The sequence below is a fragment of the Saccharococcus thermophilus genome, from assembly GCF_011761475.1.
GTDB lineage: Bacteria > Bacillota > Bacilli > Bacillales > Anoxybacillaceae > Saccharococcus > Saccharococcus thermophilus.
In genome coordinates this window covers 1-57,671 of sequence record NZ_JAASRS010000003.1, presented here as the reverse complement: position 1 = coordinate 57,671, position 57,671 = coordinate 1, and the positions used below count along the sequence as shown (strand labels likewise).

Annotated in this window: 58 protein-coding genes and 4 pseudogenes (1 of these 62 running past the window's edge); 36 read left to right on the top strand and 26 right to left on the bottom strand. The window is 41.1% G+C overall.

The window, feature by feature from the left end:
* A protein-coding gene (locus tag BDD39_RS16185; protein ID WP_166912554.1) for a cell wall-binding repeat-containing protein crosses the window boundary here: on the bottom strand, window positions 1–165 show its beginning. The gene continues 1,119 nt to the left of window position 1, outside the view; only the first 165 of its 1,284 coding nucleotides appear in the window; its start codon is at window positions 163–165; its stop codon lies beyond the left edge, outside the window.
* Window positions 166–368: 203 nt separating this feature from the next.
* Here BDD39_RS16185 and BDD39_RS16180 point away from each other — a divergent pair.
* Together BDD39_RS16180 and BDD39_RS16175 are read left to right on the top strand one after the other, a co-directional pair.
* Window positions 369–554: pseudogene (locus BDD39_RS16180) on the top strand (SAM-dependent methyltransferase); the annotation flags it as partial.
* Between the two features lie 90 nt (window positions 555–644).
* Window positions 645–893: pseudogene (locus BDD39_RS16175) on the top strand (DDE-type integrase/transposase/recombinase); the annotation flags it as partial.
* Between the two features lie 201 nt (window positions 894–1,094).
* On the opposite strand, the gene BDD39_RS16170 reads toward BDD39_RS16175, so the two are convergent.
* Entirely contained in the window at window positions 1,095–1,640 is a 546-nt protein-coding gene (locus BDD39_RS16170) for a DUF3967 domain-containing protein (RefSeq protein ID WP_166912552.1), read from the bottom strand.
* Between the two features lie 264 nt (window positions 1,641–1,904).
* Between BDD39_RS16170 and BDD39_RS16165 the strand changes: the two genes are divergently transcribed.
* The gene (locus BDD39_RS16165; protein ID WP_061579443.1) at window positions 1,905–2,759 is read left to right on the top strand and encodes a tyrosine-type recombinase/integrase; all 855 of its coding nucleotides are present in this window, start codon (window positions 1,905–1,907) and stop codon (window positions 2,757–2,759) included.
* A 12-nt stretch (window positions 2,760–2,771) separates the two neighbouring features.
* On the top strand, window positions 2,772–3,041 hold the full coding sequence (locus BDD39_RS16160; protein WP_061579442.1) for a hypothetical protein: 270 nt from the start codon (window positions 2,772–2,774) through the stop codon (window positions 3,039–3,041).
* 249 nt (window positions 3,042–3,290) lie between these two features.
* Here the strand turns inward: BDD39_RS16160 and BDD39_RS16155 are convergent, their stop codons facing one another.
* The gene (locus BDD39_RS16155) at window positions 3,291–3,932 is read right to left on the bottom strand and encodes a type II toxin-antitoxin system PemK/MazF family toxin (protein ID WP_061579630.1); all 642 of its coding nucleotides are present in this window, start codon (window positions 3,930–3,932) and stop codon (window positions 3,291–3,293) included.
* A gap of 270 nt (window positions 3,933–4,202) precedes the next feature.
* Window positions 4,203–4,448: a helix-turn-helix domain-containing protein gene (locus tag BDD39_RS16150; protein ID WP_166912550.1), complete on the bottom strand. Its 246-nt coding sequence runs from the start codon at window positions 4,446–4,448 to the stop codon at window positions 4,203–4,205.
* A gap of 186 nt (window positions 4,449–4,634) precedes the next feature.
* On the opposite strand from BDD39_RS16150, the gene BDD39_RS16145 reads away from it, so the two are divergent.
* The 4 genes from BDD39_RS16145 to BDD39_RS16130 all read left to right on the top strand — a co-directional run bounded on the left by BDD39_RS16145 (window position 4,635) and on the right by BDD39_RS16130 (window position 7,697).
* On the top strand, window positions 4,635–5,144 hold the full coding sequence (locus tag BDD39_RS16145) for a GIY-YIG nuclease family protein (RefSeq protein ID WP_166912548.1): 510 nt from the start codon (window positions 4,635–4,637) through the stop codon (window positions 5,142–5,144).
* Between the two features lie 47 nt (window positions 5,145–5,191).
* A complete protein-coding gene (locus BDD39_RS16140) occupies window positions 5,192–5,446 on the top strand; it encodes a hypothetical protein (RefSeq protein WP_166912546.1) in 255 nt (84 codons plus the stop codon).
* A gap of 621 nt (window positions 5,447–6,067) precedes the next feature.
* On the top strand, window positions 6,068–7,069 hold the full coding sequence (locus BDD39_RS16135) for a helix-turn-helix domain-containing protein (RefSeq protein ID WP_061579627.1): 1,002 nt from the start codon (window positions 6,068–6,070) through the stop codon (window positions 7,067–7,069).
* A gap of 223 nt (window positions 7,070–7,292) precedes the next feature.
* On the top strand, window positions 7,293–7,697 hold the full coding sequence (locus tag BDD39_RS16130) for a ribbon-helix-helix domain-containing protein (protein ID WP_166912544.1): 405 nt from the start codon (window positions 7,293–7,295) through the stop codon (window positions 7,695–7,697).
* Window positions 7,698–7,745: 48 nt separating this feature from the next.
* On the opposite strand, the gene BDD39_RS16125 is transcribed toward BDD39_RS16130, so the two are convergent.
* From BDD39_RS16125 to BDD39_RS16105, 5 genes are all read right to left on the bottom strand, one after another.
* On the bottom strand, window positions 7,746–8,129 hold the full coding sequence (locus tag BDD39_RS16125; protein ID WP_341801512.1) for a hypothetical protein: 384 nt from the start codon (window positions 8,127–8,129) through the stop codon (window positions 7,746–7,748).
* A 15-nt stretch (window positions 8,130–8,144) separates the two neighbouring features.
* Window positions 8,145–9,296 (bottom strand): ParM/StbA family protein, encoded by a 1,152-nt coding sequence (locus tag BDD39_RS16120; protein WP_166912540.1) that lies wholly within the window; start codon window positions 9,294–9,296, stop codon window positions 8,145–8,147.
* A gap of 492 nt (window positions 9,297–9,788) precedes the next feature.
* Window positions 9,789–10,394 carry a hypothetical protein gene (locus tag BDD39_RS16115; RefSeq protein ID WP_243846114.1) on the bottom strand — a complete coding sequence of 202 codons (606 nt, stop codon included), beginning with the start codon at window positions 10,392–10,394 and terminating at the stop codon, window positions 9,789–9,791.
* A gap of 17 nt (window positions 10,395–10,411) precedes the next feature.
* The gene (locus tag BDD39_RS16110; RefSeq protein WP_042385881.1) at window positions 10,412–10,666 is read right to left on the bottom strand and encodes a hypothetical protein; all 255 of its coding nucleotides are present in this window, start codon (window positions 10,664–10,666) and stop codon (window positions 10,412–10,414) included.
* Window positions 10,641–10,892, bottom strand: a complete 252-nt coding sequence (locus BDD39_RS16105; protein ID WP_166912538.1) for a hypothetical protein — start codon at window positions 10,890–10,892, stop codon at window positions 10,641–10,643. Before BDD39_RS16105 ends, BDD39_RS16110 begins: the two co-directional genes overlap by 26 nt.
* 221 nt (window positions 10,893–11,113) lie before the next feature.
* On the opposite strand from BDD39_RS16105, the gene mobQ reads away from it, so the two are divergent.
* Genes mobQ through BDD39_RS16070 form a run of 7 tightly spaced genes read left to right on the top strand, consistent with a single transcriptional unit; the run spans window position 11,114 to window position 19,771 of the window.
* Entirely contained in the window at window positions 11,114–13,051 is a 1,938-nt protein-coding gene (gene mobQ / locus BDD39_RS16100) for a MobQ family relaxase (protein WP_341801510.1), read from the top strand.
* Window positions 13,052–13,069: 18 nt separating this feature from the next.
* Complete coding sequence (locus BDD39_RS16095) at window positions 13,070–15,205, top strand: VirD4-like conjugal transfer protein, CD1115 family (protein ID WP_166912535.1); 2,136 nt, start codon at window positions 13,070–13,072, stop codon at window positions 15,203–15,205.
* 21 nt (window positions 15,206–15,226) lie between these two features.
* Window positions 15,227–17,347: a type IA DNA topoisomerase gene (locus BDD39_RS16090; protein WP_166912533.1), complete on the top strand. Its 2,121-nt coding sequence runs from the start codon at window positions 15,227–15,229 to the stop codon at window positions 17,345–17,347.
* Window positions 17,348–17,379: 32 nt separating this feature from the next.
* Complete coding sequence (locus tag BDD39_RS16085) at window positions 17,380–17,574, top strand: hypothetical protein (protein ID WP_008881725.1); 195 nt, start codon at window positions 17,380–17,382, stop codon at window positions 17,572–17,574.
* Complete coding sequence (locus tag BDD39_RS16080; protein WP_060476342.1) at window positions 17,571–18,563, top strand: ArdC-like ssDNA-binding domain-containing protein; 993 nt, start codon at window positions 17,571–17,573, stop codon at window positions 18,561–18,563. The genes BDD39_RS16085 and BDD39_RS16080 overlap by 4 nt, the downstream gene beginning before the upstream one ends.
* A gap of 16 nt (window positions 18,564–18,579) precedes the next feature.
* Window positions 18,580–18,936, top strand: a complete 357-nt coding sequence (locus tag BDD39_RS16075; RefSeq protein WP_243846113.1) for a hypothetical protein — start codon at window positions 18,580–18,582, stop codon at window positions 18,934–18,936.
* The gene (locus BDD39_RS16070) at window positions 18,929–19,771 is read left to right on the top strand and encodes a hypothetical protein (RefSeq protein WP_341801509.1); all 843 of its coding nucleotides are present in this window, start codon (window positions 18,929–18,931) and stop codon (window positions 19,769–19,771) included. The genes BDD39_RS16075 and BDD39_RS16070 overlap by 8 nt, the downstream gene beginning before the upstream one ends.
* Window positions 19,772–20,078: 307 nt before the next feature.
* On the opposite strand, the pseudogene BDD39_RS16065 reads toward BDD39_RS16070, so the two are convergent.
* Window positions 20,079–20,610, bottom strand: a pseudogene (locus tag BDD39_RS16065) (site-specific integrase); the annotation flags it as partial.
* Between the two features lie 85 nt (window positions 20,611–20,695).
* Here BDD39_RS16065 and BDD39_RS16060 point away from each other — a divergent pair.
* Entirely contained in the window at window positions 20,696–21,424 is a 729-nt protein-coding gene (locus BDD39_RS16060; protein ID WP_166912529.1) for a M48 family metallopeptidase, read from the top strand.
* A 24-nt stretch (window positions 21,425–21,448) separates the two neighbouring features.
* On the opposite strand, the gene BDD39_RS16055 is transcribed toward BDD39_RS16060, so the two are convergent.
* Window positions 21,449–24,379, bottom strand: coding sequence for an HsdR family type I site-specific deoxyribonuclease (locus tag BDD39_RS16055; RefSeq protein ID WP_166912527.1), 2,931 nt, complete (start codon window positions 24,377–24,379; stop codon window positions 21,449–21,451).
* Entirely contained in the window at window positions 24,376–25,440 is a 1,065-nt protein-coding gene (locus tag BDD39_RS16050) for a restriction endonuclease subunit S (RefSeq protein ID WP_166912525.1), read from the bottom strand. The genes BDD39_RS16055 and BDD39_RS16050 overlap by 4 nt, the downstream gene beginning before the upstream one ends.
* 76 nt (window positions 25,441–25,516) lie before the next feature.
* Here BDD39_RS16050 and BDD39_RS16045 point away from each other — a divergent pair, with 76 nt between their 5' ends.
* The 8 genes and pseudogenes from BDD39_RS16045 to BDD39_RS16005 all read left to right on the top strand — a co-directional run bounded on the left by BDD39_RS16045 (window position 25,517) and on the right by BDD39_RS16005 (window position 31,811).
* Entirely contained in the window at window positions 25,517–26,686 is a 1,170-nt protein-coding gene (locus tag BDD39_RS16045) for an IS256 family transposase (RefSeq protein ID WP_166907073.1), read from the top strand.
* 407 nt (window positions 26,687–27,093) lie between these two features.
* Window positions 27,094–27,483, top strand: coding sequence for a hypothetical protein (locus BDD39_RS16035; protein WP_012749286.1), 390 nt, complete (start codon window positions 27,094–27,096; stop codon window positions 27,481–27,483).
* A 121-nt stretch (window positions 27,484–27,604) separates the two neighbouring features.
* A complete protein-coding gene (locus BDD39_RS16030) occupies window positions 27,605–28,486 on the top strand; it encodes an NADH dehydrogenase (RefSeq protein ID WP_012749285.1) in 882 nt (293 codons plus the stop codon).
* Window positions 28,470–29,210 (top strand): hypothetical protein, encoded by a 741-nt coding sequence (locus BDD39_RS16025; protein WP_012749284.1) that lies wholly within the window; start codon window positions 28,470–28,472, stop codon window positions 29,208–29,210. The genes BDD39_RS16030 and BDD39_RS16025 overlap by 17 nt, the downstream gene beginning before the upstream one ends.
* Window positions 29,207–29,908 carry a hypothetical protein gene (locus BDD39_RS16020; protein WP_166912523.1) on the top strand — a complete coding sequence of 234 codons (702 nt, stop codon included), beginning with the start codon at window positions 29,207–29,209 and terminating at the stop codon, window positions 29,906–29,908. The genes BDD39_RS16025 and BDD39_RS16020 overlap by 4 nt, the downstream gene beginning before the upstream one ends.
* Window positions 29,909–29,920: 12 nt before the next feature.
* A complete protein-coding gene (locus tag BDD39_RS16015) occupies window positions 29,921–30,574 on the top strand; it encodes an ABC transporter ATP-binding protein (protein WP_012749282.1) in 654 nt (217 codons plus the stop codon).
* A gap of 97 nt (window positions 30,575–30,671) precedes the next feature.
* Window positions 30,672–31,283, top strand: a pseudogene (locus BDD39_RS16010) (IS5-like element ISGka1 family transposase); the annotation flags it as partial.
* Window positions 31,284–31,385: 102 nt separating this feature from the next.
* Window positions 31,386–31,811: an NUDIX domain-containing protein gene (locus BDD39_RS16005; RefSeq protein WP_012749280.1), complete on the top strand. Its 426-nt coding sequence runs from the start codon at window positions 31,386–31,388 to the stop codon at window positions 31,809–31,811.
* A 586-nt stretch (window positions 31,812–32,397) separates the two neighbouring features.
* Here the strand turns inward: BDD39_RS16005 and BDD39_RS16000 are convergent.
* Window positions 32,398–33,312, bottom strand: a complete 915-nt coding sequence (locus BDD39_RS16000; RefSeq protein WP_166912521.1) for a tyrosine-type recombinase/integrase — start codon at window positions 33,310–33,312, stop codon at window positions 32,398–32,400.
* A 431-nt stretch (window positions 33,313–33,743) separates the two neighbouring features.
* On the opposite strand from BDD39_RS16000, the gene BDD39_RS15995 reads away from it, so the two are divergent.
* Together BDD39_RS15995 and BDD39_RS16810 are read left to right on the top strand one after the other, a co-directional pair.
* Complete coding sequence (locus tag BDD39_RS15995; protein WP_166907797.1) at window positions 33,744–34,910, top strand: IS256 family transposase; 1,167 nt, start codon at window positions 33,744–33,746, stop codon at window positions 34,908–34,910.
* A 445-nt stretch (window positions 34,911–35,355) separates the two neighbouring features.
* Window positions 35,356–35,610 carry a transposase family protein gene (locus BDD39_RS16810; protein ID WP_380630352.1) on the top strand — a complete coding sequence of 85 codons (255 nt, stop codon included), beginning with the start codon at window positions 35,356–35,358 and terminating at the stop codon, window positions 35,608–35,610.
* Here the strand turns inward: BDD39_RS16810 and BDD39_RS15990 are convergent.
* Entirely contained in the window at window positions 35,607–36,179 is a 573-nt protein-coding gene (locus BDD39_RS15990; protein WP_166912519.1) for a DUF3967 domain-containing protein, read from the bottom strand. The genes BDD39_RS16810 and BDD39_RS15990 overlap by 4 nt on opposite strands.
* A 432-nt stretch (window positions 36,180–36,611) precedes the next feature.
* On the opposite strand from BDD39_RS15990, the gene BDD39_RS15985 reads away from it, so the two are divergent.
* The 6 genes from BDD39_RS15985 (at window position 36,612) to BDD39_RS15960 (ending at window position 42,387) form a co-directional block, all read left to right on the top strand.
* Complete coding sequence (locus BDD39_RS15985) at window positions 36,612–36,998, top strand: hypothetical protein (protein WP_166912517.1); 387 nt, start codon at window positions 36,612–36,614, stop codon at window positions 36,996–36,998.
* Between the two features lie 308 nt (window positions 36,999–37,306).
* Window positions 37,307–38,185, top strand: a complete 879-nt coding sequence (locus BDD39_RS15980) for an IS982 family transposase (RefSeq protein WP_166907142.1) — start codon at window positions 37,307–37,309, stop codon at window positions 38,183–38,185.
* Window positions 38,186–38,318: 133 nt separating this feature from the next.
* Window positions 38,319–38,849, top strand: coding sequence for an IS630 family transposase (locus BDD39_RS16635; protein ID WP_014195313.1), 531 nt, complete (start codon window positions 38,319–38,321; stop codon window positions 38,847–38,849).
* Window positions 38,849–39,376: an IS630 family transposase gene (locus BDD39_RS16630; RefSeq protein ID WP_166912515.1), complete on the top strand. Its 528-nt coding sequence runs from the start codon at window positions 38,849–38,851 to the stop codon at window positions 39,374–39,376. The genes BDD39_RS16635 and BDD39_RS16630 overlap by 1 nt, the downstream gene beginning before the upstream one ends.
* 470 nt (window positions 39,377–39,846) lie before the next feature.
* Window positions 39,847–41,028: an IS701 family transposase gene (locus tag BDD39_RS15965; protein WP_166907872.1), complete on the top strand. Its 1,182-nt coding sequence runs from the start codon at window positions 39,847–39,849 to the stop codon at window positions 41,026–41,028.
* A gap of 192 nt (window positions 41,029–41,220) precedes the next feature.
* On the top strand, window positions 41,221–42,387 hold the full coding sequence (locus BDD39_RS15960) for an iron-containing alcohol dehydrogenase (RefSeq protein ID WP_166910144.1): 1,167 nt from the start codon (window positions 41,221–41,223) through the stop codon (window positions 42,385–42,387).
* Between the two features lie 177 nt (window positions 42,388–42,564).
* On the opposite strand, the gene BDD39_RS15955 is transcribed toward BDD39_RS15960, so the two are convergent.
* Window positions 42,565–43,746 (bottom strand): IS701 family transposase, encoded by a 1,182-nt coding sequence (locus BDD39_RS15955; RefSeq protein ID WP_166907872.1) that lies wholly within the window; start codon window positions 43,744–43,746, stop codon window positions 42,565–42,567.
* Between the two features lie 255 nt (window positions 43,747–44,001).
* Between BDD39_RS15955 and BDD39_RS16625 the strand changes: the two genes are divergently transcribed.
* Entirely contained in the window at window positions 44,002–44,136 is a 135-nt protein-coding gene (locus BDD39_RS16625) for a hypothetical protein (RefSeq protein WP_279587963.1), read from the top strand.
* Between the two features lie 212 nt (window positions 44,137–44,348).
* On the opposite strand, the gene BDD39_RS15950 is transcribed toward BDD39_RS16625, so the two are convergent.
* From BDD39_RS15950 to BDD39_RS15900, 11 genes are all read right to left on the bottom strand, one after another.
* The gene (locus BDD39_RS15950) at window positions 44,349–44,921 is read right to left on the bottom strand and encodes a MerR family transcriptional regulator (RefSeq protein WP_166912513.1); all 573 of its coding nucleotides are present in this window, start codon (window positions 44,919–44,921) and stop codon (window positions 44,349–44,351) included.
* Window positions 44,922–45,201: 280 nt separating this feature from the next.
* The gene (locus BDD39_RS15945; RefSeq protein WP_166912511.1) at window positions 45,202–45,579 is read right to left on the bottom strand and encodes a hypothetical protein; all 378 of its coding nucleotides are present in this window, start codon (window positions 45,577–45,579) and stop codon (window positions 45,202–45,204) included.
* A gap of 26 nt (window positions 45,580–45,605) precedes the next feature.
* Entirely contained in the window at window positions 45,606–45,983 is a 378-nt protein-coding gene (locus BDD39_RS15940; RefSeq protein WP_166912509.1) for a hypothetical protein, read from the bottom strand.
* A 355-nt stretch (window positions 45,984–46,338) separates the two neighbouring features.
* Window positions 46,339–47,970, bottom strand: coding sequence for a hypothetical protein (locus BDD39_RS15935; RefSeq protein WP_166912507.1), 1,632 nt, complete (start codon window positions 47,968–47,970; stop codon window positions 46,339–46,341).
* A gap of 258 nt (window positions 47,971–48,228) precedes the next feature.
* Complete coding sequence (locus BDD39_RS15930; protein WP_166912505.1) at window positions 48,229–48,519, bottom strand: hypothetical protein; 291 nt, start codon at window positions 48,517–48,519, stop codon at window positions 48,229–48,231.
* Entirely contained in the window at window positions 48,516–48,839 is a 324-nt protein-coding gene (locus BDD39_RS15925; RefSeq protein ID WP_166912503.1) for a hypothetical protein, read from the bottom strand. The genes BDD39_RS15930 and BDD39_RS15925 overlap by 4 nt, the downstream gene beginning before the upstream one ends.
* A gap of 31 nt (window positions 48,840–48,870) precedes the next feature.
* Complete coding sequence (locus tag BDD39_RS15920; RefSeq protein ID WP_166912501.1) at window positions 48,871–49,401, bottom strand: tyrosine-type recombinase/integrase; 531 nt, start codon at window positions 49,399–49,401, stop codon at window positions 48,871–48,873.
* Window positions 49,402–49,668: 267 nt separating this feature from the next.
* Complete coding sequence (locus BDD39_RS15915; RefSeq protein WP_166912499.1) at window positions 49,669–50,487, bottom strand: BsaWI family type II restriction enzyme; 819 nt, start codon at window positions 50,485–50,487, stop codon at window positions 49,669–49,671.
* Window positions 50,488–51,723 (bottom strand): DNA cytosine methyltransferase, encoded by a 1,236-nt coding sequence (locus tag BDD39_RS15910; protein ID WP_166912497.1) that lies wholly within the window; start codon window positions 51,721–51,723, stop codon window positions 50,488–50,490.
* Window positions 51,724–51,903: 180 nt separating this feature from the next.
* Window positions 51,904–52,383 carry a PDDEXK family nuclease gene (locus BDD39_RS15905; RefSeq protein ID WP_166912495.1) on the bottom strand — a complete coding sequence of 160 codons (480 nt, stop codon included), beginning with the start codon at window positions 52,381–52,383 and terminating at the stop codon, window positions 51,904–51,906.
* Window positions 52,384–52,542: 159 nt separating this feature from the next.
* Window positions 52,543–52,749: a hypothetical protein gene (locus tag BDD39_RS15900; RefSeq protein ID WP_166912493.1), complete on the bottom strand. Its 207-nt coding sequence runs from the start codon at window positions 52,747–52,749 to the stop codon at window positions 52,543–52,545.
* 1,800 nt (window positions 52,750–54,549) lie between these two features.
* Between BDD39_RS15900 and BDD39_RS15895 the strand changes: the two genes are divergently transcribed.
* The 3 genes from BDD39_RS15895 to BDD39_RS15885 form a co-directional block, all read left to right on the top strand.
* Window positions 54,550–55,221, top strand: a complete 672-nt coding sequence (locus tag BDD39_RS15895; protein WP_166912491.1) for a hypothetical protein — start codon at window positions 54,550–54,552, stop codon at window positions 55,219–55,221.
* 110 nt (window positions 55,222–55,331) lie between these two features.
* Window positions 55,332–56,513, top strand: a complete 1,182-nt coding sequence (locus BDD39_RS15890) for an IS701 family transposase (protein WP_166907872.1) — start codon at window positions 55,332–55,334, stop codon at window positions 56,511–56,513.
* A 192-nt stretch (window positions 56,514–56,705) separates the two neighbouring features.
* Window positions 56,706–57,671, top strand: a 966-nt coding sequence (locus tag BDD39_RS15885; protein WP_166912489.1) for an iron-containing alcohol dehydrogenase, incomplete at its 3' end; no start/stop codon positions are given.

Below are 57,671 nucleotides of genomic sequence, written 5' to 3'. Positions count from 1 at the left end.
CTTGTCATTGCTTGCTCCATTCGATTGACTACTTCTATGCTGACTATGCTCCATTGATTGCTCTGCTTTTTTTGAGTCATTTCCATTTTGTGCGCTACAACCTGCCGCAATAATAGTAGACGCAAAAAGTGCAATTAACATTTTGAGAATTTTTTTTGTGTTCATCTATCCATATTACCCTCCTTGATTTCTATTATGTTCAGTGATTAAACTGTTAAAAAATACTTGTTTAAAGACTCTTAAGCTTTTTTCAACATACCGTATATTTCTACTTTTTTTATATTATCTTGAATTTGTGCAGAATTTATGGATTTTATTTAATTGACTTAATCAATGCTCAAATGCCATGTAAAAAGGAGAAAAAGAAAATGAATAACAAATGGAATCGGATTATTTATAAATGTTGGGCTCCTTTTTATGATTTATTTTTTAATAGAGGTGTGTTTTATTCAGCGCGAAAACAGATATTTCATGAATTTCCTTTTGGAGATGGCGAGAATGTTCTATTTGTTGGAGTAGGAACGGGTGCTGATTTGGCCTTTTGTCCATTAGAAAGATGATGTATAAAATTTTGTGTGAAGCATTTTACTTAGAGCTGATTATGCGAGAAGAAATAAAAAATTTCCTCTAAATAGAAAAGGTCGGAAGGAAAACATTTCGCGTACTATCAGGTCAATGAATTGTGGCAGGGGGATTTGTCTCACGGTCCGTATATTCGTGTGAACGGAAAAGCGCAAAAAACGTTTTTGATTGCCTATATCGATGACTGCTCGCGGGTCGTGCCGTACGCTCAGTTTTTCTCTTCCGAGAAATTTGACGGGTTGCGGATCGTGACCAAAGAAGCGCTGCTTCGATACGGAAAGCCGAAGCGAATTTACTCGGATAACGGCAAACATTGGATACTACGATAATCGGGCGATATTCGCCTTGCTCTGCTCCGATATTTTCTCCTAAATTTTAAGGGTGTCCTCAACTTTGGGGACACCCTCTTTAATTGTGTCGCTTATAGCGTTATATCACCGTTATGGTATTTGATGCGAGTCCGCAATTTGCGGATTCCAGACCCTAACTATTCATCAATTTGATGAACAGACTTATTTACCAAACAGACGGGCCCAAAACCCTTTCTTTTTCCCTTCTTCCTCTTTGGCCGCCGCGATCATTTTGCGTGTCTCCATGGACTCCTTTAGGGACTGCATAAGAAGTTCATCCCTTTTCTTTAGGTTTTCCTCTATGTATTTTTGTTGCTGATCCAGCCTCATCATGAGTTCTTTTAGCAACTCGTTCTGTTTGGCGACCATTTCTTTTAGCGCTTGTATATCATCGTTATAACGCTCCGATTCCGTTTTTTTCTCTATAACGCTGACCGCCATATTAGATTGCCGAACCCATGCCATTACTGCTTCCGCCGCTTGTTCGAGCGTCATATCGCTGCTTTGTTTTATCTCCATGAACCGCTTTAGAACTATAACGTCGTTTTGAAAGTATCCCCGCTGTCCCTTGTCGTTGACGTGGAACTTGTACCCCGCGTCTTGGAGGATGAGGGCATACTTTCTCAAGGTGGACTCCTTTATGCCGAGCAAGGCACATACGTCGCTGGGCCCCATCAATATTTGTCCTTCGTTTATATCATCTGTCATGACGCTTACCTCCCGTTATAACGCTGTTATGTTAATCATTCTATTGGTGGTGGTAGGTATCCTGCAACGGAAATATTTTCTTTCCTGATGAAGCTTATGATATCCGCAACTTTATTCGCCAAAGCCGCTAAAAAATAATTCAACATAATATAAACTATGTTGAATAGTGATGGTGATGATGATAATATTTAATTGTAAAATTCAACATAGTTTATAAATAAAGTGCGCAAAATAAATTCAACATAGTTTACAAAGGTGAGGGGAATGCTGGAACAATTCGAACAATATTTACGGGAAGAAGGGAAAAGCGAAAATACCATTAAAGGCTATTTGCAGTCGGTGTCAGGATTTTTGAAATGGTTTGATGAATCTAAAGGAGTGGAATTTAAACAGCTTCATCGCGAAAACGTCCAAGAGTACATTTCCTTCCTGCGAACCGTCAAAAATGCCAAGCCGAAGACGATCAATACGAAGTTAAATGCTTTGGTCAAATTCAATGAGTTTTTGATCGAAACGAAAGTGCAGCGGGATATGGTCCTAACAAAAAAGGACTACATGAAGGTGCAACAACAATACGCTTCGTTGGCCAAAGTGGAACTAAAAGATGTCGAGAAATTCCGGCAATTGGTACTGGATAGCGGCAATAAACGCAATTATGCGTTAGTTACGCTTTTGGCGTATGCCGGATTGCGGATTTCCGAGGCGCTCAACCTAAAAATGAGCGATTTCAACCTTGTTTCCAGAGAAATCACGGTAAGAAGCGGCAAAGGAGATAAGTATCGAGTGGTATTTATGAACGACAAGGTTAAATCCGCTCTCCAGTCATGGTTGAAGGAACGGAAAGAAAAAGGAATTGATAGTGAATACCTTTTTGTTAGCAATCGCAATAAACGTTTGGACCGTACAACCGTCAATAAACTGTTTAAAGAGTACTCGGAACGCATCGGCAAGGATATTACTCCGCACGATTTGCGGCACTTCTTTTGTTCTCATGCGATCCATAGCGGGATGAGTGTTCACGAGGTCGCGAATCAGGCGGGCCATTCCAACATTCACACGACGCTGTTATATACAAACCCGACGAAAGAAGAGCTTATTAGGAAAATGAATCAATTGTGAGGAGGAAAAAGAATGTCTGTGAACGATCAATTCAAAATCATTGTTGGGAATTTTGTGGGCGACGCTTTTTATATGCGCAGTATTGCCGGATTTATGTTAGAAGGCCGCTTCAAAGCTGCTGGACTACGTTCGATAGCACGACTTATTGACGAAAATGAGCCTTTCTCGTTCATCATTGACAAAAAAACGACAGTACATGTCCCGATTGAGTTAAATAAGCAGATCAAGCAAGAACTGTTCGCGATCGCGGACAAGTTGGAAGGGAAAACGAATAAAACGTAAAAAGCCGTCCACAAACGGGACGGCTTTTCCTTTTAGGCCGCTAAGGGCAATATTATTAAATTCAAGTCGGCGCAAAGGCCTTTAAAATTCAAGTCGGCGTTAGAGCCTTCATTTATTCTTATGTCCATATTGTAATAAAATATTACTGAAAAAGCAATACGTTTTAATCGTTTTAAGTAATTTTAAGTAACTTTGAGTAACTTTGAGTAGCTTTAAGTAGCTTTAAGTGCGTTTTAATTGTACTTATAATCAATCCTTCTGATCCTGCAAATTTGTTTTATCCTTCGTCTCTTCTTTTTTATTCTTTGTACATAACTTGATGATTGCTTCGTCAATTTTGTCCATTTGATCGTCAGTGAGTTTTAACTTAACGAATTCTTTTGTTTCTGGATGCCTATAATCGCTTAAACGTTGTTTGCTAACCTCTCTCATTTTACCAACTAAAGCGTAAGTTTTCGGCTTTTCGAATGGGAGGTCCTTAATTTCTCCTATCTCAACGCACATATTTTCTTCATCGAGTTTCCAGCTTTGTGTATCATCTTCATCCAGACTGGAGAGTGGAACTACGAGCGCGTGATATTTAAACTCTTTTACTACAACGCAAAAATGAGGATAATTGAATTCAGAACCGACATTTACACCAAAATCGATGTAATATACCCTAGCACGTCTTCTTCGTACCATTTCCTTGTCTTTTTTGCTTGGATCGTTTTTATACCGATGGATAATATGGTTTTTAATCGCCACTTCTAGAAACCAATCCACCATTTTCTCCGCATATTCCGGATCTTTATCGTGGAAATACATAAGTTCCTGCTTTAATGCTGCAAATACTGTATCAATTTTGTCGGATAGCCTTTCTTTGTCGGATTGTTTTTCTTTCTCTGACACTAAATTCAGCCCCCTAGACCTATTTTTTGATTTTAATTTACCATATAACGACATATTTCGTGGTTATTTGAAATAAAAAACCATCCTTTACATGAGGGATGATTTTTTACTGGTTTTTACTTCGCATCACAAGCTCATATCCCATCATTTCACATATCCTGACAAGTTCAGCCACTCGAAGAGAATTGTTATTGATAGCTGATCGGAAAGTTGTTTCTTTGATGTTCAAATTTCTGGCCACGGCAGCCATGCAAAAGAAAAAAACATCCCTCAACTGGAGGATGTTTTTTTCCTTTCTGCAGACGGTCTGATGTATTGGGGATCATATTCCATTAGCTCACTCAATTCAATTTTAAAGTAATCACAGATCTTCTCTAAAACCTCTAAATCAACGCGTGTGCTAGATTCATTGTACAACCGATAAAGAGTATTTTTATGCACTTCAATTTCTTCAGCAAGATCAGTAACCCTCATTTTATGTTTACCCAACAACTCCGCTAATTTTATTCTAATCATCTTATCACCTCTTTGTGTTAATCTTTAACACAATTATACAAAAAAATCCTATCTTTTTGTTAAAAAATAGTTGACAAGTTTCGAGTTCACAAAGTAGTATAAAAGTAACAACATTGTGTTAATTTTCAACAAAATATGACAAATATTTACCTTGTATAGTTAACAAAATGATAGGGGGTGATTTTTTTGATCGATATTCGTGTCGATTTTGATCTAACAGTAAAACGTAATGAATTATCAAAAATCCCCAAAAAACCCGGTATATATGTGTTTTATACCGAATCGAACGTGCCGATCTATGTTGGTCAGACTGATAATTTAAACAGAAGAATCAAAGCGCATTTTAAGGGTTTCACTAATACATCCCGTTTTTGCGATTACTTCCATTCGTGTTCAATAAAAATCGTTGAAGATAAAGTACACAGAGCCATATATGAACTTTATTTAATTTTAACGTATGGAGACGTGGTAAACATAAGAGGAGCGGTTCGCCGTTCTGATTTACATAAGTCATCAGAGGTCACTAAAAGCGAATCGTATAAATGTCTTCACGTTTTAAAAAATGGGGAGCAATGCAGCAACCGCCCCACTCTTAATGGATACTGTTATCTGCATGGCGGAGAAGGGAAATCGCGTAGAGAGATTTTAGACGAAGCGATTAAAAGTATCGAAAATTTGATAAATCAATGTCCTTAAGAAGTGGGATATTCCCACTTCTTAATCTAAAACAAGGGGGAGATTTTATGGACACTATGGTTACAGCCGGCAAGATTGCAGAAATCGCTAAATCGCATCGAGTAAGTCTTGATTATGCCCTTAAATTTGGAGCAGCTTGTTACGATGCCGGCATGGTGGAAGTGCTTAAAGGTGTTGCTATTGAGGTTTTAGCGCGTGAAGGTAATAATATAGTGACTTCCAAGTACACCAAGGAGAGCCGCTTGGCCGTTGAGGAAAAGTACAAAGCATTGGAAAGTGTGTTAAATGAGCAAGAAAAATAGCTTCTCGAAGACTTTACTGACGAGTTGTATGCTCTTATGGCAGCTGAAGCAGAAGATCATTTCGTTGAGGGGTTCATCCATGGCTATCGTTATTTGAAATTGCTCTCCTTCACTAGTTATGCGGATTATACGGAGGAATGATGGTAAAATGGGTAAACTCATTCTTGTTTCATTCGCTCCAGAGATCAAACCGCTTGAAAATGAAGAAAACCGCAGTGTTGGGGACACTACGGCTTTCCAATAAAAAACAGGCACATGTATTATACCATTTGAAAAGGGGATAACGCAAAGTTGCGTTCCCCTTTTTCTCTCACATTAGTTCAAATTTCGACTCCTGCAATAAGGAATTTGCAAAAATCTGTCTGCAATCCTTTTTAGACAGTGCTATAATATGCATATAAAAGGACAAAGCGCCACGCTGGGTTGGCCGCCCTTGGTGCGTGACGCTGCAGGTATAAGGCACTACTATGCCCATTTATTCGGTTTTTGCATATTTTCATTATAGTGCAGATAGAGTCAAAAAAACAATAGCATTCTATCTGTTTTTTTAAACCGAATATTACCTTTAGTGCCTTATCCTGCCCGTTTCTATAGAGAGAAGAACAAGGGGAGGATTTTTTTATGTTTAATGACGGATTTAACAAAGAAATGACACATGTTGAAGTTATCTGGGGGACACCGATTCTCGACGAAGGGTTTACTCCTATTCCGAACCTAATCATCCGCTATGCATCGGAATTAATGACACCGAAAGAATTTCAGTTTATTTGCGTTTTGGCCACTTTTAAACACGATTCCCGTGATCCATATCCTTCGCAAGAAACACTCGGAAAATACTTGGGTGGGATCTCTGAACGTGCCGTCCGCAAAATTGTAGACGGATTAGAGAAAAAAGGACTTATCAAGATCGGCTATCGTTACGTGGATGGTAAACGACAAAATGCCGTTTACAACCTAAAGCCGCTGATTGATCGAGTATTGGAATTAGCAGGCGAATCACGCCTTCCAGATGCCAAGCCAACCGAGAAAATTTATTGGAAAACAGAACCGAAAAAGACGACTACCGGAACAAAAAGTTCCGTTACTACCGGAACAAAAGGTTCCGCTACTACCGGAACAAAAAGTTCCGCTAGGTCCGGTACTAAAAGTTCCGGGGAAAATAACCAATCAAAATTACAAATGAAAATTACAAATGAAAATTACCAATCAACCAGAGAAGAGATTGAGCAATGTGATTTGCCACTATCCATTAAGCAGGTATTGTTACGCAATTTAGATCGGTTGGTTGGTGATAATATATCGATTTTTGATATTTCTGTTGTCTACAACGCAAATAAAGAAAGTTTTAATGAATACGAGTTTGCTAGCATTTTGGATCATGTGTTAACAGAAACGACCGGTAAAATCCGTAGCATCAAACGCCGCTTAAAGAAAGGAATGGATACATACCAAAGACCTGCATCATCTTCAGATGCAAAAACATTAGGGAAAGCGGCAGTCCGAAAAGAGATGATACCTGACTGGCTCAACATGGACTATAGTCAGAACGAGACAGAAAGCATAGATGATTTCGAACAGAAGCGGAAAGAATTAGAGGAACGGTTAAAAAAATATCGGTCATAAGGATATCGCGAACAAAGTGAGTGGCCCATTTATAAACCCTTTGCAGGGGAAATGGGTTCTCACTTCGCTTGGTGATTTTATCTAACGACAATAACCAGCAGGGTGACTTGTTTTTATTTTTTGTCTGACGAAAAATATTGATCGATTTATAAAGGGGGATTATAATCAAAATAAATAATGTCAGACAAAAAATGTTTTTGCTTTAGGAAAGGGGGGATGTCTGATGAAGGAAGGCCGTTGCTATGAACAACATGATTTTCAGGTATTGATCTTATCCCAGTTTGCCCAATGCCGACCGTCTACAGAAAAGGAAAAATGGGAGCTACAAAAAGAATATTTGCGCCTGATTCGTGAGATTCCTCAAATGTGGGAAGAATTCGTGCGGAAAAATCAAAACATTTATGATCGCTTTGGATATTTAGATGTCGTGGTATATGATGATTTAACGTATGAACGGAAAAAGCTAAAACAGGGACGCCCTAAAGAGGAAAATACGCTATCGCATCGTGTAACCGTCCGGTTGGACGATGAGAGTTATCAGTTGTTGAAACAATATTGTCAGACAAAAAATATTACCGAATCAGCAGCGATTCGGGAGTTAATCCAAACTCTGAAATGGAAAATATAGTGAATATAAAACAGGCTGACCTAAAGGTCAAAACCTTGGTCAGCCTGTTTAGAAAAGATTGTTTATATCCATGTTTTTATAGAGATCATTATCATCATCTTGGTTTTCTTTATCTCGGTCTTTTTTCGGGTCTGGATTGTTTAAGGATTTCGCGGCTACTTTCTCTGCCTCTTCATTGTCTGCTTTCTCTGCTTCTTCATTTTGGTTTGAGACTGTTCTGTTCTCTTTGGATGTACCGGAAGAAAACTCTTGATATAGTATTCTTTGTATATCGTAATCCATGATGTCTTTGATTCCGAAACGGTTAATCATGTGTAAAACAATGTTAGTAAGAGAGACTTGAATATTTTGTTGCTTGTCCAGCCATTCATTAATCAAGTCACTTTGAGGGGTGTCAGCCACCCTCCAAGTGACGATTTTTCGTTTTGCCACGATCACTCACCTCGATCAAGCGTGTTGCTTAAATAGAATTTTTTCGTTAATGACATGCAACCCGTTTACGTTCATGTCCACGGCATATTTTTCTGGAATCCAAAGGACTTCACAGTGTACGGTATTTGCAAAGCCCAATAGCTCCTCATATAGCTCTTCTTTGAACTGGATGCTGCCTCCACCATACACGGCAATTACATCCACGTTTCCGGCGATGTCGCTGTATTTTTCTTGAATGTCTTCTAGAATACGTTGAGCCTGCGAATACCGTGCTTCTTGCATGAAGCGAACGGCTAAATCGTGAAGATGATGGGATGGATCTCTAAAAATGTCCATAAACTGCTGGCGGTTTAGGTTCAAAAAGCCGCCAACTTCCTCTTTCAGCAATTGAGTAGCTTCTTCCGTGGCATGACCCACTCCTCGTTTTTTCCCTGAACAAACATCTGTTACAGGATTCATTCCAACAGTATAGATATATTCCGTTGTTCCATCGCCAATATCCACATGGAGAATTCGTTTGTTAGCGAAATCTTTTGGCACAGCTTGTTTTTTATAGTGCTCGTTATAATTCTTCAGAATTTCATTTTCACTTTCCAATAAGGCATATAGAGCTGGAATGCCTTCTTGAGTGACTTTCACAGTCTGAAAATGGAGTGTGACGGTCACAGGAGTTTCTCCGACATATACAATCACCACATGATCGTTGCTAGTGAAACGTCCTTCAAGGTATCTGGCTTGATCGGCACTATATTCTGATGCAGGGATTGCTGTTGTCATTGAGACATCTACTGAAATTGATGGAGGAAGCTCTTGATTTTCTTGATATGCTAATTGAACTGATCGAGCAGCAAGCATCGATAGCGTCATTAGGACTGGAATATCGTGTTTGGATTTATTCCCTAATTTGATATTCATATTTTCTACTTTATCGGCCGTCATATTGGCGCGTTTTCCGATGAAGTATAGGCCACTTCGTTTAATAGCGTTACTTGTTACATGAACAATCAATTCATCCAACAAATTAGCAATGTTTTTTTCCACATTTGTTTCCATCACATTTGGCTTGGATAACAGACGTTTGACCACCGATGGTTGTTTTATGAGCGTATCGTTCACGATCATTTTTGTTTCCGAATTCCCAATATCATTAGCCACCACTAATTTCATTTAAACTCCCCCTAATAATTCATTTTACATTCAAATTAAATTTATAATTAATTCTTATCTACATTATAAAGCATTAATGTTATATAATCAATCAAAATGAATTTAAAAAATAAATATTTTTGAATGTATTTTAAATGCAAATTTAATTTATATAAGATTCACTATTATTTTTAATTCATATTTAATTTATTTTAAATTCATTATTCATTTATTAGGGGTATTATCATTCTATATTCATTCAAATTGAATGTTTTATTCATTCATCTATTTATAAAATAGGTAGGATTATCGGAATGAATGGAAAGCAATAGAAAGAGGATCAGAGAGGTGAACATACAAAAAGACCGATTGATTTCGGTCTTTTTCTGTGGTTTAAAAATCAACATTAAAATTTAACAGAAGCAAAAATAAAATTACCTAAAAAACGGCTTCTCAGATTGGTGTATAAAAGAAAAGGATCATCGGATTAACTCTAAATCCTTTTCTTTAGTTTTAGCTTTTTCCTGCGTTCGTTTTTCTTCTAACTCTTGTTTCAGTCTTGCTTCCAATTCGCTGAAGCTCTTCCTTGTATCGTTTAGGATTTTTTTCAATATACATGATGGCTCTTCTAAGTGTTTTTAACCGAGCGTTTTCGATTTTTTGATTCAGCCGTTGTTCCAGTTTCTCCATTCGCTGCAATTCGGCTTTGTATCGCCGAGGATTTTCCTGTAGTTTTGTTTTTAAAATCATTAACCTGTCTTTAGCTTCCACTAAACGAAAAACGGTTCGTTTTGGGTCTTTTTTTAACGAAGTTAGCGCTCTTGCGATTTCTCGTCTCTCTGCTTTTCGAATGCTCACTTCTAGTTTCGATTCTATGCGTTGTAGACGTTCCAATTCTTTTTTATTCTTTTTCGGGTTTTCCATCAGCTTCTGTTTAAGATCGTTCAGGTTTTCTTTTGCCTTCAGTAAAGTTTTAAGTGATTTTTCGTTTGATTTAGTTTCTTCCAATTCGCTTTTTTCAGGAGAGGGAGGATTTAACTTTCGTGACCGTTTAGCCTTTTCCAAAATCTCTTCAAGTATCTCATACAAACTTTGGTTGATGTGATCTCGGGAGTCCATATTTAACCGTGGCCTCCTTATTCTTTTTTCTTAAATTTATCCGGCTTTTTTTCGTTAATGTAGTTCGCGAAAATCTTAAACAATTCTTCTCGTTCTGGGATTGTCAAGTGTTCCAATTCAAAGTACTTTTCCGCTAGTGCGCCGGTTTGTATCAACCGATGCGCTCTTTTTTTACGTTCACGTTCTTTTGCCAATCTTAATATTTGTCGTTTTCTTTCTTCCAGTTGTTCAATTCGTTTTTGCAGATCACTGATCGGACGTTTCTTGTCCATTGGATTCCTCCGCGTTGTGTTCATCGTTGAAATATTTTTTTGCTTCTTCTTTGAATTCGTCAATCAACAATTTCGCCTGTTCAATATCTTCAATATCCCATGTTTCCATTAGATATTGACCGATTTCTTTTTGAGCTTGCTCGATGTATTTTCGCTGCTTCTCCTGCAATTTTTTGATCTGTTCCTCAATCTCTTGTGCTCTGGACAAAGGGTCTTTTCTTGCCATTTCATTCACCCTTTCTTCTTTGAATATTTCTTAAGAATATTTTACATGATGAGGAATTTTATGTCTATCAAAAATAAGAAAATTGTGGTATAATGAAGTCACGAATGAAATGAGTGCCCATTTATACCCCTTTCAGGGGTAAATGGGAACTCGCTTCGCTCGATAAAAAGTTTGTCTTCGACAAATGACCCGCAGGGGCTAAAAAAACTAAGAAAGGAGGAATGACGATGGCATACTTTCTATTCCGTACACAAATCATTAGTAAATCAAATCGTTCAGCCGTTGCTTGTGCTGCCTATCGAAGTGGAGAAGCATTGTATTCAGAACGGGATGGATTAACGAAAAAATACGGCCGTCGTGACGTTCCTCCAGAAACTTATATTCTTGCGCCAAAACATGCTCCGGATTGGGTCTACAATCGCGAACGTTTATGGAACGAAGTGGAGAAAGTTGAAAAACAACATAACGCTCAATTAGCTAGAGAAATCATCGTCGCTCTTCCAACACAATTAACCAATGAAGAGCAAACGCAATTACTTTTGGACTTTTGTAAAGAGAATTTTGCAGATGAAGGAATGGTAGCAGACATCGCCATTCACCGTGATAAAAAACATAATCCACACGCTCACATCATGTTAACGATGCGTCCGTTTAATGAAGATGGAACGTGGGGGAAGAAACGTAAAAAAGTGAATGGAAAATCCGTTCATTTAACAAACTGGAATGATAAAGAAACGCTTCTGAAATGGAGAAAAAATTTCGCCGATCGGATCAACGAAAAATTCAAAGAAAAAGGAATCAATGACCGAGTTTCTCATGAAAGTTATGAGAAACAAGGAATTGATAAAGTACCTCAAATTCGTCTTTCTCGTGAGGCGTATCAATATGAACAACGAATGAAAAGAGAAGCTGAAAAGCAAGGAAAACCGTATGAGCCGGTTACATATTACGGCAAATTGAATCAAGAAATTCAACGTATTAATCAAGAACTAAAAGCGTTAAAACAACAGGAAAAAGTTGTATCCATTTCTGAATATCAAGAAGAAAAATCATTAAACGAAACGATCGAATCCATTCGTAAAAATGCCTCTTTAAACGATGTAGAAAAAGCATCGTTACTTTTGGTTGCCAAGCGAGCAAAATCGTATGTTGATTTTGCTGTAGCAAGACGTGTGTATCATGATCTGGCCGAAGGCAATTGGAAGAAAAAAATCGAAAGCCAACAGCTGAAGCTGCGAGCGCTTAAGAATGTCATCAATAAGGCGTATCATGTGTATCAGCAAGAACCAAAACAAGTGATTCAGTACGGCTTCCATCCAGGAAAATTTAATGAGCAACTAAGAGAAAAAATCGCTCAACTTAAAGAGATGGAGAAATCCTTTGAAAACGAGTTAACCAAATACGAAGCTGTTCTGAAGAAAGCCGAATTAGCACTGGAAGTGCAAAAACGGCTAACAGAAGAAGAGTTCCGAGTCTTGTATCCTCATGCCGGAGCTGACTTCCGGATTGAAGAAAAATATCATGCCGTTCAATACTTTAAGGACACAGGGGGTGTGTTGCCAGAGAGTGAAATTCCTGCTTATGCGGCGAAGAAAGAGCAAGAGATTCATCGGATGCCGACCTTCGCGGAGCAAACCCGAAACATGTATCAAAGTCTCTTCGTTTTGAATCGCACGATTCAAAAGCAATCAAAAGAGCGCATGGAGGCGTTGAAGGTAAGAGACTTTGAGCAGGCCTTTGAAGCGAGCCGGAAGATCGAGCAATGCATGTTAAGAAAAGAAAAGATGAGCAAGGAGCTTGAGGAAAACAAAGCCGTCTTGCAAGCCATTTTGAGCGAGCATTACGGCAGAGATGTATCGATCACGAACACGGCAGCCTTGTTGCGGTTGCATGAGCTGGTGGAACGCGGCGAAAGCAGCAAAGACTTTGAAGCAGATTTACGCCGTATCCACGTTAGCGAACAACAAAAACTCGAACGTATGCCAAAACCTGAAACAGAAGCACAGATTATGGAGTATCAATACCGGCAACATGTGGCTGATGGCTTGTTAGAAGCGATAGAAGAAGCGCAACGAGCGAATGATCGCAAGAAATATGAGAAAGATCCAACGAAGAAACGGCAACGCAGAAGATATCGTGGTCAAGAATTTGAACGCTAAGGGGGAGAGGAAATCACGATGAACTTAAAAAAAGATGCCTGGAAGCCGATATTCGCTAGTGTTGTGCTGACCGTTATAGCTGCCTATGTTCTGATGGGATTGTTTTATATGATCGGGAACGGAGGCGACTTAAAAGAAATTTTATTAAGACCGAAAGAGTTAATCACGTTTGTTTATACGGAAGAGAACTTAAAAACGGTTTTCTCATTGGCTCCGTTTGTGATTTTAGCAGCGCTGCTATACACTTTTCGGTCATCCATTATTGTTCCGAAGTTAGAATATGCTAGCGACTTTGGCTTGCATGGAACTTCCCGGTGGGGAACGCCGGATGAAGTCATCGACGGCAAGATGTTCTCGAAAAACAACTCGTATACGACAGACCCTGTTGACGCTTTTCAGATGGAAAAAGGAATTATTGTAGGGAAAGTACCAAAAAAACGGGAGCTTCTCATCATTCCAAAAAACACGACGATTGATAACCGAAATGTTTTGGTAATCGGTTCGTCGGGATCGGGGAAAGGTCAATCCTTTGTTTTCCCGAACATGATAAACCATACGGAAGAAACGATTATTGTCACGGACCCAAAAGGAGAGATATACGAAGCTACCCATCAGATCAAGCGAGATCAGGGCTATAAAGTCTACCAAGTGGACTTTATCAATTTCACTAATTGCGATCGATACAATCCATTAGACTACGTCGAAGATGATGAGGATGCTAGGGCAATTGCTAATACGATCGCTTCTAACTCGGTTGACGAAGGAAAACGCGATTTCTGGAGTGAATCAGCTGTCGCCTTTCTGTCAGCATTCATCCTGTACGTGAAGGAAAAATACAAAGACAAGGCCAATATGCGCCATGTCGTTGAAATGGTGGCGAGAGCAGGAAAAGATGAAGAATATTTGGATGAAATCATTAAAAATATGTCCCCAGACCATCCAGCGTATCATATGTTCACCCTTGCAAACATGAGCAGTGGAAACACTAGAGCTGGCATTATGGCGACCTTGGCGCAACAAATCTCCATTTTCGCAATGCAAAAGATCGCAAAAATGACTGCTAAGAGCGATTTTAAATTTCATGACTTGCAGAAAGAAAAATCCGTTTTGTACATCAAGATTCGCATGGATGAAAACCCGTTTGTTCAATTGACCGCCACGTTCTTTGAACAGTTGATCGCTGTTCTGTACGACATTGCTGACAAGAATCACTCGAAGTTACTGATTCCCACTATCTTTCTGTTGGACGAATTCGCCAACATCGGCACGATCAACAAATATCCGCGAGTATTGGCAACCTGTCGCGGACTTGGTATGGCCATGATGACGATTATCCAGGACATCGGACAGCTAGAGGACAAAAAACGATATGGCCCGGAAATGGCTCGTTCGATCATCAATAACCACGATACTCAGTTGTTTCTGCGAACGAAAGACACGAAAACAGCGAAATACTTTAGCGAACTCGCCGGAGAGACTACGGTGAAGCACAAACAGAAAAGTGCTTCCTATGGACGTAAGGAAGGCAGCAAAAGCATTTCAGAGCAATATGTAAAGCGCTCATTGATTACGCCGGGCGAACTTATGAACATGGACAAAAACACTTGTTATTTATTCGTATCTGGGGCTTACCCGATGAAGCTAGAAAAAGCGTGGCAGTTCGATATTTACGGCGATTTATTGAGCAACTATGAAAAATACCGAAGCCGTTTAGGATATACTGCGCCGTTGTGGAATGGAGAATGGGTATGGGATGAAGAAGATTCGGCTGCCCAAGACATCCAAGAAGTCAAGCAAGAGTTAGAAGAGTCGGATGTGGTATTGCTTAACGAAATGATCGATGAGATCAATAAGATTGACGAAGACGAAGAGGACGAAGAGATTACCGAAGAGGAATTGAGGGTATTACTTGGCAACGTTGAGGATGAAAACGAAGATGAAGAAAACGAATCCGAAGAAGTGGGAGAAGCAGAAGAACTACAATCGATTTTAGATGAAATTGAGGAAGAATTAGACGCATTCGATGAAATGGAAGATGAGATCACCGAGGAGGACTTAATGGAGATCATTGAAGAATTCAGCGAATTCAGCGATGACAGCGAAGGAGAGCAAGAAGAAAGCAATCAGAAAATCGCCGACGAGCTGCCAATTTGAAATCGATAGGGGGATGCTTTCATGATCGTCATTCTTGCAGAAAAACCCGACCAGGCACGAAAACTCGCATCACCGTTTCCACATACCAAAGGAAACGGTTTTCTTTCTATTCAGTCGTGTAAAGAATTTCCGAACGGGGCAACAGTGACCTGGGCAATTGGCCATCTAGTCGAGCTAAAAGAGCCAGAGGAATACCGTCCGGAATGGAAAAAATGGGACTTGGCCACTTTGCCGATTATTCCTGGGCAGTTTGAGTACAAAGTGTCGAAGGATAAAGCCAAACAGTTTCAAATCGTTAAGAAGCTGCTTAAAGAGGCTGATGAAATCATTATTGCGACCGATCCAGCCAGGGAAGGAGAAAATATCGCTCGTCTGCTTATCCTCATGGCCGGATGCTCGAAAAAACGGATTAAGCGCTTTTGGACATCATCTCTAACCGAAAATGCCATTCGAAAAGGGTTTGCTGAACTGAAAGACGGGAAAGAAACCATCCATTTGTTTCATGAAGCCCAGGCGAGACAGATCGCCGACTGGCTAGTAGGAATGAATGCTAGTCGGCTCTATACGCTGCTTCTTCAGCAAAAGGGCATCCGGGATGTATTTAGCGTCGGACGGGTGCAGACTCCCGTTTTGAAACTGATCTATGATCGCCAAAAAGAAATTGAACACTTTCGGCCGGAACCGTTTTATGAACTAGAGGGGCAGTTTACAGTTAAGAACGGAACATACCGGGGGAAACTGAACAAGCGTTTTTCGTCTCCCGATGAATTGTACGAAGCTGTCCGTCCCGACATCACGAAAGAGCAACAGACGTACCAAGCAGTGATTAAGAGCGTACGAATCAGCGAAAAACGAACACCAGCTCCGAAACTGCACAGTTTATCGACGCTGCAAAGCAAGCTCAACCGAACCAAAAAGTTCAGTCCAACGAAAGTATTGGAGCTTGTGCAATCTTTATACGAGAAAGGATATGTATCGTATCCTCGAACCGATTCGCAATATATCACCGAGGAAGAATACACCTACTTACAAAAGCATGTGGACCAATATCAACAGTGTCTAGGCATTCATGTTCCTATTCGTTCGCTTCAGCCTTCTAAACGCTATGTAAATCCAGAGAAAGTGAGCGATCACTACGCCATTATTCCAACAGAAAAAGTCCCTGACACTAAGGCGTTTGAAACTTTTTCGTCTGACGAAAAAGAAGTGTATTACGAAATCTTAAAAAGCGCCCTGGCTATGTTCATGACTGATTATGTTTATGACGAAACCGTCATCATTACTTCTGTTGGAAAACAAGAATTTGTCACTAAAGGACGAACAGAGAAAGAGATGGGATGGAAGGCTCTGTATCAAAACGAAAAAGACGAAGAAAGCGAAGGGGAACAAGTAGCTATTTTACCTGAAGTAAAAGAAGAAGAATCGGCTAAAGCCGATATTTCCGTTAAACAAGGGATGACTCAACCACCAAAGCCGTATACCCAAGGACAGCTTATTACACTAATGAAAACAGCCGGAAAGTACGTAGAAGATCAGGAGATGAAAGAAGCGCTGAATCAGGTTGAGGGGTTAGGAACCGAAGCCACAAGAGCAGCCATTATTGATACCTTGATTCAACGGCGACTAATCGAAGTAAAGAAAAACCAAGTGTTTGTGACGAAGAAAGGAGAAATCCTTTGCGAAGCAGTCAAAGGAACTATCCTATCCAAACCAGAAATGACGGCCAAATGGGAGCTTTTTTTGCAAGAAATCGGGAAAGGCAACCGATCGAAAGAGGTGTTTATCGAACAGGCGAAAAAGCTATGTTATGCACTGATTCAACAGGCTTCTCAGGATGTTGAACGTATCGATGCCAAACAGGCGCTTGAAGAGATCAAGAAGGAAAATACGATCGCTCCATGCCCTCGTTGTCAAAAAGGGTACATTGTCGATCGAAAGACATTCTACGGATGTACAGAGTATACCAACGGGTGTAAGCAGACATTTCCGAAGTCCATTTTAGGAAAAAACATCACTAAGACACACGTTAAGCAGCTTTGTGAAAAGGGAAAAACCAATAAGATCAAGGGATTCAAAGGGAAAAAGTCCTTTGACGCCTATTTGACACTCCAAAAAGGGGAAATCCAGTTCACATTCCAATAAACCAAGACCATTTGAAGAAAGGATGACCAATTATGTACGAGTACCACGAAATCCTGGGCAGCGAAAAGCCGATTTATCGCACTAAGCCGCCGGGTCTTAAGACCCTTTTTGAGATTCCTTCAGGAGAATTTCTCATTGATTATGAGATAGTAGGGTATCTGGAATATGAAGAGAACGGGAAAAAACTGTATGAGCCACTGTACGCCATAGTGAGGGATGAATCGTGAGTTATTACAAACAATCGAATGAATACAAAGAAAAGCTGAACAAAATCCAAAAAGAAGTCGATCAAGCCATTGAACGCCTTTTCAAGAACGGAGAGTTTCAACGATACTTGGAGGTGGTTGCGCGGTTTCCAAAGTACAGCCTTCACAATGTCATGATGATTTTATCACAGAAACCAAATGCCACGTTGGTTATGGGATACAAAGCGTGGCAGGAGCTTGGCAGACACGTTCAAAAAGGCGAAAAGGCCATTAAGATTTTTGCGCCGATCTTCGAGAAGAAGTTGCAACCCAAAATTGACCCTGAAACGAACGAGCCTGTCCGTGATGAAAAGGGGCGAACAGTGATGGAAAAGAAAGAAATTCTAAAAGGTTTTCGCTTTGTCAACGTCTTTGATATTAGCCAAACCCAAGGAAAAGAGCTGTTTGATATCCGAAAATTGATTCGTGAAGATTTAAAAGAAAGCGAGCACATTCAGTCGCTTTACAAGCATTTTCTGGCTCATTTGAATAAAAACAGAATTGAGGTGAAAGAAGAGGTATTGGACGACCCGAATACAAAGGGGTACTATGATCGAGCAAAGCACCTTATTCGTATTAATGCGTCTGTTGAAAATACTTCATTGAAATTCAAAACGCTCATTCACGAATACGCCCACGCTCAATTGCATCATAAAGACAGTGACATGCAAAACTTGCCTAGAGGACACAAAGAAGCACAAGCTGAAGCTGTTGCATTTATCGTCTCCAAATATTACGGATTGGACACAGAACCATACAGCGCTGGATATATTGCGACCTGGGCTAAAGACATTCAGTTGGCGAAACAGGCCATGAAAGAGATTCAGCATGTCGCCCAGGGCATTATCCAAGAAATTGACGAGTTGATGAAAGAACGAATCAAAGAATTGCGTCAGATACATGAGTCATCTAAAGATCAAGACAAAAACAATAAAAACGAAAAAGATAAAGAGATGCAGCTGCAACGTTAATAATGAGGTGATGAATATGGATAAGACAAAACCGTTCTGCAAAATGACCCCAGACGAATATTATGATTTTTTATGGAGTTACACGACCTTTGATAAAACAAGAGAGCAACTGATCGAAGACTTAGAAATTACGGAGGAAGAAGAAAAGTATCTTGACGAGGCCTTGAACTATTTAAAATCAAGGGTGGAAATCCATGAGAAAGAAGGACGTCCGAATCCTTCGTATGCTTTTTACTTAGTTGAGTATTTAGAAGAAGCTGTAGATGAAGGAGTACCAGAAGAAACAGTGAGAGAGATCGAAAAAGCGTTGGACGAAAACGATGAAGAAAAATTAGCCGACGCCATAAAGAAAGCGTGGGGAATCCGTGAATAAGAATGATTGGATGTCCATTCGTACAGGAGATATTGTGTTAGTGAGGGACTATCCCAATCCTCAATATAAAGAAGCACACGCCGCCCCTACGAAAACCCGTTTTGCTGTTGTGATCGGAAATTTCAGGGGCGGATACGCCACTCTTCCTGCCCACGCCATTGTTACTAAAGGAGGAAAAACAGAGCAGCCCTATTATCGATTAAAGGAAAACGAATTAAGAGTACCTGCCAATATTATTAGCGATCGATCTGATATTGCTTTAAAAGGGGTGATTAAAGCTCATCGTTTTCCCCTTATCCGAAAGGAACAAATGATATTAAAAGTTGGCAGCTTGCCCTTAGAAACGAAGATACAATTAATTGATATTCACGAAACGATCAGGAATCGCCCGATTCATGTTCTTGAAATGGAGAAAGAAAATCCTTATTATGCAAAATTCATGGGTTTTTTCAAAGAAGTCACACTGGCCGAGAAAATGCAGTTTATGCGAGATGATCGCGGGAATCATCAATACGAGTTTGTGAGAAACGAAGAATTTAGAGTGAAGGCGATTCAATTGTTGGAAAAGAGGAATCATTTACATATTCTATCCGTACAGTTAGAAGGAGATAAAGGCACTTTCACGCACACTTTTGCCACAAAGAAATCGTTGCAAGAAATTCGAGAAGACTGGAAAGAACCGAAGAAAGCCAAGGAATGGATTCGGGAGGATGTGAAATTTTATGCTTTATGGAAGAATCCGTTCTTGCAATTAAAACCTGACCCACAACCCCATCCCGATAAATATCAATCATTAGAGAAATTCCGAGAAAGATCAAGCGTACTAGAACGATAAGAGAGGTTCTTTCGCTATAAAAGCAATATTCTTTAGTCTTGTCCTGGCGCATTTTTAGGCCGTTGCATTTAAAAAAATGGAACAGGCTAAAAATGCGTTTTATTTTTTACCTCCTTCCCGAGGACGCTTCTTCCTTTGCCTCACCCCATTGTAATTTTTGCTTGTTAGGCGCATAAAGGACCTGTGCTCTTCGGACGGCTTGCGGGAAGCTTCATATATAACGAAAATTAAACTAATTGAAAAGGTTAAGAAATAATTTTCTATACTTTTATTGATTATTTAGAACATAGTTCTAAATAATATACTTCTATGTAAAAAAATCGTATGAACAAAGAAGAACTGATGATCGAAGAAAAGAAATTGTAGATTTAACGAATGAGCTGTATCGTGATGTTGTAGCGATATTGCTATGACCTGCGAGTCTCCGCACTTTCTCGATATCGTTGTTCGTCGCTTTTAACATCCACTTACAAAACGTATGCCGGAACATATGGGGCGTGAGCTTTTTATTCGGCAGGATGTAGCTTTCAATCATTCGCTGAATGCCCCTTAGTAAGAATTTCAGTGATCGTTGACTATAAAAGACATATGGAGATGCTGCAACATAAAGTTTCTTTTTTTTTTTTGCCATTCCCACTCGAAACTTCAACTAATCCTCTAGTTCGGCTAATAAAATCTTCCGAGATAGGTACTACTTTCATTATTTTGTTCACAATACGAATTCGTTTTAACTCGAGATTCAGGTCTGTTATTTTCAAATTGGAAATTTCTTCAACACATAGACATGCGTATGTACGAAGGTAAATGATCGCGTGGACGCATCGGTATTTATGTAGTGGGATTTTGGGGGATAAATCCAGTGAAAAAGTGGATAACTGGCTTGTATAATAGGGGTATCACTTGATATTTTGGGGGACGTGTTTTATGCCTACCTTTCAGTTTGGAACGACAGCGATTGAGTACACATTGCAGCAGGTGAAAGGGAAAGAAGATATCTCTATTGTTGTAGAGTGGATGGAGGGGGTTACAGTGGTAGCTCCCGATCATCTAGTTCAGGAAGAAATAAACCGAGTTTTGCGTAAGAAGGCAACGTGGATTTTAGATAAGTGGAACTCTTTGAATGAGATTAAGCGACCACCGGCTCCGTTAGAATTTGTTAGTGGGGAGAAATTACCGTATTTAGGGCGGTATTATCGAATTAAGGTGAAACAAAATCAAGATATCGATAAGGTAAAAGTGTTATTTCATCAAGGGAAATTTTATATTGAAACACCAACATCAGCCGATGATATAGAGCATGTGCCTATGATTCGTGAAGCATTAAAATCTTGGTATATCCAGCGGGCGCAGGTGAAAGCGGAAGAACGGGTGAAACGTTATGCACAGCGTCTAGGGGTAACGCCGGCGAAGCTTGCGGTAAAAGAGCAGAAGTTTCGCTGGGGAACGTGCACACCACAGGGAGCGATTTATTTGAATTGGCGTCTTTTTCTGGCCCCAATGCGCGTTGTTGATTATGTGATTGTGCATGAATTAGCCCATCTGCGTTACGCGGATCATTCGAAAAATTTTTGGAATCTGGTACGTTCGATTTTGCCGGATTATGAGGAACGTAAAGAATGGCTGCGTGTGAACGGCCCGACGCTAACGATATAGAAAAAAGCACCCATGAAGGGTGCTTTATTTTTTGTAATGGATTTCCGCCAGTTCAACGATTTGCTGAGCAAGTGGCTCGATTTTATCGGACGGGCATTTGCTTGTCCGGAGCTGGCGCTTGATTTTTTTACGCATTTCGCGTTTGACGTCTTCTTTGTTAACCCAGTCGATGACGACGAGGCCTTCGATATGTTCCACAATGATCTGGGTGATTTCTTTTAACCGTTCTTTCTCTTCTTCTTGATCGGTCCATTCCTTTTGCAACAATTGAAAAATCGGATAGGATTGCGGCGTCAGCCCTTCTTCTTCAATAGTTTTGGACTGGCCACGCATCTCCTCGATCAATTTTTCCAATTCAAATGCGAGCTGGGCGTCATTGATTCGCTTCTCTTTTCTTGCCTGAATGAGCTGTTCGAGTCGTTCCTTCAGCGATGTGTAATAGACCGGATTTTCGTTGATTTTCACTCGAATTTCATGGCGGATCGCGTGTTCCATTTCTGACGCTTTCGCTTGGTCAGTAGATAAATTTTTCACGTGAGCATCGAAATTTTTTTCTAGGATGCTGACTGGGCGATGAAGCGCTTTTATATCGGTTGCGTAGATGTGATCGTAAATGAGTTTCTTCACTTTTTCGCCGCAGTCAGAGATGTCCATTTGTTCATCTCGGAAGCGGTTGCGCGCGTATTGACGCACTTTCCCTAAAAATTTAAGGTCCTCATGATATGGCTTTGCTGCTGGATTTGGCATAATCATGTCCATGCTTTCCGCAAATCGCTTAAATGCCTGGTCAAATGCATGTCTCACGTCTTCTGGTTCTAAAACTTTCATGCACGCCTCAATGTCGTTGCGGTCAACATGATCAAAGAAACGCATGGCGGCACGATGCCGCGCCTGTAGTCGAGGTATTTCTGATTCAATGGATGTCAACGCCCCTTGTACATCCGTTGGGTTAAAAATCGCAAGTGCCTGTTTTAAGAACGCGGATACGCCGTAATAATCGACGATAAGGCCGTATGTCTTCTTGTCGTAGGTACGGTTCGTTCTCGCGATCGCCTGGAGCAAGTTATGTTCCTTTAGCGGTTTATCGAGGTACATCACTTGCTCAATTGGCGCGTCAAACCCCGTCAACAACATATCGCACACGATAATGAAAGCTAGCTTATCCTCATGTAGCGGCTTTTTAAAGCGTTCGATGTAATGTTTTTGCTGTTCTTTGGTTAAATGATATTTTTTAAGCCTTTCATCGTCGTTGTTGTTAGGAGATATGATAACTACCGATTCTGGTCCGTTTAGTTCATCGAGAATTTCTTTGTACAGCACAGCAGTTTCGCGGTTAATCGCGACAATTTGTGCTTTGAAGCCATTTGGTGCGATATGTTTCTCGTAATGTTCAATGATGTCAAGACAGATCCGGCGAATGCGCTGCGGCGCTCCGATAATTGCCTCCTCTGTCGCGTATTTCTTCTTGATCTGTTCCCGTTCCTCTTTGGAATAGTCTTGAAAGACGCGTTCAAAAATTGCGTCCATCGACTCGCCCTCAACCCGTAACTCCGGTAGGCGGCTTTCGTAATAGATCGGGACTGTCGCCCCGTCCTCAACGGCCTGTTGGATGGTGTATGTGTCAATGTACGTACCAAATGTTTGGACCGTACTACGGTCTTCTTTGTCAATTGGTGTCCCTGTAAATCCAATGTATACCGCATTTGGAAGAGATGCTCTCATATTCATCGCCAGTCCACCGTAATTGGTGCGGTGCGACTCATCGACGAGGACAAAGATATTGTCGGCGTCATTTAAAAGCAAATCTTCTCCGTCGTCAGCGTGATCTTGGAATTTTTGGATTGTCGTCATGATGGTCGCGCCTGTTGCGGTTCGTAATAATTCACGCAAATCTTTGACGCTTTCAGCACGTTGCGGATTCGGGAAACCGCAGCGACGGAACGTATTTGTGATTTGCTCGTCCAAATCGGTGCGGTCCGTCACGATGACGATGGACGGGTTGCGCAGTTCCTTGAGGCGCCGCAGTTTGACGGACAGGTAGAGCATCGTCAAGCTCTTTCCAGATCCTTGCGTCGCCCAGACGACGCCGCCCCGTTCCTTCGGTGTCTTGCCGGTTAAAATGCGTTCGACGGCCTTATTGGCGGCGCGGAATTGCTGGTAGCGACAGACTTTCTTAATCGTGCGGCCGCCTTCTGCCTCGTAGACGACAAAGTTTTGGATCATGTCCAGCAAATTCTTTTTCGGGAACATTCCCGCGACTAACACGTCTTGACGCGTCGGATTGTCGCCAATATCACTAGCTTTCAGCGGATACGGGTCTTTCCATTCCCCGAAGTGTCGCAGTCTTGCGCCAATAGATCCGAATTTGGCTTGTTCGTTACATGTCGCCACGACGACATGGTTGTAGTGGAAAAGGCGCTCCGCCTCCTGCTGGTAGCGAAGCAGCTGCTGGACCGCCTCGCTGATTGGATGCGGCTTCGTCGGGCTTTTGCATTCAATGACGACAAGCGGAAGCCCATTGACAAACAACACAACATCCGGAATGATCGTGTCCATCGGTCCACTGACTTTGAATTGATTCACCACTAAAAATTCATTGTTTTCGGGATGGTCAAAATCAATCAACTTGACCGTCTGGCTTTTCTTCCCTTTCCCAAGGTCTTGCTGGATGGACACATAGTTCACAACCATGTCGTAGAACTTCTCGTTAGCCTCCATGACGCTCGCGGCGTTGATATGCGTCACCATACGCACGACTTTATGGAGGTTGATGTCGTCAATCCATGGATTCAGGCGCTGGATCGCCTGTTTTAACCGTTTCTCTAACACGACATCCCGATGGGACATGCGCTTTGAATCGAGATCATGTCCTGGAATGTACGTATATCCTATTCCTTCTAATTGCTTGATTAATCGATGTTCAACTGGCCGTTCCTTTGCCCATTCGTAACTCACGACGACACCACCTCGTCATCCACCTTTACCCGGACCTTTCCGGTGAGGAGGGAGTGCATGAGTCCTTTTTTGATTATTTGAAGAGATTCTTTTTTCACTTTTTCGACCGACATCTTTTCGTCTACACTTGATAATATTTTTGCTATTTCGATTTGCTCTTCAATTGGAGGAACAGGGATTTTAAAATTTTCCAGTGCACTCTTTGAGATTTCCAAAAACGTACTACCAGATGCTAAAGCAATGAACTGGTCTTTGATTTTATCGATGAGATAATACAAATATTCATTGTGAAGAACATCTGGGTCACAAATAAAGGACTTAACCCCCTGATTCGTCGCCATCGGAACAGTATTTATACATCTTGGTCCTATGGTAGCACGACTTGTCATTAAAACACTTCCTACTGGAAGAAGATTAGCAGAACTATTTCTTAATGCCGACTCTGTAATCATTGATTGAGTTGTACTTATATACTTATTATCATTTGAAGTAATGTCCGTTGGGGTTGCCCAAGGAATTGTACCATTCTCCCAATACTCAGATATCTGCTTGCTCGGGGTTCCACCACTAACTACCTTGGCAACTTCTGATATATTTTTCACTTCCCACTCCTCCGGAATCTCGCCAATCTCCGTCTTTTTAAATTTCGTATGCCCAATTCCTTTGGTGAGGAGTTGCTGCATCAGTCCTTTTTTTACTTTTTCCGTTTGCTCGATGATGGCTTCTGTTTTTTCAATCGCCTCATCGACAGAGGAAAGGATGGCAGCGATTTTGCGTTGTTCTGGAACTGGAGGAATAGGTATTTTTAATTTAATCAATTCACTTTTTGACAGATTAAATCGTGTAGATCCTTGGGCTAGTGGGTATACCTCTCTTCTAAAAATAGGACCTCTAAAGTAATACCCGTAGAACTCTGGTATAGTTAAGTTTATATCATTAAATCTAAATCCGAAACAAAAGCTATTTAGATAAACATTTTTAATATCTTCAAGTAATACAGAACTAATTCCTACTTCATCAGGTGTTTCAGATGATGATGTATAAAAGTTTGTGTAAAGCATTTTGCTAGAACAAAAGAAAAAAGGTAGGGTATTCTCTGATTGGACCAAAAATCTTAGAGAAAGGAGTACCCTACCTATGTCTAAAAGAAGTATACCGAATGTCGACTGGGCAAATCAACTGGAAAGTGTCATTCGTCAGTTTGTGAAGGAAAAATTAGAGCTGATTATGCGGGAAGAAATCAAACATTTCCTCGAAATCGAACAGGCTGGAACGCCGAATATGAGAAACGGCTACTATCAGCGAAATCTAGATACGCAATATGGCCGGATTGAGGGTCTTTTGGTTCCAAGAGACCGAAACGGGGAATTTCAAACACAGTTGTTTGCCCCTTATCAACGCCACACCGGCTGGCTGGAGGAAGCCATCATTAGGATGTATCAAAGTGGCATGAGTACACGGGAAATTGGCAAGTTTATCGAACGAATTCTAGGAAATGCTTATTCTCCAGCGACGATCAGCCGTATTACCGATGTCGTGAAAGAAGACATCGAGAAATGGCACCATCGTCCACTATCCAAACGTTATTCTGTCTTATATTTGGACGGCTTGTACGTGAAACTTCGCCGCGATACGGTAGAGAAAGAAGTCATTTATGTGGTGTTAGGAGTGAATGAAGAAGGGTATCGAGAAATTCTGGATTTCTTCGTGGGAGGACAAGAAAGCGCCTATGGATGGCAGGAAATTCTTCAACACCTCTACCAAAGAGGCGTCAAGGAAGTGCTTCTTGGCGTCTTCGATGGCCTTCCGGGGCTGGAGGAAGCCTTTAAGGCGGTGTATCCGAAAGCCGATGTGCAGCGCTGTGTCGTGCACAAAGTCCGCAACACCCTCAGCCGTGTTCGGAAAAAAGACCAATTCGAAGTGGCCGAGGATCTCAAGCTGATTTATCGCGCGCCGAATAAGGAGATGGCGTTACAAATGTTTCAACAGTTTGAGTCGAAATGGTCCAGCAAATATCCAAGAGAAGTTCAATCTTGGGCCAATGAGTTGGATGTCCTCCTTACATTTATGGATTATCCAAGCAGTATTCGAAGTGTGATTTACACGACGAATGTCATCGAACGAACGATCAAAGAGATTCGGAAACGTCTAAAGCCGATGAACAGTTTGAGCAGTTTAGAAGCCGCGGAAAAAGTCGTGTATTTGACCATCCAAGATTTTAATGAGAAATGGGCAGGGCGAAAGTTAAGAGGATTTGCCGAAGCGCAGGAAGCCCTTCAACGAATGTTTGAAGAACGTTATTGTTAACCAAATATTGTAAATAACTCACATTTCGCACCCTCTCGACGAAAATCGGGAGGATTTTTTCGTTCCGATGTCGAATGAATCCTTGACACACAAGGAACGTAAAGGAGTTTTTCTCTTATGAACGTTCAAGTCAAAAAGGTCTATCTACGTTAAGTACCGAAAAGAAGTTTTTTAGTTTTGACATTAACTATTTGATGAGAAAGGATTGAATAATTTGTTGGATTGTGAATCCTTTCATCATCAGTAGATAGATACCAAGAGGGAAAGGGGGAGTGAAGGATGGCTAAGTTTGATGATTTTGATTTGGACATTGTTGTCAAAAAGCAAGACAACATTGTACAACCTAATTTAGCTTAAGGAAAATCGATTATTTAGAGAAAATATTTCTAGGGAGAGGAGATCGAATCATGAAGGAAAAAATTAAAATGGTTACTACTTTGATTGCTTTTATCTCATTAATTGTGGTAGGGGGAGTTAGCGCAGCGTCCTATGTTACCTATGCTACAGTTCTCCCGCGCTTTGGAGCTGACACGGAATTAGCGAGCGCAAATAAAGCGACGAACAGCCAAAGCAAAGTGGAAAATTCGGTCGTTGGACAAGGATATAAAGCGAATATGTGGATTCAGCAAGGCTCGAAGAAAGTGTCGGCAACCGCGCTGAATGTAACGGATAATGACACTCGCTATTTTACTGTAGATCAAAGTGCTGTTGGTAAAAAAGTTTCATTAGTTGCGGAAAATGCATCCTTCACTTATGTCACTGTTGATATTGCGGGTAAATTCTATCCTGATAAGTGATCGGCTCAAGCGGATATGATCAACTGCATTTTGGAGAGAGCCGTTTCCTTCGTCGAGCTATTCCCCTTCGCCACGAAGGTGGCGAAGGGGAATAGCCCCAAAAGATATAGGAGAGGATAGCATGTATGCAGAGTTATTAAAAATGGTCAAGAACAAGAATTTTTACATCGGCGCAGCGTGCCTGCTGTTTCTCGTCATTGGCGCCGTCGTGACGGGAGTGAAAGAATACAACGAACATGTGAAGTTGCTCCAACGAATCTATCATCACAATCAGAATGTTCTCGCCTTGACATCGCCCCACTTCGCATGGATTGGTCTAGGAGGCTATAGTTTTAACGTGCTTTCAGCCTTATACTACTTCCTTTTTCCATTATTGTTATCGATCCCATTAGCGGATTCGATTTATCGAGACCAAAGCAGTGGAAATCTTCATTACCAATTAACGCGAATGGGTAGAGGCGTATATTACCGGAGGAAATTTTTGTTTGCCTATATCAGCGCGTTTTTCTTATTTCTTCTTCCTCTTCTTCTTGGGGTTGTGCTCGTGAACCTTTTGACCAACCATTGGGATTATTCGAGTTTTTCGCATGCATACAGGCAGCTCATGGATGGGACGCTGCAGTTGCCAGATAATTCATTTGAGGGGGAAAAGAAAACGCTCTTTTCGTCTTTGCTTGCGATCTCGCCTTACTGGTACATATTCGTTTATTACGTGATCGGGGGGCTATTTGCCGGCGGTTATGTTTGCCTTGGTTTGGCGTTTTCGTTAGTGATGAAGAATCGATATTTGATCACGTTGTTGCCGCAAATCATTTATATGGTTTGTTGGGCGGTGTTGACGATCACGAACAAGTTGGGCTGGGACCCATTTAATTTCTTAGTTCCGTCACAACCAGTAGAAGGACTGTCTTATCATAAAATCGTCATCGTGTTCGCTCTCCAATTCATGATGGCCTTAGGGGTATTTTGGTATGGAGTGAAGAAGAATGAGGATGTTCTGTAAACAGAACTTCGATTTTGTCTGGCAAGATGTGCAGCTGCATCGAACCGTCATCAAAACGGTTCTTGGGGTTATGGCCTTGTTGATGATCGCAGCCACCCTTCCATGGGGATCGAGCACTATTGCGAAGTGGCATAGCCTAAAAGATTTTGTCTTGCTCTATCGGTATGAATTTTTTCATCTGCCTGCTTTTTTATTTCTTTTAGGTTCAACGCTTCAAACCAATATTTGGATTGTGCTAAGAAGATACCGCACTCGGGGACAGATCGGGATGCATAAAGCGCTATTGGTCATCGTTTTCGCGGGGCTTGTGTCTCTCGTTGTTGCCGTAGTAGGCGGATTATGTACAGCGTTTGTGAAATATGTGGTATATCCAAACATGAAGCACTACCATGCTGTTTTTTTATATGTGCCACACAGTGATGACAAAAGTTCATTCCTTTATTTTCTCTTCATGTACTTTTTTGTCACCACCATATTCGGATTGATTTTTGTGGCACTAACGGATCTTTGGGCGAAACGCTTTCTCAGCGTCATGACGGTCATGACGCTGGCCATATTGGATATGTTCACTGCCCGGGTGATTCCTTACGTATTCTACATAAGTGAAAGAGTCTCTCCAGTTTGGACAATGATTTTTTTAGCCTTGATCATCATGATGTTGATCAATATAGTTCGTTTTTCGTCAAACTATAAAAATTATTATGTTCAGGATGATCTCTTATGAAACCGATGTCTTTGGAGTTCACACTCATCAAGGTTGACTTGAAAAGGGTATGGATCACATGCATCCTATTTCCGTTGTTAGGAACGATGATGTCTATCCGATCAGAGGCGTTTTCTTCCAAACACCTATCCGAGTCGCTCGTTCGTTTATTTGGGTCGGTGACGATATCGAATTGGATGTATTGGTTGATGTTTTGTTTCGGATATGTCGTGTTGCTCCAAATCATTTGGAAAACAAGAGATAAATCTTTTGAATATAAACTATGGATCTTGTTGCGGGATACGACGTCGTACACGATGGCCAGGCTGCTGGTTGGCGTTCTGTTTACATTGGTGTATGTGTTGACGGCGTTTTTGATCGCCAGCGTTTTCGGTCTCTGTGTGTCGCATATGGCTTTTTCGTTTGACCGTTCACTAGTGCTCATGTTCGTTTGCATCGCAGTGAATTTGTATTGGCATGCCAGCGTGTGGATGTTGTTGAAGGTGCATGCGACGAATCACCTGGCGAATGTCATCATTCTCGCTTTGTTTTTTGTAGGCGTAAAGAGGCCGATGGCTTTTGTTCCTTTGTACTACAGCATGGTGGATCTCTTGCGGGGCGGCCCTATGTTGTGGTCGGCTCTGTTCGTGGAGCTCTTGTTGATCGGTGTGTTCGGGTATCTGACGATAAAGAGAGTGAAGAACGCGGATTATATCTAGGAGGTTTGCGATATGAATGCGATCGTCTTGTCCAATGTTTCAAAAACGATAAAAGGGAGAGAAGTTTTGCGCAATATCAACTTAGAGTTGGAGAGAGGAAAGATTTATGGATTCGTCGGGCCGAACGGATCTGGGAAAACGATGTTATTCCGAGTCATAAGCGGACTTGTGAAGCCGTCCAGCGGCACGGTAGCAGTATTTGGCCAGACGTTGCATAAAGACGTATCGTTTCCGAGCGATATCGCAGTTTTGTTGGAAAAACCAGGTTTCCTTGAACAATACTCAGGATTCGATAATTTAAATTTTTTAGCCATGATTCAGAAAAAAATCGGAGAGAGTGAGGTGAAAGAGGCGATCGAGAGAGTGGGATTGGATCCGCATGATAAAAGGCCGGTGAAGGCGTATTCTCTCGGAATGAGACAAAGACTGGCCATCGCGCAGTGCATTATGGAGAAGCCGCAACTTATATTGCTCGATGAACCAATGAATGGCCTGGATGAAAAATCTGTAGACAAGGTGTATGAGATTATCAGGGAAGAAAACAAAAGGGGCTGCACGATTTTATTGACGTCTCACAACAAGGTGGACATACAGTCATTATGTCACCAAGTGTATTCGATGAATGAAGGGGCGATTACTGGTATGACCCATATGACTGTAGGATGATCTATAATGCGCGTTATGTAAAAATTCGCGAGGGGTGCGATCATCTTGAACAAGCAACTGTACGAAGTGCCGCTCCGGTGTTCATTGGACAATCATGGAACGGGAGACGAGTTTGGAGCAGCTGGCTTCGATTCAGTTTCGCCAACCGTCGATTACGATTCGGACCTTGTCTGCGGACAAAGCGTATGGCACCACCGAGTATCTGGAAGCGCTCTTCGTTCAAGGCATCACACCGCTCGTGCCGTTGCGCCGCAAGGAGATGGAGGAGATTCCAACCTGGAAGCGCCGGGCGAAGGATCCCGCTCAGGAAGCAAAGCGCCAGGCGAAAGTCCGAGACGTTCAGATTCGCAATCAAGCGAGGCTCATTCAGCAACAGGGCGGCTATCGATCCATTCAAGCCCTTCGCACGCGTTGTGAGCATGTGTTCGCCGAAGGGAAGGAATGTCACGGGCTGGACCGGGCCCGAAGCCGGGGCCTTTACGCCATGGAAGAACAGGCGCTGTTGACCGCCGTCGTGCAAAATCTGAAGCGATTGTGCCGGTTTCGAAAAAAACGAGGGAGGACCGGCTCTTTGGCGTGCGCAAAACCGGAATTGGGAGCAGGAAGTCCTGCTCGTCTTCCCATCCTTTGGCGCCAAACGGCGGGGAGAATGGCCTCCAAAATTCGACATGTGGGAAGTCTATGCCCCATTAATTCACCGGCCTTTTAGGGGATTCATTGTTAGTGACAGCGATGTTGAACCGGTTTGCACAATTGGATTAAGAAGATCATTGAAGATCAAGGGAAAATTTAAAGCCAGAGGAGAAATTCAATGAGAATACGCAAATGTTCTAGAGCGGTGATAGTGAATGAATTTAATAAAATTCTTCTTCAAAAGTTTGAATTTAAAGATGTTGTAGGAAACAAAGTGTTATGGGTAACTCCGGGCGGTGGTGTTAAGGAGAATGAAACTCCAGTAGAAGCATTAAAAAGAGAATTAAACGAAGAACTTGGCATTGTTGTTGATATTCATGACAAACCAATATTTGAAATGGATGTATTAATTGAAGGGAAAAAGGGTCCTTTTATAAGTCGTGAGATTTATTATAAAATTGCTATTCAATCTGACACAATATTGTCTATCGAAAATATGACTAAAAATGAGAAAGATACATTTATAGAATTAAAGTGGTGGAGCAAGGAAGAGTTGCAGAAAATAGAAAACTTTGCGCCGCGTGAAATATTGAACTATTTTTAGTAAATGAGAAATTAGAGATGCCGAAAGGAAATATTTACACAGGGAGCCTTCACCACAACAAAGGCAGGATTAATAAACTCTTACAATATCTGCTCTATGTGCAGATTTTTTCTGGATATTAATGCAAACGATGATTTAAAATTCTTCAATTTCAACGAAACGAAATTTCTCATTATGAACGTTGTAATTAAGCAACTGGGCAGGATAAACTCCTGCTTTTTCTTTTCAGAATCACCTTTGATATTAAAGGTAATGACGATGTAACCCGAGTTCGACAGTAGCTATGCAAACAAAATGCCTCTGATCCCTTGATACAAAAGGGCCCAGAGGCATTGGGCATACTTTGGGCATGTATCTAAGTGAGAGGATGGATGCCAAGAATCTTCAATTGGCACAAGTATTTTCCGTAGGACAGATGGGAACGCAGTCCGTCGGCTTAAAAATAGCTGGGCAATGGAAACCCAGCCAATGGAAACCCAGCGATGCTGCTCACGTAAAACGCATTGCCCTTAAAACACCCATCAATGATTTTCAATGAATCCTTCACCGTTTTGTCGTTTTGTTCCCCTTCCCACATACAGTGAGATTAAAACTTCGGCAACGCCTCCACGGCATCCGCCAAATCACTATAGCTGTCTTTTAAGTATCGGGACGTCGTGGCGATATTACTGTGACCCGCAAGTCTCCGCACTTTCTCAATATCGTTGTTCGTCGCTTTTAACATCCATTTACAAAACGTATGACGAAACATGTGCGGTGTCAGCTTCTTGCCCGGCAGGCTGTAGCCCTCGACCATCCGCTGAATGCCCCTTACCGAAAACTTCGGAGAACGCTGGCTGTAAAAAACGTATGGCGATTCGGCCACATGCGGTTTCTTTTTCGCCATTTCCGCGCGAAACTTAAGCCAATCCTCAAGTTCTGCCAGTAAGATATTCGAGATCGGTACCGTCCGAACCTTCATCCCCTTTCCCACGATCCGAATTCGCTTCATCTCTAAATCTAAGTCCGTTAATTTTAAATTGGATAACTCCTCTACTCGCAATCCTGCATAGGTAAGCAGGTACACCACTGCACGGTCCCGGCGATATTTCTCTTCAGGATCGACTCCCCGGCTTTGCACCGGTTTTTTCCGCATCCGATGCAATAAGTCCTCGAATTCTTCTTCCGTGAGCCACATAATCTTTTCGTTCTCTTCATCGGCCGATTTTAAATCCTGGATGTCTTTCATTGGGTTCTGTTCGAGCTTATGATGTTCGACCGCCCACGAATAAAAGCTTCGCAACGAATTGAGCCGGCGATTGATGGTGGAGATGGCCAACGGTTTCCCTTCGGCCGGATTCAACATTTGCTGAATCCATTTGCGAATGTCGGCCGACGTGACGTAATCGCCTGGACGAAGATGCAAGTCTTTCAAAAACTGATTCACGTCATTGAGATAGGAGATCACGGTGTTAGGAGAAAATCCCTTCTCTTGCAAATATGTTTCATATTCGTGCAGCATCTTTTCCATCCTTTCACTTATACGACGAGTTTAAAAGGGTTCGAAGAGCAAAAAATCGATTGAAAAAATAACATTATATGACGAGTATATCATAAAAAAGAATCAATTGTTAGACATATAATGTGTATTATATGTCTAGTTAAATAATAAAAAATATCATTTATTAACAGAATTCTCCTTTAACTTAATAGTTTACAATAATACCATTTCGTTAAAGTCAATGGAAATCCTTTACATTTAATTACAAAAATAACCGCAAATTTCAACAAAAAAGGATATATAATGTTATTCAATTAGTTAGTCTTTGTACATTTGCTTTTTTAATGATGATGTATAAAATTTTGTGTAAAGCATTTTACTAGATCAAAATAAAAAAGGTAGGGTATTCTCTGATTGAACCCAAACATTCCAGAGAAAGGAGAACCCTACCTATGTCTAAAAGTATACCGAATGTCGACTGGGCAAATCAACTGGAAAGTGTCATTCGTCAGTTTGTAAAGGAAAAATTAGAACTGATCATGCGGGAAGAAATCAAGAATTTCCTCGAAATAGAACAGGCCGGAACATCAAATATGAGAAACGGCTACTATCAACGAAATCTAGATACGCAATATGGCCGGATTGAAGGTCTTTTGGTCCCTAGAGACCGAAACGGAGAATTTCAAACACAGTTGTTTGCCCCTTACCAACGGCACACCGGCTGGCTGGAGGAAGCAATCATTAGGATGTACCAAAGTGGCATGAGTACACGGGAAATTGGCAAGTTTATCGAACGAATTCTAGGAAGCACCTATTCTCCTGCGACGATCAGCCGTATTACCGATGTCGTGAAGGAAGACATCGAGAAATGGCACACTCGTCCACTGCACAAGCGTTATTCCGTCTTATATTTGGATGGTTTATACGTAAAACTTCGTCGCGAAACCGTGGAGAAAGAAGTCATTTATGTGGTGTTAGGGGTGAACGAAGAAGGATATCGCGAAATTCTTGATTTCTTTGTGGGAGGACAAGAAAGCGCCTATGTATGGCAGGAAATTCTTCAACACCTCTACCAAAGAGGCGCCAAGGAAGTGCTTCTGGGCATATTCGATGGACTACCAGGGTTGGAGGAAGCCTTTAAGGCGGTTTATCCGAAAGCCGATGTGCAGCGTTGTGTCGTTCACAAAGTCCGTAACACGCTCCATCGTGTTCGGAAAAAAGACCAATTTGAAGTGGCCGAGGATCTCAGGCTGATTTATCGCGCGCCGAATAAGGAGATGGCGTTACAGATGTTTCAACAGTTTGAGTCGAAATGGTCAAGCAAGTATCCGAGAGAAGTTCAATCTTGGGCCAATGAGTTGGATGTCCTCCTTACATTTATGGATTATCCAAGCAGTATTCGAAGTGTGATTTACACGACGAATGCCATTGAACGAACGATCAAGGAGATTCGGAAACGTCTAAAGCCGATGAACAGTTTGAATAGTTTAGAAGCCGCTGAAAAAATCGTATATTTGACCATTCAAGATTTTAATGAGAAATGGGCAGGGCGAAAGTTGCGAGGATTTGCCGAAGCACAGGAAGCCCTCGAGCGAATGTTTGAAGAACGTTATCATTAACCAAATACTGTAAATAAACAAAATAGGGGGATTCTCCCTTTCCACACAGGAGACTGAATATTCAGTCTCCTGTGTGGAGGAAACTAGTTCCCTATTCATTCCAAATCCATTTCAGAGAAACCCTACCCCCATTATATTACACAAAATTCTTGACGGTACCTTTTTAACTTGCTCCACTTTTTTACTTTGAAAATAAAAGAACCCTAATAAGAGCGTAAATGCTCATTATTGGGGTTCTACTTCAATTTATTACGTATCATACTATAAAATGTTAGTGATAGTCTGTAATATATCATTTACTGATGTTTTATTTGATATTAGACGGTCTCATTCGTAAGTAATCATTTTACTTTTCGTGTTATAGCTGTCATCAACGGTGATAAAATGGTTCTCCCGCAATTTTGGTGAACGCCTCTCGTGGTCATTATAGTAATAAACTATTACTATGGGAGGTTTTATTTTGGAGCTGCAAACATTCTATAAGGATTGGAAGTTGCTGTTTTATTCTGTTGATCATTCGTGCGTAAAGTTGTATATCCAATCTCAACAAAAATCTAATTTTTGTCCATCATGTAACATGCCTTCTTCCCGTGTTCACAGTCGATACTGGCGTGTGATTCAGGATATAACTATTTTATCGTTACAAGTTTTTCTGCATGTGTCAAGGCCGATTATTTTTTCCCAAAAATCGCCGGTTTAAAATTCCCCAGAAGGACCTTTCATTGATCCTTCTGTTTTTCTTGTTGGATCCTCTTTTCTTTTTTCTTCAGTTGCCGCAATCATTTTCTTCGTTTCCTGAACTTCTCGTAATGACTGAATTAAGGTTTCATCACGTTTGTTCAATCGCTCTTCAATATACTGTTGTTGCTGATCGAGTCGCTTCAGTAACTCTTGGTTAAAGGCTTCTTGTTGCTTGATGTGCTTCAATAATTTTGAAATGAGATCATCTGAATGGGGAAACGAACGATTTTCGTTTGGTTGTTCAGCTGGAACGTGACCCGTTCCGTCTTCGAACGCCCCTTTCCCAAACCGGTCAACGACAACGATTGCGGCGTTCTCTAACTGCATGTTGTGCTGTTGAACAAGGGTTTGGAAGTGTCTAAGACAGACGAGATCGCTTTCAATAAATAGTCGCTGTTCTCGCTCATTTTTGATGAAGGTATAACCGTTCTTTTCCAAAGCTAGGCACCATTTTCGTAAGGTGCTATCACCAATCCCTAAGGTATGGCTCACTTCTTTTGTACTGTAAGCTCGTTCTTGCGATTCCATTTATTCAACCTCCTCATGGACAACCGTTTTGAGTGGGATGAGACGGGATGTAGAGCGTTCATTTATCCGTTTTAGAAGCATTCGACGGACAGGAGTGACTTACCTGTTTCATAAGGATAAAAAGGTCCAAGAGGACTGCATAAAATCCCCCTTTTTTATGCAAGATTCAGCGTTTCAGAAAGGGGGAAAACCCTTGATCCATCAACGATGTATAAAATCCTGCATAAACGAGTCCAAACGAAAAACCGCCGATTCCTTGTGGGGCAAGGGATGGGCGGTTTTGGTGACTTCCTATCATTGAAATTATGTTAACTAGATTTGTATAGAGTATTCATATATTGTTTAAGAAAAAACTCCATGTTGAATTTAATGAATTTTTATCTTAAGAGAGCATAGTTTATTATCAAGAACAAGTATATAGGGGTGATGTGATTGAAAAGAAAATCAATTATTGTCCTCTTAATTGCCATTCCTCTTATTATCGGTGCGATAGTCATTTTGAATTTTAATCATGAAACTGAACAGGAGTTGCAAGAAAGAGTAAGATTAGCGATGGAAAAAGTTAAGGAAAACCCAGCTGTTCTTAATCAGATTGATAATCAATTAAAATCAAAAGGCTATAAAATTGCCGAAGGGGCAAGCCTCGAATTTAATAGGGATGATGATTTAGCTGTTTTAATTAAAATTTCACAGAAAGAAAATGATGAAAATTATTATGAAACAGAAAAAGAAATAAAAAACATTGTGAATAAGATATTAAAGAATAGTAACTTAGCTGATCTAAATCTATCAGTTAGGGTCGAAGCAACAGAGTTTTAAAAATAAGGGAAATCCCCATAGATTAAAGGATTCCCTCGAACTTTTTTAAGTTCCTCAACTAGTCGTAAAATTCAATTACAACATCGTCATATGGTTGTAATGATCCATCAAATTCAAATCTTAATTCTGCTTTACCATTTGATCCGTCTGTAAACCCTCGAGTGCTGAATACATATTCTCCATTTGCATTACCATTTATAATTCTATACCCGTGGTGCTAGATAAAATCAGACAAGCATAAAAATAGCCCTTGCATGAGGATCTCCTTAAAATGAAAGTGCAACCAAACATCAAAAGGAGAAGTTCCCATGCAAGAGCACTTTCATTTTACAACAGATCGTGTCAAACTTCAAAAACAATATGCATCGATTTTGCTTTTTGTATCGGCTCAACTATCGAGTATCCAGATTCATCTTCAACGTCGAAATCGTCATTTGTTGAAACAGAAAGACGAAGTCATCATCACCATCCATGTCCTTGGAAAGTTGTTGGGCTTCACTTCCGAACGGGCTTGGCACCGGTTTGTGATTGGGAATTTGTTTCCCAAGGCCTTGTTCCCTGAGCGTTCTCGGTACAACCGTCGCTGCCGAGCGCTTAGCTTTGCGATCAAGTGGATTCGACACCAGTTGGCCAAGCGCGGGCAACACCATGCGTATGCGGTCGTGGACAGCTTGCCGATCGAGCTGTGTCATTCAGCTCGAATGCATCGCGTCAAACGATTCCGTGGAATTGCCGATATTGGCTATTGTGCTTCCAAAAGGATCACTTTCTATGGGTTGAAACTTCACCTGCAGGTCACCGACCAAGGGCTTCCGATGGGATATGTTGTCACCGAAGCGTCTTGTCACGACCGGGTGGCCGCTGAAACCGTCATGACGCAAATTCCACATCCGTATAACCTCGGTGACAAAGGGTATATCAGCCAAAAGCTGCAAAAGAAGCTGTACGAAGAGCACCGGGTCGCTTTTTGGACGCCCGTTCGAAAAAATCAGCGAATTCGCCAATCGGACGCATGGAAACAGTGGATGAAGCGAAAACGTAAAGTGGTGGAAACCGTGTTTTCGATTTTAGTCGATTCGTATCGGATCACCGAGATTCGAGCGAACTCGGTTTCTGGATTTGAAACGGCGCTGGATGGTATTTTACTGGCTTACTCCCTTGTTGTTCTTGGGCTAGTTGAGTGTTAAAACTCAACTAGCACCACGGGTATAATTCTATATATATATATATGCTCATTGAAAAGTTAACCTTCGTATAAGTGGTTCCCACTCCGGTTATACTGCTCCTAAGGAAAAGCATGGAAAAGGAGCGGAATTCTGCATGAAACGTCTCAAAATCACCAACGATCACGGATGGACACCTCGGACACTTCGCAAACAGGAACGGAAAATCAAAAACACCCTTCTTCGCCAACGGGTGATGGCGGTTCGCCTGGTCATGGAAGGCTATTTGGGCAAAGAGGTGGCCTCCATGGTCAACGTGTGCCGACAAACCGTTTCCCATTATGTGTCGCTGTTCAACGAAGGCGGTCTGGAGCTCTTGCTTCATCGGGATTTCGCCCCCGGGCGGGAGCCGTTTCTCACCGAAGAACAGCAGGAAGAGATCAAACAGCTTGTGTTGACCACCACTCCCGTAGAACTGGGCTGGGACGTCGCTTCGGCGTGGAACACCAAACTCCTGCAATCCTATGTCGAAAAGCACTTCGGTGTTTGCATTTCCCGCGAAGCGTTGCGAAAACTCCTGCACCGCAAAGGGCTGTCGTGGACACGGCCGACCTACACATTGGCCAAAGGCGATCCGGATCGACAAAAGAATTTTGAGAAACAGATCGACTTCATAAAAAAAACTTAATGGATCCTGATTCGGTCTTGTTGTACCTTGATGAAACACATATCCGCTCTTACCATGTCTTGCGGTCCACATGGTCGGCAGTCGGCCGCCAAAAACAAGTGCCGACGTTCGGCCATCATGCCCACGTATCGCTGTTTGGCGCGGTCAACATCCACGATGGCGAAACGGTGCTTCATCAAACGACCGCTGCCAATGCCGCGACGTTCTTGGATTTCTTGAGAATGCTCAAAGAGCGCTATCCGGACCGTCTCATGGTCTTGGTGTTGGATAACGCCCGCATTCACCATGCCAAAATGGTCAAGGAGTTTTTGCGGGAAGAAGGGCAGTGTTTTCACTTTATTTGCCTTCCTCCCTATTCGCCACAGCTGAACCCGATCGAACGCTTATGGAAATGGCTGAAAGATACGGTGATTGCCAATGTATTTCACAAGGATCGCAACGATATCATTCAAGCCATTACTCGGTTTGTCAACTACATCCACGAACGTCCGGAGGAAGTGCTGCAGCGCTTAGGGTGTGCAGGATGACTGAGAAGTTAACTCTTCATGTTGCATGTATATAGATGGAGTACTCTTCAAACTTGTAAGAGTACTCCTAATCTTTTTTATAAAAAACAGCAAGCATGAATCGATAATAAGCAAAAGGAGTTAATTTTATTTTTTTGACATTAGACGCAAGAAAAATTTAATGGAAAGCATACGCTTCAACACCCGCAAAAATAAAATGAGGGCATAGACGATCTGATTCACTCCTTTTGAATAATGCCTCTTGCAACATACCAAGAACTCTTTATAAAAATAAAATTTCATAAATATAATAAATTTTTAATGAAAGATATTTTTACCTAAAAATTACTCGAATCAATAAAGTTAGTTAACTGTAGATGAGCAAATTCGCTAACATAAATTTACAACCAAACAAAAAAAGAGACATGAACCCGATTCCTTGATTAGAATAGATGTGTCACCAAAACTATTCACAAGGAGGTTCATGTCTCATGAATAGATTAGCACATCATCAAGGAATCCACAAGTTTTTCACGATGTTGGGGTTGGCCCTTTATTTTTCAAAACCTGTCATGAAGCATCTCGTTCATATCGTGGATGCGCTGACCACCAAAGGATTTGCGGGAACATTGACCGATCTTCATCATTGGAGCTTTCATCCGAACCACCGCACGACACTCAGCCATTTTTTCACGAAAAGCCCTTGGGATGAAGAGACGCTGCTTCGCAAACTTCAACAGTGGATGCTTCGTCGTGTCGAACGCATCGCCAAACAGGAGAGTCAACCCCTTTTTGTTTCGATCGATGATACGATTTGCCAAAAAACCAAGCCTTCGTCACAGGCAACGCACGCCATTCAAGGGTGTGATTGGCACTATTCTCACACAGAGAAAAAGTCGATCTGGGGACATTCTCTCGTTTGGCTCATGGTTCATACGATGACCCAGGCTTTTCCCTTTGCGTTCCGCCTCTACGACAAGGCGGCTGGGAAAAGCAAGGGGGAACTCGCGATCGAGATGCTTTCTTCTTTGGATGTACACCGTCCTGTTTATGTGCTGATGGACTCTTGGTATCCATCGCAAACGCTCGTGGAAGCTTGTCTGAAAAAGGGATTCCACGTAATCGCAATGCTCAAGGCCAATCGGCTTCTTTATCCAAAAGGCATTGCGGTTCAGGTGAGGGAGTTTGCCCGCTACATCGAACCGAAAGACACTCACCTCGTCACGGTGGGAGAAGAGCGTTATCGGGTTTATCGCTACGAAGGCTCTCTCAAAGGTCTCGATGATGCCGTGGTGCTGCTCGCTTGGAAAGCCGATCAGCCGATGACATCGGAACATCTTCACTGCGTCTTGAGCACCGACCGGGATCTAAGCGATGAAGAGATCTTGCGCTACTATGCCCAGCGTTGGTCGATCGAATGTTTTTTCCGTCAAGCGAAAGACCAGCTGAAACTCGATGGATACCGCGTTCGCGGACGTCGGGCGGTGAAACGCTACTGGATCTTGGTGCAGCTTGCTTACGTGTACAGCATGTTCGAGTCGAACAGCGATTTTTCTGATGGGCTCGATCTTCTGCGCAAGAGAAAAGGACATAGCCTCGTGGAGTTCATTTACCGTGCAGCGAAACAAAATATTCCCATTGATACCGTGAAAAAACAGCTCCACGTGGCATAAGGGGTACCCTGTTTGTCTCTTTTACATGGTAATTATTGTAATTAAAATTGCTCAACTACAGTCATTAAGTATATTTTTTTACACTATATTATATTTTTATCACTACATGATAATAAAGTGCGTACTTCTCAATAAGTTTTATACACATTATACTAGCATCTGTAAACAATCACGAGTACTGGAGGGAGCAGCATGAATCGTTTTACTATTCCTCGCGATATTTATTTTGGAGAGAATGCTCTCGATGTTTTAAAAACACTGGAAGGAACAAAAGCTGCCCTCGTCATTGGCGGCAGCTCCGTCAAGAAAAACGGAAATCTTGATAAAATTCAGCAACTTCTTTCAGAGGCCAATATAGAAACAAAAGTGATTGATGGAATTACGACAGAACCAACAACCCAAATGGTAAAAAAAGGAGTGCGCATTCTTAATGATTTTCAGCCAGATTGGGTGATCGGGATTGGCGGCGGGTCAGTAATGGATGCGGCAAAAGCGATGTGGTTGTTCTACGAACATCCAGAATTGACATTTGAAGAAGCGACACGTCCATTTAGCCTGCCACGCTTACGCACAAGGGCAAAGTTCGTGGGGATCCCAACGACAAGCGGAAGTGCATCAGAAATATCCAATTTATCGGTTATTACTGATGCAGAAACAGGGGTCAAATATCCACTGGCTGATTTTGAACTGACGCCAGACATGGCGATTATTGATCCGATTATGGTCCAATCCATGCCGAAGCACGTTACAGCCTACAGCGGGATGGACGCAATCACACATAGTATTGAAGCATACGTAGCAAAGCCTCGTACGATTTTCACAGATTCCTTGGCTATTGAAGCAGCTCAAGTACTGAAAGAAAATCTTCTTGCTTCTTACCACGGAGATGCTAAAGCCCGCGAACAAGTTCATTACGCTCAGGCGATGGCTGGAATGGCATTTGCTAACGCGGTGCTAGGAAATGTGCACAGTCTTTCACACAAAAGCGGCCCAATATTTAACATTCCGCATGGATGTGCCAATGCGATTTATTTACCATATGTAATCCAATTTAATCGCACGGTAGTCGAGGAACGTTATGCAGCAATTGCCAAACGGCTCGGTCTGAATGGGGAAAACAACAAAGAATTGGTGGATTCACTCATTGCTTGGATTCGTGACTTGAATAATAAGATGAATATTCCAAATACACTTCAAGAATACGGAGTGTCCGAAGAAACGTTCACCGCACACGTGGATGAAATGGCGGCCAATGCCGTAAAAGATCCTTGTACAAGCACAAATCCGCGTGAAACTTCTGTAGAAGAAATGAAAAAATTATATATCGCAGCGTTTTATGGTCTAGATGTCGACTTCTAAACAAATAAAAAAAAGCAAAGCCTGTCACTAACATTCTTACCAGCGATAAAAAGATCGGATTCCATTGAATCTGATCTTTTTATCCCACCGTTTGCTTTTATATTTATATTACCATACTGTAGTTGAGCAATTTTAATTACAATAATTACCATGTAAAAGAGACAAACAGGGTACCCCTTATGCCACGTGGAGCTGTTTTTTCACGGTATCAATGGGAATATTTTGTTTCGCTGCACGGTAAATGAACTCCACGAGGCTATGTCCTTTTCTCTTGCGCAGAAGATCGAGCCCATCAGAAAAATCGCTGTTCGACTCGAACATGCTGTACACGTAAGCAAGCTGCACCAAGATCCAGTAGCGTTTCACCGCCCGACGTCCGCGAACGCGGTATCCATCGAGTTTCAGCTGGTCTTTCGCTTGACGGAAAAAACATTCGATCGACCAACGCTGGGCATAGTAGCGCAAGATCTCTTCATCGCTTAGATCCCGGTCGGTGCTCAAGACGCAGTGAAGATGTTCCGATGTCATCGGCTGATCGGCTTTCCAAGCGAGCAGCACCACGGCATCATCGAGACCTTTGAGAGAGCCTTCGTAGCGATAAACCCGATAACGCTCTTCTCCCACCGTGACGAGGTGAGTGTCTTTCGGTTCGATGTAGCGGGCAAACTCCCTCACCTGAACCGCAATGCCTTTTGGATAAAGAAGCCGATTGGCCTTGAGCATTGCGATTACGTGGAATCCCTTTTTCAGACAAGCTTCCACGAGCGTTTGCGATGGATACCAAGAGTCCATCAGCACATAAACAGGACGGTGTACATCCAAAGAAGAAAGCATCTCGATCGCGAGTTCCCCCTTGCTTTTCCCAGCCGCCTTGTCGTAGAGGCGGAACGCAAAGGGAAAAGCCTGGGTCATCGTATGAACCATGAGCCAAACGAGAGAATGTCCCCAGATCGACTTTTTCTCTGTGTGAGAATAGTGCCAATCACACCCTTGAATGGCGTGCGTTGCCTGTGACGAAGGCTTGGTTTTTTGGCAAATCGTATCATCGATCGAAACAAAAAGGGGTTGACTCTCCTGTTTGGCGATGCGTTCGACACGACGAAGCATCCACTGTTGAAGTTTGCGAAGCAGCGTCTCTTCATCCCAAGGGCTTTTCGTGAAAAAATGGCTGAGTGTCGTGCGGTGGTTCGGATGAAAGCTCCAATGATGAAGATCGGTCAATGTTCCCGCAAATCCTTTGGTGGTCAGCGCATCCACGATATGAACGAGATGCTTCATGACAGGTTTTGAAAAATAAAGGGCCAACCCCAACATCGTGAAAAACTTGTGGATTCCTTGATGATGTGCTAATCTATTCATGAGACATGAACCTCCTTGTGAATAGTTTTGGTGACACATCTATTCTAATCAAGGAATCGGGTTCATGTCTCTTTTTTTGTTTGGTTGTAAATTTATGTTAGCGAATTTGCTCATCTACAGTTATTGTATAGTTTTTCGATGATTAACAACCTTCCTTCTTGGAGAGGAATCATCTTTCAAAAATATCAACTAAAAAAAGCGATTTTGGATCATGCAAAAAAAAATAACTTCAAAATCAAAGAAGAGGATCTGAATGTGAAGGAACATCGAATTCCGCAAAAGGACAAATTTATTCCAACCCTTGTCGATTTTGACAGGGAAAAAATCATTTATGATCCGATTGAGATTAACGAAGACAGTATGATCGATGAAAGCTCTATCTTCGAATAGAGCTTATCCTGCTATGCGAAAAAATCGAAGACAATAAAAAAGATCGGGGATCTATGCACGTCATAGAGCCCTTTTTATTTTTTTGCGTTTTTTTGGCCAAATTAGGCCTGTTTTTTCTCGGTCAAAGGGTTTGTTATTCCCCACGTCCAAAAGACGTCTTATCGGTCAAAATAAACCGTAAAAAAGGGTAGTTTTTCAAAACTACCCGGCTATTATTCTTTCGAAAATAACTTGGCTAAAATTCCGGTTCGTTTTTTCTTCGTTTTTTCCATGGATTGTTTCAATGATCCTAAAAAGAACTGATCCCGCTCGCCAAAAAGAGATTTCAGCTGTTCGTTTTGTTCGACCAGCTGTCTGTTTTGTTCGATCAGCTGTTTGTTTTGTTCGATCAGCTGTTTGTTTTGTTGTTCTAACATCGCCAATCGTTGAATCAGTGCTTGCTGGAATTGCGTTTGCTGTTCGCGGAATTGTTTTTGCTGTTCCGCTTCTTCCAACAGCTTGTCCATTTTCTTTTCGAGTTCGGATTGATGCGGTTTCGGCTCAAATGCTTCAATTTCGCCATTTAACCAAGCTCGAATTTCATCATATCCCAGTCCTTGCTCTTGGATTTTCTTTCGAATTTCTTTCAATGTCGCGATGTTGTCCAGCGAGTAGCGACGATGACCGCCTTCTGTCCTGGCCGTTTGAATATTGAACTCATTGCACCAAGTCTTGAGTAACTCCGGATCGACGCCAACCATTTTGGCGGCTGCTTTGGGTGTAAATAATTCCGCCGTTTTTTCCACGATTCTCCCCCTTTTATGCTTCAAAAAGCAATCGAAGTCGCACATTCCGATGATTTTTTAACTTTTCCCATATTTCATGGATGTGATCCGACAAAAAAAGAAAGATCGGTGTCGCCATGTTCCATTCCTTCGGTTGGAATGAAAGTCTTTTAGTATGGACATCTTGAAAATCGAATGGATCAAAATTCATTTCAAATCTCCTTCGATTTCGATTTCGTTAGCTTTTCATCAAATTCCTTCCGAAATCGAAACCGAGATATTTCATTTTTCGTTCAATTTTTCATAACGAAAGAAAAACGATTTTCACGTGTTCTTTCTTCGATTGTAAAATAGTTAAGCCGAAAAAATCCACCTTTCCGAAAAAGATCTCAAAAAATTGATCGGCAGTAGTTTCTACTGCCATTTTTTTATACTCCAGAAACAAAAAAGCCACCTTCTCGGCGAAATTAGCCCCGAAAAACGGGGATGTTTTTTCATAGGAGGTATTTATTTTTTCTTTTTCAAAAAGTGCTATCAAAAAAAACGTCTTATATGGGTTTTTTTTTGATACACCCACACATGGAACTAGTCCCCCAACAAAAAACATCCCCCTAAAACGCTCAAAATAAGGTCTATTTCGGCTTGTTTTTGGTTTAGGTATATTAAATATTCCCCCCAATAAAAAAACGCCTAAAAAAGGCGTTTTTACGACTTATATTGTCTTTTGGATCGAATGGCAATCGCCTGCATCAATACGTTTAATTCTTCCTCCCCCAGCATGGAAACATCCGCGAGGGACACGGGAAAACCATTGTAAAGGGACATTCCAAATCCCACCAGCCGCCTTGTTGTTCCGGTCAATGCTCCGTAATTATGTCCGTATTCCACTGCCGTTTCCTCGCTGCTCAAATAGACTAACGGTCCAAACTCGGTACTTATTTTTTCAACGAAGCATTTAAAAATCTCCGGGTATGCTGCAATGTAAATGCTTGCTTCGTACTCAACATCCTCCCCTTGTTTCAAACCATAAAGATTCATCAAATACCAATAATTTTTCTTATGATCCTCATTCAAAAAATACATCCTTGTCCCCCTCTTTCAATTCATCAAAATCATTTTACTCATTATAATCCAAAAAACAAAATGAATGGAAAAATTCCTTCAAATTTTATTGTTCGAATCAACAAAACAAAGTAAAAATAAAGTAAAATAAACACCATTGTTGGCGAGGACACAAATATGAATGACTAAAGGTGTCTTTCAATAGATAAGTTAGAGTTTCAATCAATCATATAATCGGCACACAAAAAGAGTGGTTAATGGTATAAAAATTCCTCCATTTTTTTTCTCTAGAGCCATGCGGTTTCTCTAATTGAACATATATAAAAATCGTTCCAAAAACCCCGGGTTTGTAATTTATAAAAATTAAAAATGAGTGCTAAATCGCACTCATTTCTTTTATTGCTTTTTCTAATATCAAAATATTATTGACTGGATCGTTATCGGCAAACTCATCCATCATTTTGAATAAATCGAATTCGATGATATTTTCCATTTTCTTTAGGCTGATCATTTCCGTTAAAACAAAGATTGTTTTCGCTCCTCTTCCTCTTTTTTCTTCGTAATACAATTCTCCATCCTTTTTCATCTGTTCCAAAATATCTTTCAGTGTAAGAATATTGATGCCTGTTGCTTCGGCTAATGTCTTTCTATTGCCTTCCACAATCCCGCCGTTTGTTCTTAAATAATCAATAAGTTTCTGCTTGTTTTTGGTTTGATATATTCCTTTGCTTTCGTATGTATTAAAACGGAAATAACCTCTCAAATTGCATTCAATTCCTGTACAAATTTCTACCCAATCCGAGTGAAAGCATTTATACTTATCACTGTAAGCATGACGAATACATTTTAATGCTTCATTAACCGTAAAATGTTCTCCGTATATCCGAATGTTATCTACTTTTGGTTGCCATTCGGACAAAATGTAATTTTCGCATTCTTCTTGGGAATAACCCAAAAATTTCATCACTAAAGCTAAAGTAAAGCAAGCATGATCACGTAAGTAAATATTTTCTGCTTCAAACAACGCTTTGATGGCAGGGTGTTTTCTAATTGCTTCTGTCGTGAAATCTAAAATTTTAACCCCTGCCTCTGCTTCTTTTCTTCTCCGTTCATCCCGTTCTTTTAGCAGCCACCGAAAATCATTAATGTTATATACAATTTCGTTGTATTTCCGAATGAATTTGGATTCTCTAGGATTATTTTTACCGATCGCGTAAATATGATTGGCATTTTTACAAGCATCATCCGCAATTTCTAATTTCCGAATCATTTCTTGAAGGACTTGTTCGTATAAATACACGGAAGAAGGCGTTCCTGTCATCGGTTCAATCAAAATACAAGCTTGATAGTTCCCTTTTGTTTTCGTATCCCAGATCATAGCAGGATATGCTTTTATCCGTTCGAAAATGTAATAATACAGCTCTTCTTTTGTCATCACGATCTTATGCTTGTCTAAATCAAAATCCAATATAAAGGCACCCAAAAGCGACAACATTTCTTTCGTAAAGAATTTATGGCTGATAAACATATTCGGCGTGAAATAATTGTATTTTCTTGAACGAATAATCAATTTATCGAGGCTATTTATTACTGTTTGCCGGTTGATTAATTTACTTTCATGATCGATGTCAAACAGAAACGCTTTTAAATAAATTTTACGCCCTTTTTTATCTAGTTCACCGCGTCGGTGGTCAAAATGATCACGGAAAATAGTTTTGAAAAACTCTTTTTGCGTAATGTTTCTCCCAATTTCTTTTTTCTTTCTTTTTTTCTTTTTCTCCAATTGAGGAAGAATATCGCGAATAAAGATTAAACGAAGCAAACGATGATATTCTTCTTCCACAAAAACTTTTTTGTAAATGTATGTACTTTGCATTAATTTACCGATGGATGATTGCCCGAGTTCTTTTATTACTGTTTCTGCATGCACTTCTTTGTAGCATTGTTCTTTGATAAATGCTAATTGTTCTGGACTAAAATATTTTTCCATTTCTTCGATCGTCATCATAAAAAAATCCCTCCCGTTGAAAAAATCCAGGAGAGATCCCAACAAAAGAAGGATTTTATCCTTTTCTGCCAAATTTAATTGACAGAATGAGTTTTTCTTTTTAATATGAAATCATCGAATCAGTTTTTGTTGGGATCTCTTTCTTTGGGGCAACGTGCTGCGAACACGTTGCCCTTTTTCTTTCACTCTATTAAATTTTGGTTGAAAAATCTAGTTTCTATCTTCCTTTTTTTGTCGTATGATCGCGAAATCCCTTTTCTATTTCATAAACAACAGCTTCATTCTTATATTTGGATGCTCTTTCAATTTCACATAAATTTCATCTAAAAAGACATTTAGACATTCGCATGTATCATCGTCATTTGGACCGCAAAATTCGCATTCATGTGGTATTGAAGAATGACAAATTTCGTAAGGAAGATCTTTCCCTTCACAAAATAACTCATATTCCATTCCGTTTATTTTAAAATGAATACAGAAAAATCCCTCATCATCTTCTTCTAAACGCACATTTTCAAACTCCAACTCATCCACAAACCCTGGAATCATTTTATATCCCCTCCCGAATCACGAAACAAAAAGAACAAACGCAAATCGCTTTTTTCTTTGAGCCAATTTTCAATATAAGATTCGATCATGGAAGCGTATGGCTGATCGAATGTGTATTCTAAACTCGTATATTCTGGATAATAAGGAAAGCCGTATTCGTCATATTCTACACGATACGGTTTATAAATAATCGTTCCGTCCTCTTCAACACAAACATCCAAAGGAATAAAATCATCATCCGCTTCTAAAATCTCCCAATACTCATTTTCTGGTAGAACTTGATGTGTATTTTCGTTAATGTAAAAAGTAAAAGTTTTCATTTCTCTCCCCTCCCACAAGAATCAAAAAAGATCACAAATCATGCTCCGCAACAGCTTCTGCTAATTTCTTTTTCTCCCATCCGATATAACGAAGTGTATCTCCGGCATTTTCATGCTGCAAAAGTTCCATCACAAGCGAAATATCATAACCAGAATCGATGTAAAGATGATATGCTTTGGTTTTTCGAATCGAATGAGCTCCCAGATTTTCTTCGAGATTTAACATTTTCCCTGCTTTATTCATGATCCGGTAAAGCGTTGTGCGATCCATATTAAACAGCTTGTCGTCATTATCCATGTACTGAATATACGATTTCACCATGTTATACACCCGATCATTTAAACGAATTTCTAACGCTTTTCCGGTTTTTTTCGCACGAACTCGAACAATCCCGTCTTTGACGTCTTTTACTCGTAAATTTAATAGATCACTAGGTCTTAATGCCGTAGCAAGCCCAATTTCAAAACAAAGTAAATTACGCTCGCCATTGACCATGCTTTTTAATACTTTTTTTACTCTTGGAATATCTGCTTTATCATAAATTGGATCAACAAATTCCATAGATGATCACCCCTTTTTTGATTCACCTATGCAACATAATACCAAAGAAAAAGCCAAAGTCCTTCAATACCTTAACAAAAAAATAAAAAAATGCAACAAAAAATCCTTTTGTTGCATGAAAGTAAAAAAATCTATATTTTGCAGCCTAGAATTTTTCACACATCCCCCGCACACATGAAAAGAGCCGCCCAGGAAGGCGACTCTACTTATGTATGCCAATATGCTAATTTACAATTTTACTAAAGACATAGGTTGAACATCTAATTGTTATTTTTGTCCTGCTTTCCATTCATGATTAAACCATTGCCGTCTATGCAGCCAATCCTCTGCTGCCTCACGTGCATGTTGTACAAACAATTCAAGGTTGATATCAATCGGATAAATACGATCAATCGTTGGCTTGTCCCAAAATACATACATACCATGCCAGCCATTCAATCTATAATTACTTGTTCCTCCATTTACCATTGCGATAAATTTGGGCATTTTTAAAAAGTCTCCATCTAAACAGATAGCAACTGACCAAAAGAAAGCTTCCATCGCCTTCATCGAAGGCTCACGGTCACGGGTGACTCTATCGCGTATGCTTGTTTTCGATTGAATGCAGCCAAACACATACTCTTTGTCGTTATTCCGCACTGTAATGTACAAATCAAATACGTTAGAAGAAATTTGCTCTTTTAACCAATTTATGTCGCGTGGTTCATTTGCAATCTCTTGGTTTTCAATCATCATGTTTAAGTCTTTTTGGAGCAAAATACGCATTCCATATTCTTCTAAACTGCTATTCCCTAGTAGTTTAATCATTTCCTCAAAGGCATGTCCACTGGATTTTTTCCAGCTATTCTCCGCTGATATGACCTTTTGAATAATATCTGGGTCTGCTATACCTGATTTACGATCCATATGGGCTGAATACACAGCTTTCCAGATTTCAGCCGCTTCGACATTTGGAAACTCTCTCATAGCTGAGATCATTGTGTCACGGATTGCCTTTTTTTGCGAAACTCGTTCATCACCCACTGCATTCATCGTTTCTTCAAATATCTTGGCATAGGTGCTGATACAATACTCAAAAAAATTCATCTAGACCCCCTCCGTAACTTTAACTCCTTCAAGAATTTCTTTTATAACCAGCCCCCAATGATAAGCCAACAAAGGGGGCACGGCATCCCCAATCTGTTCATATTTATCCTGTTGTGGGTCTTTATGAGGTGCTACAAATTTTCCGCCTTTGAAATCATAGAAATCAGGAAAACTTTGCAAACGTGCAACCTCACGAATCGTCAATGCTCGATTTTTGATCGGATGAACCAACTCGCTTAAACAATGTGATGTTACAGTTACGCTCGGCTTATCAGGAGATAATCTTCGATTTCTTTGGATATACCACTTATTTGGAATTATCTTCTCCTTCTGAAGCCGCTCGATTTCTTCAGGTCCATGTTCAGCCATCAACTTATCGAATAGATCTTTCAATCCTTCCCCCTGTTTAATCATTTCAAAACGTTTGATAGTCCCTTTTCGATGAACAGGAGCGAAATGATATGTCAATGCTAATTCTTTCTTCTCAAACTTCCAGAAATCCCTATCCTTCATAAGCTTGCTGTAAGCAGAATCAATGTCTTTATATTGTTCTACCTCAATTTCCTCTCCATTCTCTAGCTTCTTCTTTGCAGAATTAATCGTTTCTTTCGGTTCTTCAGGTAAATCTATAAATGCTTCCTCTACGGTCACAATTTTTCTGTTTTTAGCAACTGGAACACGTAAATCCAATTTTTCACGACTGGCTAAAATAAAAAAACGCTCTCTTGATTGAGGAACACCAAAATCTTCTGCATTTAATATCGTAGATATATGGTGAACGTATCCATATTTCGCTAAATCATCATAAATTTCATCAATAATCAAACGATCACTATCTTTTGCCACTTTCTTCGTCTGGATACCAGGAACGTTTTCAAATAAAATCATCCGTGCATTTACAGCATCAGCAAGACGAATAGCTTCACGATATAAAAACTGACGATGATCATAGAAACTACGAGAAGTTGCTCCTGCTGTACTAAACGTCTCGCAAGGCATTCCAGCTGTAAGTATATCCACTACACGATTCCCTACGATACGCTTAACCTCTTCTTCAGTTACATCACGGATATCTTTATTGATAACAGGAACATCTTTGTGGTTAGCCGTATATGTTTCTACACAAGATTCTACCAACTCGATAGCTAATAACGTTTCAAATCCTGCTGCTCGAAATCCTGTACAGATTCCTCCAGGCCCAGAAAAACAATCTATATGTGTTAATCGTCTAGTCATGATGCTTCACTCACCCAAACATATTTTCTTATAAAGTTAAGTATAACGAAAACAAATGGTTTTGTCTTGTTTTTGGTGATATTCCAATAATTTCTGGTTGTTAAAGTTGAAAAAACGCGATCAATTTCGAAATCGATTACGTTTCTTCAACAAATAAAAAAAAGAGAGCCGTATAAAGGCTCAGATTATTGACAATGAATATTTGTTAAACAAATGCATTATGGCTTGAGCACATCTGTCAGGATCCTGTTTTATTTTGGATCCAGGCACAGGAACAACGATAATATTTTCGACTCGTAAATCTCTACGTCTTTCCTGATCGTATATTTTGTACTGTGCAGTTTTATGATGACTACCATCAGCCTCAATCGCAACCATGAATGGAACATCCAATTTATATAAAAAATCCACTCGATAATTTTTACCATTAGAACATTTAATCCATTGCTGGACGAGAGGCTTATTTGAATTTGCTCTACACAAAGCATCGTACAGAAGCAGCTCAATCGAGGTTTCGCAATCGTGGTGGAAATGATCCAGGACACTTTCTAACCATTTCATTTCTCGTCGCATCAACTCAAACGTATCCCAATCATATATTCTCCACCATCTATTGCTTTGGTAAATTTCCTGCCATGATTTGAACTCTTCTGGTGTCACCTTTATATTCAGCAGCTCTTCTTTCGAAGGATACCGTTTCTTAATACCGTTAACATTCCTCCCTGTTCTTATAATGAAACAAATGTCTCATGTTTATACATAAAAAGAGAAACCCTACCTTGATTTGAACTCGGCAGGGTTTCCCTTTTTTCGTTATGATCAACCCACTTCTTCAATTCGATAATGCAAGCTTTTTTCAAGCTTGTTTATTCTTCGTTCTACTTTTTCCAAATCATGCAATAATCTTAAATAATCCCTATCCGTCATTTTTTCGTAGGAATCACATAACTGAAACAGCAACTCCACTTTTTGTACATTCAAATCCGTATATTCGCGAATCTTTTTCATATTTAAATTAAAAAACATAATTAATTTCAGCTCCTTCTTTACTGAGTTTTATTAAATAAACGCCAACTCAGCAAAGAAGACTTAGATTTCCCCATTATAGTTTTCCCTCTCTCTTTCTCCTACACTAGCATTATATGAAACGTAAAAAAAATATATGAATAAATCGTCTTTATTTCAAAAAACAAAAGTTTTTTAGATGGATCTTCTCTCGGATAACAAAAACCGAGCGAAAGAACCAACACCTATGGGACAAGCTGGGGCTTGTCCAAGTTACCAGACAAGCCTTTTGTTTTTTGGGGATACAAAAAAGCGATCCAACAAGCGTTTTGGCTTATTAGATCGCTTTTTTTTGTTATTTTAATTTTACTTGATCATTAAACAATCAAAAACACCACCCTTTTGTTCTTTTGCCTGCCGGCGGCAACCGCGTGCAACGCGGTTCTTTTTTTGTTTTGGGCGTTTGTTGATTGATGTCGAATGAAGTCGATCCGATCATATGGGAATAGCATGGAGAATAGAATAACATTGTTCGTTAGAACAAAGATTGGAAAATTTTAACAAATTTTAAAAGAAGGGGGTAAAATAAGAATAACAAGGAACAAGCGAACTCAATTGTGGAATATGGTCCATATCCCGATCCAATTGGCTTGTTGCGAAGCAAAAGCCTTTTGGATCGGGCTCGCGTTAGCGAGAGTAAAAGGATGAATTGTTCCTTGTTCCCATGTAAAAGATCAACCAATAATTAAATATTTTTATTTGATCCAAATGGAAGGCTGCCAACCTTCCTGCATGTTGATAATGCCAAAGGAAAACGCCAAATGATTCATGATCGCCAAGTTTCAACGCCGTGCAGGAAGGTGGCTGCCAACCACTTTTCTGCACAAATGAACTTCTAACTTTCTTTGTAGCCGGAACCACTTCCCTAGGTGGTATCCGGTGCGTTGGGAGTAACCCCGGCTGCCAACCGGGAACGCTACCCAACGCGGGGCTCGCATGGTGCATCGAGAGGTGCTCGCCATGTGGGGATAGGGGCTGTCGCGGAAACGCGGCTTCTACCTACTGTTTTCTTAACGAATATGGGCGACTAGGAAATAGTGGAACAACAGCTGTGTTGTTCTGCTCGCTGTTAACCGAAGTGGTGCGGACATTGGTCCTAATCCACCACGGGGGATAGGAGAGATCCTATAACCCGTGCCCGGCGGGGGAGGGTAGCTCGAAAGCATGCAAGGGTGGCACCTTGTAGGCGAGTAGGGTGAATCACCGGTAACGGTGAACCCAAATAGCTCAACCCGTAAAGGCTTGCGAACATGCTCGCAAGTAAAGCCTCCGTATCGGCTGCTTTGCAGTGTCGGAAGGAGGCAACCGGGTCAGGTTTTTGTGGAGTGGTGAGGCGAAACCGCGTGGAAGGCGTGATGTACTGAAAGCCGTTTTAACGGTAAGTAAGGGGGGTTTTCCATATTCTACCCCGGGTTTTACACCCACAAGTCACGCTGGAGCAGCCAGACCACAAAAACGTAACGGTAACAGCTAACTAGGCGAGATCCGAACGGCTTTCCGTGGCGGGAAAGTGCGAGGATCGGGAGCTCGCAGAGTAATCTTCCCTTATGGGAGCACTGGGAGGGCAACGCAGTCTTCCCAGTGTCAACCGTTGAAGACGGGTGGCACCGTCGGAGGTTGGGATGAAATGGCAGACCCTTATGAAGAAAGTTAGAAGGCGACGGTGTGGCAGCCGTCGCGACCTGGCGGTCATGAGTTTCTTTGGCGTTTTTCCTTGTTTTTATTCTTACTTTTCGTATAACCATCGGGAGGTGGTTTGGTATGAAACTCAACTATTTGTGCAGAAACTGGCAATCGTTAGTGGAAAACATGGTTGATCTTGTTGGGCATGGGTATTATTACGTTTGCGTTATTCCTTTACCACGTAGAAAGGAACAAAAATTTTTCGAGATAGATTATAAAATTATGCGTAGTTATCATGCGTTCTACAATAAATTGCAAAGTAAGGACAAATATTACCGCCGCAAGAAAAAAGGATTAGCGAATTTTCGCTATTTGCGGTGGGACAATATTGCGGTTGTGCTTCATACGCCTGGCATGATCATCGTGTCAGGGGATCATTATGTGCTCAATACGACCAAACGAAAAAAGGCAAAAGACAAAAAGTTTCTCACGGTGGATCAAGCCAAACGGCAAGAAGGACTTACCAAGTACGATATTCAAAATTACGTTATCGAATATACGGACCCATTCGAAGATGTTCGACAATCTCCTGTTGTGTTAAAAATAAGCGATCATTTACATTTAGAAATCCGACTGCTGGAGAAGATCGAACGTGAAAAACCGAAAAAAGGAGAAAAAAAGGGGGAAATTATTAAACGGAAACAGCAAGTAACGGTGAAAATGACAAAACAGATGTACAAAGCAAAATTGGTAGAATTAAAAGAATTGGTCGAGCATCAAGCGAGAAGCAAATTATTGTACTGTAGATGAGCAAATTCGCTAACATAAATTTACAACCAAACAAAAAAAGAGACATGAACCCGATTCCTTGATTAGAATAGATGTGTCACCAAAACTATTCACAAGGAGGTTCATGTCTCATGAATAGATTAGCACATCATCAAGGAATCCACAAGTTTTTCACGATGTTGGGGTTGGCCCTTTATTTTTCAAAACCTGTCATGAAGCATCTCGTTCATATCGTGGATGCGCTGACCACCAAAGGATTTGCGGGAACATTGACCGATCTTCATCATTGGAGCTTTCATCCGAACCACCGCACGACACTCAGCCATTTTTTCACGAAAAGCCCTTGGGATGAAGAGACGCTGCTTCGCAAACTTCAACAGTGGATGCTTCGTCGTGTCGAACGCATCGCCAAACAGGAGAGTCAACCCCTTTTTGTTTCGATCGATGATACGATTTGCCAAAAAACCAAGCCTTCGTCACAGGCAACGCACGCCATTCAAGGGTGTGATTGGCACTATTCTCACACAGAGAAAAAGTCGATCTGGGGACATTCTCTCGTTTGGCTCATGGTTCATACGATGACCCAGGCTTTTCCCTTTGCGTTCCGCCTCTACGACAAGGCGGCTGGGAAAAGCAAGGGGGAACTCGCGATCGAGATGCTTTCTTCTTTGGATGTACACCGTCCTGTTTATGTGCTGATGGACTCTTGGTATCCATCGCAAACGCTCGTGGAAGCTTGTCTGAAAAAGGGATTCCACGTAATCGCAATGCTCAAGGCCAATCGGCTTCTTTATCCAAAAGGCATTGCGGTTCAGGTGAGGGAGTTTGCCCGCTACATCGAACCGAAAGACACTCACCTCGTCACGGTGGGAGAAGAGCGTTATCGGGTTTATCGCTACGAAGGCTCTCTCAAAGGTCTCGATGATGCCGTGGTGCTGCTCGCTTGGAAAGCCGATCAGCCGATGACATCGGAACATCTTCACTGCGTCTTGAGCACCGACCGGGATCTAAGCGATGAAGAGATCTTGCGCTACTATGCCCAGCGTTGGTCGATCGAATGTTTTTTCCGTCAAGCGAAAGACCAGCTGAAACTCGATGGATACCGCGTTCGCGGACGTCGGGCGGTGAAACGCTACTGGATCTTGGTGCAGCTTGCTTACGTGTACAGCATGTTCGAGTCGAACAGCGATTTTTCTGATGGGCTCGATCTTCTGCGCAAGAGAAAAGGACATAGCCTCGTGGAGTTCATTTACCGTGCAGCGAAACAAAATATTCCCATTGATACCGTGAAAAAACAGCTCCACGTGGCATAAGGGGTACCCTGTTTGTCTCTTTTACATGGTAATTATTGTAATTAAAATTGCTCAACTACAGTCATTAAGTATATTTTTTTACACTATATTATATTTTTATCACTACATGATAATAAAGTGCGTACTTCTCAATAAGTTTTATACACATTATACTAGCATCTGTAAACAATCACGAGTACTGGAGGGAGCAGCATGAATCGTTTTACTATTCCTCGCGATATTTATTTTGGAGAGAATGCTCTCGATGTTTTAAAAACACTGGAAGGAACAAAAGCTGCCCTCGTCATTGGCGGCAGCTCCGTCAAGAAAAACGGAAATCTTGATAAAATTCAGCAACTTCTTTCAGAGGCCAATATAGAAACAAAAGTGATTGATGGAATTACGACAGAACCAACAACCCAAATGGTAAAAAAAGGAGTGCGCATTCTTAATGATTTTCAGCCAGATTGGGTGATCGGGATTGGCGGCGGGTCAGTAATGGATGCGGCAAAAGCGATGTGGTTGTTCTACGAACATCCAGAATTGACATTTGAAGAAGCGACACGTCCATTTAGCCTGCCACGCTTACGCACAAGGGCAAAGTTCGTGGGGATCCCAACGACAAGCGGAAGTGCATCAGAAATATCCAATTTATCGGTTATTACTGATGCAGAAACAGGGGTCAAATATCCACTGGCTGATTTTGAACTGACGCCAGACATGGCGATTATTGATCCGATTATGGTCCAATCCATGCCGAAGCACGTTACAGCCTACAGCGGGATGGACGCAATCACACATAGTATTGAAGCATACGTAGCAAAGCCTCGTACGATTTTCACAGATTCCTTGGCTATTGAAGCAGCTCAAGTACTGAAAGAAAATCTTCTTGCTTCTTACCACGGAGATGCTAAAGCCCGCGAACAAGTTCATTACGCTCAGGCGATGGCTGGAATGGCATTTGCTAACGCGGTGCTAGGAAATGTGCACAGTCTTTCACACAAAAGCGGCCCAATATTTAACATTCCGCATGGATGTGCCAATGCGATTTATTTACCATATGTAATCCAATTTAATCGCACGGTAGTCGAGGAACGTTATGCAGCAATTGCCAAACGGCTCGGTCTGAATGGGGAAAACAACAAAGAATTGGTGGATTCACTCATTGCTTGGATTCGT

Coding starts and splice junctions, on each gene's coding strand:
- BDD39_RS16170 (WP_166912552.1), bottom strand. CDS start 1,640: ATGACAGATGATATAAACGAAGGACAAATATTGATGGGGCCCAGCGAC.
- BDD39_RS16165 (WP_061579443.1), top strand. CDS start 1,905: ATGCTGGAACAATTCGAACAATATTTACGGGAAGAAGGGAAAAGCGAA.
- BDD39_RS16160 (WP_061579442.1), top strand. CDS start 2,772: ATGTCTGTGAACGATCAATTCAAAATCATTGTTGGGAATTTTGTGGGC.
- BDD39_RS16150 (WP_166912550.1), bottom strand. CDS start 4,448: ATGATTAGAATAAAATTAGCGGAGTTGTTGGGTAAACATAAAATGAGG.
- BDD39_RS16140 (WP_166912546.1), top strand. CDS start 5,192: ATGGACACTATGGTTACAGCCGGCAAGATTGCAGAAATCGCTAAATCG.
- BDD39_RS16135 (WP_061579627.1), top strand. CDS start 6,068: ATGTTTAATGACGGATTTAACAAAGAAATGACACATGTTGAAGTTATC.
- BDD39_RS16130 (WP_166912544.1), top strand. CDS start 7,293: ATGAAGGAAGGCCGTTGCTATGAACAACATGATTTTCAGGTATTGATC.
- BDD39_RS16120 (WP_166912540.1), bottom strand. CDS start 9,296: ATGAAATTAGTGGTGGCTAATGATATTGGGAATTCGGAAACAAAAATG.
- BDD39_RS16115 (WP_243846114.1), bottom strand. CDS start 10,394: ATGGACTCCCGAGATCACATCAACCAAAGTTTGTATGAGATACTTGAA.
- BDD39_RS16110 (WP_042385881.1), bottom strand. CDS start 10,666: ATGGACAAGAAACGTCCGATCAGTGATCTGCAAAAACGAATTGAACAA.
- BDD39_RS16105 (WP_166912538.1), bottom strand. CDS start 10,892: ATGGCAAGAAAAGACCCTTTGTCCAGAGCACAAGAGATTGAGGAACAG.
- mobQ (WP_341801510.1), top strand. CDS start 11,114: ATGACGATGGCATACTTTCTATTCCGTACACAAATCATTAGTAAATCA.
- BDD39_RS16095 (WP_166912535.1), top strand. CDS start 13,070: ATGAACTTAAAAAAAGATGCCTGGAAGCCGATATTCGCTAGTGTTGTG.
- BDD39_RS16090 (WP_166912533.1), top strand. CDS start 15,227: ATGATCGTCATTCTTGCAGAAAAACCCGACCAGGCACGAAAACTCGCA.
- BDD39_RS16085 (WP_008881725.1), top strand. CDS start 17,380: ATGTACGAGTACCACGAAATCCTGGGCAGCGAAAAGCCGATTTATCGC.
- BDD39_RS16075 (WP_243846113.1), top strand. CDS start 18,580: ATGGATAAGACAAAACCGTTCTGCAAAATGACCCCAGACGAATATTAT.
- BDD39_RS16060 (WP_166912529.1), top strand. CDS start 20,696: ATGCCTACCTTTCAGTTTGGAACGACAGCGATTGAGTACACATTGCAG.
- BDD39_RS16050 (WP_166912525.1), bottom strand. CDS start 25,440: ATGCTTTACACAAACTTTTATACATCATCATCTGAAACACCTGATGAA.
- BDD39_RS16045 (WP_166907073.1), top strand. CDS start 25,517: ATGTCTAAAAGAAGTATACCGAATGTCGACTGGGCAAATCAACTGGAA.
- BDD39_RS16035 (WP_012749286.1), top strand. CDS start 27,094: ATGAAGGAAAAAATTAAAATGGTTACTACTTTGATTGCTTTTATCTCA.
- BDD39_RS16030 (WP_012749285.1), top strand. CDS start 27,605: ATGTATGCAGAGTTATTAAAAATGGTCAAGAACAAGAATTTTTACATC.
- BDD39_RS16025 (WP_012749284.1), top strand. CDS start 28,470: ATGAGGATGTTCTGTAAACAGAACTTCGATTTTGTCTGGCAAGATGTG.
- BDD39_RS16020 (WP_166912523.1), top strand. CDS start 29,207: ATGAAACCGATGTCTTTGGAGTTCACACTCATCAAGGTTGACTTGAAA.
- BDD39_RS16015 (WP_012749282.1), top strand. CDS start 29,921: ATGAATGCGATCGTCTTGTCCAATGTTTCAAAAACGATAAAAGGGAGA.
- BDD39_RS16005 (WP_012749280.1), top strand. CDS start 31,386: ATGAGAATACGCAAATGTTCTAGAGCGGTGATAGTGAATGAATTTAAT.
- BDD39_RS16000 (WP_166912521.1), bottom strand. CDS start 33,312: ATGCTGCACGAATATGAAACATATTTGCAAGAGAAGGGATTTTCTCCT.
- BDD39_RS15995 (WP_166907797.1), top strand. CDS start 33,744: ATGTCTAAAAGTATACCGAATGTCGACTGGGCAAATCAACTGGAAAGT.
- BDD39_RS16810 (WP_380630352.1), top strand. CDS start 35,356: ATGGGAGGTTTTATTTTGGAGCTGCAAACATTCTATAAGGATTGGAAG.
- BDD39_RS15990 (WP_166912519.1), bottom strand. CDS start 36,179: ATGGAATCGCAAGAACGAGCTTACAGTACAAAAGAAGTGAGCCATACC.
- BDD39_RS15980 (WP_166907142.1), top strand. CDS start 37,307: ATGCAAGAGCACTTTCATTTTACAACAGATCGTGTCAAACTTCAAAAA.
- BDD39_RS16635 (WP_014195313.1), top strand. CDS start 38,319: ATGAAACGTCTCAAAATCACCAACGATCACGGATGGACACCTCGGACA.
- BDD39_RS16630 (WP_166912515.1), top strand. CDS start 38,849: ATGGATCCTGATTCGGTCTTGTTGTACCTTGATGAAACACATATCCGC.
- BDD39_RS15965 (WP_166907872.1), top strand. CDS start 39,847: ATGAATAGATTAGCACATCATCAAGGAATCCACAAGTTTTTCACGATG.
- BDD39_RS15960 (WP_166910144.1), top strand. CDS start 41,221: ATGAATCGTTTTACTATTCCTCGCGATATTTATTTTGGAGAGAATGCT.
- BDD39_RS15955 (WP_166907872.1), bottom strand. CDS start 43,746: ATGAATAGATTAGCACATCATCAAGGAATCCACAAGTTTTTCACGATG.
- BDD39_RS15940 (WP_166912509.1), bottom strand. CDS start 45,983: ATGTATTTTTTGAATGAGGATCATAAGAAAAATTATTGGTATTTGATG.
- BDD39_RS15935 (WP_166912507.1), bottom strand. CDS start 47,970: ATGATGACGATCGAAGAAATGGAAAAATATTTTAGTCCAGAACAATTA.
- BDD39_RS15930 (WP_166912505.1), bottom strand. CDS start 48,519: ATGATTCCAGGGTTTGTGGATGAGTTGGAGTTTGAAAATGTGCGTTTA.
- BDD39_RS15925 (WP_166912503.1), bottom strand. CDS start 48,839: ATGAAAACTTTTACTTTTTACATTAACGAAAATACACATCAAGTTCTA.
- BDD39_RS15920 (WP_166912501.1), bottom strand. CDS start 49,401: ATGGAATTTGTTGATCCAATTTATGATAAAGCAGATATTCCAAGAGTA.
- BDD39_RS15915 (WP_166912499.1), bottom strand. CDS start 50,487: ATGAATTTTTTTGAGTATTGTATCAGCACCTATGCCAAGATATTTGAA.
- BDD39_RS15910 (WP_166912497.1), bottom strand. CDS start 51,723: ATGACTAGACGATTAACACATATAGATTGTTTTTCTGGGCCTGGAGGA.
- BDD39_RS15900 (WP_166912493.1), bottom strand. CDS start 52,749: ATGTTTTTTAATTTAAATATGAAAAAGATTCGCGAATATACGGATTTG.
- BDD39_RS15895 (WP_166912491.1), top strand. CDS start 54,550: ATGAAACTCAACTATTTGTGCAGAAACTGGCAATCGTTAGTGGAAAAC.
- BDD39_RS15890 (WP_166907872.1), top strand. CDS start 55,332: ATGAATAGATTAGCACATCATCAAGGAATCCACAAGTTTTTCACGATG.